Source organism: Helicobacter pylori (genome assembly GCF_021062735.1).
GTDB classification, from domain to species: Bacteria; Campylobacterota; Campylobacteria; order Campylobacterales; family Helicobacteraceae; genus Helicobacter; species Helicobacter pylori_DN.
Genome location: NZ_JAHXLB010000011.1, coordinates 1 through 57,671 on the forward strand (window position 1 = coordinate 1; position 57,671 = coordinate 57,671).

The following is a 57,671-nucleotide window of genomic DNA, read 5'->3' on the forward strand; positions in this document are numbered from 1 at the left end:
GGCTTGAAAATCCCTTTAGCGGTCAATTCCTTTTATGAAACGCATGGCAAAGGGCTAAACACTTCCCTCTTTTTCAAACGCCTTGTGGTGTTTAATGTGAGTTATGTTTATAGTTTTTAGGGGGGTAAATGCCTTCAAACGCTCTTTTGATTGAAGAAATCGCTCGCTTAATCAATGTTTCTCATAGCAGCGTGCATAACTGGATCAAAACCAATCTTTTAGAGAAACTAGAGATTGATCATAAAATTTATGTGAAAACGAGTTCTTTTTTAGATTTTTGCCGCAACCATTTAGGGAAAAACAAGCTTAACAAATACGCTAACAAATCCTTAAAAGGCGCGCATAACCATCAAGAATTGATTTTAAAATACCTAAAAATATTAGAAAATAGCTCTGATTTAGAAAAGTTGGGTTCTTATTATGAAAAAGAGCTTTCTAACACCACTAGAAATTTAGAAGGCATTTACTACACCCCTAATAGGATAGTAGAACAACTTTTCACTCTCCCTAAAGATTTTGATACCTCCCAAGCGATTTTTTGCGATCCGGCTGTGGGGAGCGGGAATTTTGTCATGCATGCTTTAAAACTGGGTTTTAAGGTTGAAAATATTTATGGCTATGATACGGACGCTTTTGCTATCGCTTTGACTAAAAAGCGTATTAAGGAGCGTTATCATTTAGATTGCCCTAATATTGTGCAAAAAGATTTTTTAAATTTAAAACACACCCAACAATTTGATTGTATTTTCACCAACCCGCCATGGGGTAAGAAATACAACCAAAACCAAAAAGAAAATTTCAAACAGAAATTCAACCTCTCTCAAAGCCTAGATAGCGCGTCGCTCTTTTTTGTAGCGAGTTTGAATTGTTTAAAAGAAAACGCTCATTTGGGGCTATTATTGCCCGAAAGTTGTTTGAATATTGATGCGTTTAGCAAAATGCGAGAAATGGCTTTAAAGTTTCAAATTAGAAGCCTGATTGATTTTGACAAACCCTTTAAAAATCTAATGACTAAGGCTGTGGGTTTGGTGCTTAAAAAAACCCCTAACAAGGATCAAAAAATCTCATGCTTTTATCAAAATAGTAAGTTCAAACGCTCGCCTTCTTCTTTTTTTAACAACCCTAAAAAGATTTTTAATATCCATTGCTCTAATAAAGAAAATAAAATTTTAGACCACCTTTTTTCCCTTCCTCATATCACTTTAAAAAATAACGCTCATTTTGCTTTAGGGATTGTTACAGGCAACAATAAAGAAAAATTACACCCCAAACAAGAAAAAAATACCATTCCTATTTTTAGGGGTTCAGATATTTTAAAAGACAGATTAAAAGCCCCTAGCCAATTCATTAACGCTGATTTAAAAGACTGCCAGCAAGTCGCTCCCTTAAGTCTTTATCAGACTAGAGAAAAAATTGTGTATAAATTCATTTCTTCAAAGCTTGTCTTTTTTTATGACAATGAGCAACGCCTTTTTTTAAACAGCGCGAACATGTTTGTTTTAAAAGAAAATTTTCCTATCAACGCTCATGCACTAAAAGAATTATTAAACAGCGATTTAATGCAATTTATTTTTGAATCGCTTTTTAAAACGCATAAAATTTTAAGAAAAGATTTAGAATGTTTGCCCCTATTTGCGCAATTTATCAACAATAGTTTTGATGAAAAATTTTATTTAAAAAATTTAGGGATAGAAAAAAAAAGACCCTAAACATTTCACCATCAGGAAAAACCATGCACATTGCTTGTCTTTTGGCTTTAGGGGATAATCTCATCACGCTTAGCCTTTTAAAAGAAATCGCTTTCAAACAGCAACAACCCCTTAAAATCCTAGGCACTCGTTTGACTTTAAAAATCGCCAAGCTTTTAGAATGCGAAAAACATTTTGAAATCATTCCTCTTTTTGAAAATATCCCCGCTTTTTACGATCTTAAAAAACAAGGCGTTTTTTTAGTGATGAAGGATTTTTTATGGTTATTAAAAGCGCTTAAGAAGCACAAAATCAAACATTTGATTTTAGAAAAACAAGATTTTAGAAGCGCTCTTTTAGCCAAATTTGTTTCCATAACCACTCCAAATAAAGAAATTAAAAACGTTTATCAAAACCGCCAGGAGTTGTTTTCTCAAATTTATGGGCATGTTTTTGATAACCCTTTATATCCCATGAGTGTAAAAAACCCCAAAAAGATTTTGATCAACCCTTTCACAAGATCCATAGAGCGAAGTATCCATTTAGAGCATTTAAAAATCGTTTTAAAACTTTTAAAACCCTTTTGTGTTACGCTTTTAGATTTTGAAGAACGATACGCTTTTTTAAAAGATAAAGTCGCTCATTATCGCGCTAAAACCAGTTTAGAAGAAGTTAAAAACCTGATTTTAGAAAGCGATTTGTATATAGGGGGGGATTCGTTTTTAATCCATTTGGCTTACTATTTAAAGAAAAATTATTTTATCTTTTTTTATAGGGATAATGACGATTTCATGCCGCCTAAGAATGAAAATTTTCTAAAAGCCCATAAAAGCCATTCTATAGAACAAGATTTAGCCAAAAAATTCCGCCATTTGGGGCTATTATAATATTGTGTTATACTTCTAATTTCAATTTTGCTTGTTAGGACATTCATGAAAAATATTAGAAATATCGCTGTAATCGCGCATGTTGATCATGGGAAAACCACTTTAGTGGATGGCTTACTTTCTCAATCTGGCACATTTAGTGAGAGGGAAAAAGTGGATGAAAGGGTGATGGATAGCAATGATTTGGAAAGAGAAAGAGGCATTACTATCCTGTCTAAAAACACCGCTATTTATTACAAAGACACTAAAATCAATATCATTGACACTCCCGGGCATGCTGATTTTGGGGGTGAAGTGGAGCGCGTTTTAAAAATGGTGGATGGGGTGTTGCTTTTAGTGGACGCTCAAGAAGGGGTCATGCCTCAAACTAAATTCGTGGTTAAAAAGGCTTTGAGTTTTGGGATTTGCCCTATTGTGGTGGTGAATAAAATTGATAAGCCTGCCGCTGAACCGGACAGAGTGGTGGATGAAGTTTTTGACTTGTTCGTAGCCATGGGAGCTAGCGATAAACAATTGGATTTTCCTGTGGTCTATGCCGCCGCTAGAGATGGCTATGCGATGAAAAGTTTAGACGATGAAAAGAAAAATTTAGAGCCTTTGTTTGAAACGATTTTAGAGCATGTGCCAAGCCCTAGCGGGAGCGTTGATGAGCCTTTGCAAATGCAAATTTTTACGCTTGATTATGACAATTATGTGGGCAAAATCGGTATCGCTAGGGTGTTTAATGGCTCGGTTAAAAAGAATGAAAGCGTGCTGTTGATGAAAAGCGATGGGAGTAAAGAAAATGGCCGTATCACTAAGCTTATAGGCTTTCTAGGGCTGGCTAGGACGGAGATTGAAAACGCTTATGCGGGCGATATTGTAGCGATTGCTGGGTTTAATGCAATGGATGTGGGCGATAGCGTCGTTGATCCTGCTAACCCCATGCCTTTAGATCCCATGCATTTAGAAGAGCCTACGATGAGCGTGTATTTTGCCGTCAATGATTCACCCTTAGCCGGGTTAGAAGGAAAGCATGTTACTGCCAATAAATTGAAAGACAGGCTCTTAAAAGAAATGCAAACCAATATCGCTATGAAATGCGAAGAAATGGGCGAAGGCAAGTTTAAAGTGAGCGGGCGTGGGGAATTGCAAATCACCATTTTAGCTGAAAATTTGCGCCGTGAAGGGTTTGAGTTTAGCATTTCACGCCCTGAAGTCATCATTAAAGAAGAAAATGGCGTTAAATGCGAGCCTTTTGAGCATTTGGTGATTGACACGCCCCAAGATTTTAGCGGGGCTATCATTGAAAGATTAGGCAAAAGAAAAGCCGAGATGAAAGCGATGAATCCCATGAGTGATGGCTATACAAGATTAGAATTTGAAATTCCTGCAAGAGGGCTTATCGGTTATAGGAGCGAGTTTTTAACCGACACTAAGGGCGAAGGCGTGATGAATCATAGCTTTTTGGAATTCCGTCCTTTCAGCGGGAGCGTGGAATCGCGCAAAAATGGGGCGCTAATTAGCATGGAAAATGGCGAAGCGACCGCTTTTTCCCTTTTCAATATCCAAGAAAGAGGCACGCTTTTTATCAACCCCCAAACGAAGGTTTATGTGGGCATGGTCATTGGCGAGCACAGCCGGGATAATGATTTAGATGTCAATCCTATCAAATCCAAACATTTAACCAACATGAGAGCGAGCGGGAGCGATGATGCGATCAAACTCACCCCGCCTAGGACTATGGTGTTAGAAAGGGCGTTAGAATGGATTGAAGAAGATGAGATTTTAGAAGTTACCCCCTTGAATTTAAGGATCAGAAAAAAGATTTTAGACCCTAACATGAGGAAAAGGGCGAAAAAATAAATAGAATTTTTTGGAATGCATGCCAATTTATTCAACCAAAACGCTAGTAAAAAAGATATTTTTTGCACAATTTACGCTCCAATAATGGGCGTTACAAACGCTACATAAAAGCCCCTTTAAGATATGGTGGGGGCAAGTCTTTAGCTGTAGGGTTAATAGTGGAGTGTATACCTAAATGGTGTGCGTAGGATGATTAGCCCTTTTATAGGTGGGGGGAGCGTAGAAATTGCATGCGCGACAGAGTTGGGTTTAGAAGTGCTAGGCTTTGATATTTTTGACATTTTAGTGAATTTTTATCAAGTGCTACTCAAAGACAAACAAGCTCTTTATAATCATTTGTTCTCTTTAGAACCTAATCAAGAAACTTACAGCACCATTAAGCAAGAGTTAAAAGCCCATTATAAAAAAGAACGGAGTTTTTAGGTCAAATCTAATCTACAAGATAATTGATAGTGTTATTATACCAAAAATCTACAGAACTAACCTTAAAGAATGTTTTATTTTTTATTAAAGCTCACATTCTTTTTTTCTTTTTCTTTTTTTTGAAAGCACTAATACATGATCTAATATTTACTTATCAAAAACAAAAACTTCTTTCCCTTTATTACAATATAATTATGCGGAAAATTTTTTCCGCTTTCTGTTTAATTATCGTATTCATGGGAGCTCAAAAGCTTAAAATAATCTTAAATTTTTAGGCTATTTAACGGCATTTTGCTTCGTTATTGTTGTGAAAAAAGTCTCATTCTTAACCCTACAAGATGATTTTTATTGATTAAAAATAACTAAGGGAGAAAGATGAGTGATTGTAAATGAGTAGGGTTAGTAGGGAATTGTTTGATAATATTAAGTCATTTTTGCACTATAAACTTAAAACAATGATACGCATTCAAAGCATGAATGATTTGGAATTGATCTTAAAATGGCAAGATAGAGTTTTAGAGTGCCAAAGTCTTATCGCATTGAAAGAACTCAATCGCAAACTTTATAATCAAGGCGTTAGGCATACGATTATGATGCAAGGCTTGTTTTTGTTCTTTGAATATTTTGATAATAGGATTAAGCTCAAATCCTTGCACAATCTAGCAGAAGAACAGGTTATAGACTTCTTATTTGGATTAGCCAAAAACAGGAAGCCAAGCTCTATGGCTAAAAAAGAAACGCATTTGCCTAAACATTTGAATAAAAATGATTTTAAGGCTTTTATCCAAGCTCTTCTAAAATACCATCCCAAAACCAGTTTTGAAAAACGCAATCAGTGTATTTTACTGCTTATTGCATTAGGGGGGTTAAGGAAGTTTGAAGCCTTAGATTTGGAACTAAAAAACATTGCTTTAGAAAATAACCACTACCGCCTTTTAATCAAAGGTAAAAACAACAAAGAAAGATACGCTTATATTGAAAAAGAGTTTTTGCAAGTTCCTTTGAATGCGTGGCTAAGCGATACTAAACGATTAAAGAGTTTTAAGGGGCGTTTTATGTTTAAAAAAGCAAAAAACAACACCACGCAAAAAACTTGCTCTTTAAAGGGCTTTATCGCTAAAATTTTTAAGCTCTCTAATATTGATGTAAAATCTTATGGATTAGGTTTGCATCTTTTTAGGCATAGTTTTGCTACTTTTATTTATAATGCAACACAGGATTTGGTTTTAACTTCAAGAGCGTTGGGTCATAGTTCTTTGCTTTCTACTAAAATCTATATCCATACCACTCAAGAACACAATAAAAGAGTGGCTCTTGTGTTAGGGGGGTTATTAAGAAATGAAAAAAGCGAGTAGGTTTTTAAGAAATCTTGATTTATTCTAATTTTTGAGTTATAATGCATCTACATTCAATGGGCTAACCGAAGCCCACCTTATTCACAAACCACTTAAATTTTCCAAGTCTTTATTCCCAATGCTTTTAATTAAATCATCTAAAAACAAGACGATTTTACTTGGTTCTACACTGATATTCATAGGCATTTTTGCCCTATCATTGTCTTTTAACCCAGTGAAATAAGTCGTAATGCGTGGGCGGTTGTTTGGTTTGGTTTTGAGTAAGTTTTCCCAATGATACGCGCGATTTCTAATCGTCCATAGCAAATTTAAAGCAATATGAACCTTTGAAGCACCAGATAATGGATTTTTCTTATTGTTGATAAATAATGCATTTTTATTATTGGGGTAATAGGATTTGAAATTGATGTGCTTTAAATCTAATATTATTCCCTCTAACTTATAACAAAAAATAAGCCTAACCACTGCCCCTAAAGACATTTTAGATAAGATTAAAGAATGCGTGATTTCTTTTTTCTTTTCTTTTAATTCTTTGATTAAATCTGTTAAAGAATTTTCACTAAATACCCAATCACTCCCTTTGATTTGGGTTAAACAATAATCTAAAGCGTTGCGTAAATAAATTTCTAAGCTAGAGATTTTAGGCGTGATGAAAGAAATAAGTTTCAAATTTTCTTTGTATTGCTCTAGGCTATCGTAAGTATCTAATCTTTCTCTAGATAAAATGAGTGTAATATCATTTTTGAAATGTTGTAAATCTTGCATGATTTCTCTTAAGGTTTTTTGAAAAATTATCACTAAAAATAATTTTCAAAAATTGCCCTAAAAAGCTTTTGTCATTTGCTAGCTCTATGAGACTTGGGAAGTTCAATTGTCTCCACACCCACTCTAACACCAGGATGTCCTGGCATGTCTCTCATGTTAGCCGTAGTGCTGTTTATCGTAGATTTTGCGTCTTTATAAGCTTCTAGCGTTCTGCCAAACGCTGAACGACCCACACTCTTAAGACTTCCAGCTATGGCTCCAGCTCCAGCGCTAGCCATTTGCACACCTTGATATATGAAGCTTTTAGCATCCGTTAGACCACCTTGTGTGCCAAAGATAGCGTTAATCATTTCGGGGACTTTTTGAATGAATGTCAGTGAAATTCCTATTACTACAATAATGCCAAATTTAGCCACTATTTCATTGCTCCCTCCCACTTTGATTGCGTATTGTAATGCAAAAGAGTTGAATAAAACTAGTAGCAACAATAAAGGCATGTAAAAAGTCAATGAAATAATCTTTTTCACATAAGACACTAAAAAACCTCTAGTCTGCTGAAAAAACCCTAGCGGTAGCATAAAAATAACCAAAGACAAGTAAATAATTTTTTCTAAATAAGTCATAAAAACATAACAGAAAACTTTGAATAACAAAAACAATTCTAATCCTAAAATAACCAATAACAAAACAGCTGCAATAAGGGTTTTTGGCGATAGTCCATTATTAATTTTGAAGTCTTCATATAATTTATTCAAACTCGTCAAAATTTGTCTGACATGGAATGAAATATTAGCGTTAGTGATGCTGTGGTGCGTGTCTATATTCTTGTGTTCTCTTGCACTATTTGTTTGATATTCCTTAACCACATTAGAAATCCCAGCATTTAGCAAGTTAGCAGGCGTGTCAAAAATTTCTGTTACATGATTTTGAAAGGCAAAACTAGAGCGACCATTACCGCTACTAGAACCATCAGATTTAAAGGCATAATGGTACAAAGAAAGGTATCCTACAAACACAAAAAGCATTAAAAAGGTTTTGATTTCAAATAAATCATTGTTTTGATAGCGTTTAAAGGAATACAAAAGGATTAAAAGCACTCCTAAGACCATATCAAAAGGTTGGACAACATTGGCTAAAGGCTCGCCAATTCCCTTTAAGATCTTGTTAGAAAACGAAATAAAAAACCCAAGAATTTCACTATAAAGCCCATCTGCTTGCACAACTAAAGAATCTTGCTTATTGTAAAGTAAGTAAGCACCCACTCCTACGACAGCTAAAGCACCAAGCACTAAAGGGTTAGAAAGAAAGGGCAGAGCAAGTAGTGGAGCGGCCATGTTATTTAATCTCTAACATTCTTCTATTTCTTTCACCAGCAGCTATTCTCATAGCAGCCGAGCAATCCACTTTATCGCCTCCTTTTTCAAAGCATTCGCTATCTTTTTTCAAAGCTTCTTCTATATGGTTTTTATAATATTCTTCCCTTTCTTTCACTTGTGATAGATAATAAGCATGTTTCAAATCTTCTATTTTGTATTTTATAACATCCCAAAAAACCACCACTAAAATCCCTAAAATCCCTAACAAAATCCATGAATTTAATCTGCTTTTAAACATAAAAAATCCTTTTTTAAAATTTGACTAATTTTAACATAATGACTTATTTCAATATGGATTAAACGACTGAATATTATCAGAGCTTGGGGCTTCATTATTACTATTTGAATTCACGCCACTTGCCTTTCCTACACTACCATTAGGGAAACCATAAGCGTCTAATTTAGCCCTATAGACTTTCTCTATTTCTTGTTGTTTTTGTTTAAGATTTTCTTGATGCTCTTTGTCATCTTTTAGGGTGTTAGTAGGAATAATATCTTCAAAATAGCCCATTTGTTGCTTGAATGTATAGCTTTGCATTTGCGCCATTAAACCCAGCGTCTTATTCATAAAGCTCAAATTTTGAGCGATTTCTAAAGCAGTTTCTACGCTTAATTGCTGGAATCGGTGTTTGTAGTCATTGAACACTTTAACGGCTGCTTCACCTTTTTTACCAGCAATATCCCTACTATAATCTAAATTAAGCTAAATTGTGCTTTTAAGCGATTAATAATAAGCGATGAGTTTTTCAAATTCATACCATACCTCATTGGAACTTTGCTCTTTAATGGTGTTTTGACGCATTTTTTCATGTTGCTCAATATGAGTAATGCTTTCCCTGTTTAGCACATACGCTCCCACTAATGAACGAATAAGAGCTTTATTGGCTGTAATGGTGCTATCTGCCTTTTGAACTAAAGCAAAATTTTCTTTATTGTTAGAAAATTGCACTAAATACGGCTCTTTTTGTTTTAAGGGCAACAGAACGATCAATAAGATAACAAGCAGTGCTGTTGTGCCAAAGAAGAAACACGTTACATAAAAGATATAATCGCCTAATTTTTTCTCTAAATGATAGATAACGCTTGCATCTCTCACTTCTTCAAAGAGCATTGTAGGGGCAATGCTTTTATCAAAGCCTATTCTGGAGAAAAAGTTTTTAAAAATTCTTTCTTTTTTTTCTTGGATTGGCTCATTTTGGGGTGTTTCTTTTTCCTCTGTTTCTATCACAGGCTCTTCTACAAATTCTTTAATTCCATTGATGGTGGTTTGAGTGGGTAATGGCAAAGAAAACAAGTCGTTAGGCTGGTTTTCTTTAGTGTCTTGATTTTCTTCTTTAAGCTCTGTGTTGTTGTCTGCTTTAAGATGTTCTTTGTTTTCTAATTGCTTTAATTCATTTTCAATTTCTTCTAAAAGCAAAGTTTGTTCTTCATTCTCTTTTAGATCGCCCCACAAATCCATGCGTCTTTTAGTTTGTAATTCTAAATTTTTTAAACCGCCATGAAATTGTTCTAAAACTTCGCTTCTTTTTGACATTAACTAGCCTATGGGTTGATTTAAATGAAAAAAGGCACAAGGGCTTTTATACATTTCATATTGTTTATTAGAACATCCACTTAGTGCTAACAAAATTATTCCTATTAAAAATATTCTCATTTCTTTGTCTTTTTGTGTTCATCAATCCATTTAGAGATAGCGAATTTGTCATTCAATATTTTATTGATGGGCATTGCCAATTTGCACTCTTCACAAATTTTTTTAACCAAATCCAGTTGTTTTTGACTGGGTTTTTCTTTAACATGCTCTGCAATCCAATCAGAACATTTTTCCTTGTTCTGCAAGATTTCTTGACTGGGTTTTTGTAATTTTTTATCTTTACAAATTTTGTCTATGAGTTCAAGTTGCTTATCAGTAGGCATGTTATTGTCAGTAGATTGTGTTTGATAAAACTTGGCGGTGCTTTTTAACTTGCTTATGACTTCAGACATAAACTTTTCATAACTAGCTTCACCTCTCATGATTAAATCCAAACATTCTTCAAATTGTTTGGTAGTGCTTCCTAATTTGCTCTTATCTTTGCTTGTAAGAGCGATGAAATCCACTTCTTTATCTTTTTTGAAAAATGAAATCACTTCTAATCCTTGACTAGTAGGGGTGATGGCGTTAGTTTTTGTATCAATGCTAATATATTTACGCTTCAAAAGAAGATCTAAGAAGCTCGCATAAGTGCTGGGACGACCAATCCCCTCGCTTTCTAATAAGGGAATAAAGGCACTTTCTTTATAAGGTTTGGGACTGGGTTTTTCTATTTTTTTAATAAAAACTTCTTTTAACGGGACACTATCATTTTCTTTTAATGAAAAGTTTTCTATTTCACTTTCTTGTTCTTCCTTGTTAAATTCTTCTTTGCCTTGAATGAGTTCTTCAATCTCTAAAAAACCCTTTTCTTTTAAAAGTTTGAAAGAGAACTTAAAACTCTCGCTTTTGATTTTAAAGATACAATCGTATTGATTGTATAAGGCGTTTCTACTTTGAGAACAAATTGTATTGGCATAAATAAGTTGATACAACTTCAGCGCTAATTCTTCGCTTATTTTAGCGTCACTGCACACTTTTTCTAAGTCTTTTAAAGCATGCAGATGTGTAATTCTTATGGCTTCATGCGCTTCAGCTTGTGAGTTTTTGCCAGCCTTATACTCCCTGTATTGATAAACGCTCGGATAAATAGGTTCAAAAAACACTTCATGTTCTTTGAGATACTCAGGACTTAAAAATTCACTATCAGTTCTGTGATAAGTGATGAGACCAGCTTCAAAGAGTTTTTGAGCAAGTTGTGCGATTTCTTTAGTGGGTATTTTTAAGGATTTGCTCGCTTGGGATAAAAGTTTAGAGGTGGTGAAAGGTTTTTTGGGTTCTTTATTGGATAGACTTTCTTTTAATGAAACTAGAACACTCATAGACCCTAATCCGTCCTTTAGATCTTTTAAAAATTGAGATGCTTCGTTTTTGTCTTTAAATTTAAAATCCACTAGTTCGTTTTTTTCATTCGCCCTTACATGCTTAATAATCACTTCTTTTTCATTGCACACAATACTAGCTTGGATTTGATATTCTACTTTTTCTTCAGCATCCAACTTATCAAAATCCCTTATTTCTTGATCTCTTTGGCAGATTAAAGCTAGAGCTGGAGTTTGCACTCTACCAGCGCTCAATTCACTAAGATTTAAACTTTTTCTTAAATAGCTTGTTAGAGCAAATCCAACAACCTGATCGCTTGCAATCCTGCCTAAGAATGATTGGTATAAATTAGTGTTAGAACGAGAAAATAACACCGCATTTTTTAAGCCGTTTTCAATACCGCTTGGTGTGATCTCATGAAATTCTGCACGATAAATTTCACTAGCTACATTTTTAATTTTTTCATAAAATTGATAGCCAATACCATAGCCCTCTCTATCAGGGTCAGTAGCGATATAGACTTTTTTGTCCCTACAAGCATTGATTAAAAAATTTATTTTCTTAGCCTTGTCTTCTTTGATTTCAAACTTACAAGCAAAATTATTTTCAATATCTACGCCTATAAGGTTAGTAAAATGCCCTATAGTTGCATAAACTTCCGCACCTGTTAGTTGTTTAATCTTTTCAACCTTATTAGGGCTTTCAATGATAATCACGCTATCTTTCATTCCTACTCCTTTGTCAAGTAAATTTCTTTATAGTCCTTTGGATTATCCTTTTTAAGCGTTTCCAGTTCAAAAACGCTAGACGCGCTAGAGTTATACGCTCTTAAAAATTTTTTACTGGTGCTGTTTAGCTTTTCTAAATTGATTTCTAAAAATACACTAGATTGAGTGAGAAGGTTTTTCACTAATACTTGCCTAGCGTTTAACGGCGTTTTGTTTAAAAAGGATTTTTCAATAGGACTTAATAAAATGCCATAGCTCTCTAATTTCTCAAAATTGTTTGTAGGATAGAGTATGACTTGAGCGGCGTTTTCAATAATGGACTTTGCTCCCTCTATGCCATCAAGTTGGTTAATGTCTTGAAAGGCTAAAGTTAAAACCCCATTGAGTTTTCTAGCTTGAGCGAGTGTGTCTTTGATTTTAGCTAACATGATGGGATTTTCAATAACAGATTTTGCTTCATCAATGAAGATATAAAAAGGCTTGTTTTCTAATTTAGCTCTATTCATGACTTTGTAGAATAGGTATAGCACTGCCAAGTTGAAATCTTTTTTACTACTAGAAAGAGCATCCATATCAATAACAGAAAGCTTTTTAGCAAAGTCTAAACAATCAGTAGAATGCTTGTATAAATCTTTTGAGCTCTCTTTTTCTAAAATGTCTTTGCTATCTAAATAGTCTCTTTCTAGCGTGTCTTTAAAATCTCTTAACTTAAAAATAGCACCCCCTTGTTTTGTGATATTGTTATAGCAAACTCTGATTGTTTTGGATAAAGCGCTTAAAGTCTTTTTTTCTTTTTCATCTTTAGTATCTTCATCAATATTGAGCATGAATGCCAACCAACTCACTAAAAAGGTGCAGTTAGCGCTTGTATCTTTTAAAGAAAACGGATTAATGTAAAAATCATTGCTATCGTTGTATTGACCATCTAAAAACTCAGTCATCACACGCATGCCATTATTTCTGTCTAAAGCCAAAATACTTAAATCTTCATACTTAAAACAATTGGTGATTAAAAATTCAATTAAAGTGGTTTTACCAGCCCCTGTGCCACCAAAGATGATGGTATGCCCTGATACCATATCATTTTTTCTTTTTGCCTCATAAGCATGGAAATTGAATAAATAAGGCGATTTGTCTTGGTTTCTAAAAATAGTTAAATGGCGATCACCACATGAATTTCTAGAAAAACCACAATTTTGTTTTTCCAATATGATTAAAGAAGCAATATTTTGACTAGACAACAAACGCTTTCTAAAATTCAAGTGATTACGATTGGGGAAAAAGCTAAAAAACATAGGCAACATGCCAATACTCTCTTGTGCGCTTACAATACCTTTTTGTTTAAGCAAGTTGGTAATTTCTATACAAGCACTATCTAAATCGGTTTTAGTTTTGGCATGAACTAAAATGTTTAAAGAAAGCTCCTGCATCAAAACCCTGTCTGTTTTAATCATGTCATTCAATTCATCAATTTCAACTCTAATGCTCTTATTCGCTCTTTTTCTTTTAGTCTCAATCCTTTTTTCAGCCTTTGCTTTAGGAATATTGTCAATGTTTAAAATCACATCAAATTCTAAAGATAAATGCAATACTGAAGAAAGAGCAGTGCTGACAATTTTGTCTATATCATAAGTTTTAATGCTGATGAAACGCTTGAAAATCTCTTTACTATTATGAATGTGAGTGAAAAAATCTTTTTTAAAATGCACATCAGAATTGATCATGCCATCATGCAAACGACCTCTAGCAAAAGTGTATTCACTAGGAACGCCATTGATATGTTCCGCATAAAAATTAAGCAAACTATTGGCATCTATTTTTTCTACAAACAAGCCAGAAAGCATGTTTTTAACATTATTGATAATTCTGTCTAATATTTTAGATTTATCTAATAGATTAAAATTATCAAAGCCTATGAAATAGTTTTCTTGATATTTAACTTCATCTTGTTTATTATTTTCTTGAATATTTTCTAATTCATTGGTAGTGATTTTTTTCTTAAATCGTTCCAAATAACCTTTAATGCTATCATTCTTAGTTTCAAAAATTAAATAATAGAAATTTTGATAAATATCCTCAACCCCTTGCTCCCATAAATTGATAACCTCTAATGCAAAAGGATTGCTTATCTCCTCTTGAGTGTATTCATGGTGCATGAAAATCTTACGCCTTTTAGCTACGATTTTAAAATGCACTCCATCTACAATCTCATTAAGAGTCAAAATGCGTTCATTAAATTTTTGCGCTATTTCTTTGTCGTCTAAAGATAAATAAGAAATTCCCTCTAACTTAAGAGCGCCTACAAGGTTTGATTTTTCACTTAAAAGATAATACTCATTGTAAATGCCCACGATGTTAGTTTCTTCTTTCATGCTATAACGCTTAGGAACTAGCGAGCATAAAGAATTAAAAATTCTCTCAAGCATAATAATTTCTAGCTCCTGTCCTTAATGTGAAAAGCGCATGCAAAATGGCTGTTATATCTTCATCAAAAAATTCTAAAATGTAGAATACAAACACACAACTAGCCATTAAACCCATAGCATAAAGTGGTTGGAATGAAAGTAACCATGCCGACATTAAGAAACTAACAATCCAACTATCCAAGTTTAATCCCAAAAAAGTTTCTCTTTTGCTGATTTCTCTAATGTTGATACTTTCAACACAAACAATATGCAATGCCATCTAAAATAACCATTGACTTAAAGTTTTAGCATTAGAAATATCAGCGGTTATAATGATAATCCCAACGCATTTCCAACCAATTTCTCCAAGCCTGTCCCAATTTTTATAGGCGTAAATGCAAGTCCCAACAATGATTAGACTACCGATAGCTTTGATAAAGTCATTGCTTATGAAATCCAATATTTGAGTGAATTTTTGTTTGTAATCTGGCGCCGCCAATAAAAAACTAGGCATTAACATTGCCAAACTCATCATTCTACGAATTTGCTTAAACATTCTTATTCCTTTATGTTTTATTTTCATCTTTCATGTCCTTTGTTTTGAGATTGATTGTTGGTGTAATAGACAGAATTAGCTACATATTTAGATCCAAAGCCATGATCTTGTTGGTAACCATAAAACACTCCTTGTAGTAGTTTAGGTTTTGGCATTAGATCTTGTAGTTTTTGTAATTGGTTAGCCAAGATGCTTTTTTGTGATGGCGTGGTAGTAGGGTTTTGCATTTTTTCTTTGGCATCAAACAAAAAATCTTGTAAAATCCTATTGCTAATTTGCTTCAATCCTAATGCTTTAGCGATTTTCAAATCATCGTTCGCATCTTTGCTGATAGGCGTATAAATGTTTGGAATTTCTTTAGTGTGAGCGTAAAAAATTTTTTCCAAAATAGCGTTGAATTTTCGCCCCTGTTCATCATTATCCATTGCTAAAATAACATTAAGACTTAAATTAGGAATTTTTGGTTCTTTTAGGCGTAAGGCTAGAGCAGGCTTAAAACGGGTCTAGGGATAAGATTATTTTTATCTCTTATGGGCGAGAAAATGGGATCATTAGGGACTTTTTTAGGGTCATTATCGTGTTTAGCTAACTCTTTAGCACGCCATTTTTCATATCTTTTTTGAAAATTTATGTAATTTTCATAGTTCTCTAATTGCTTGTTGTAGCGATCAATTTCTTTGTGGTATTCATTGTATTCCTTACACTTATAAGTGTTGATGGTATTAAGAAATTTATCTACAAATTTTTGCATTCTTTCTTCTGTGAAATTACCAATAGTAGAAATAATAGCTGTTTGATTGGGATCAAACCCTTGCATTTCTAACACGCTTAAGCCATCAAAAACGCTTTCAGCTACAATGATATTTTGAATATTTTTAGTATTTTGTGGGAATAAAACTTCAAAACCCTTGATAGAACCTGCTTGCATTAAGTGTTTAGTGGGATTAGTAGCGCCTTGCATAGTGAAAGGTTTGGACAATCGCTTGTTATACCCACCCTGTATTAAGTTTCCATTATCATTGATCAAATAGCAAGGCACGCATAAATTTGCATGTTCATCTTCTTTAAGTAAATGATTGTAAGGTTTTAATAAAGATTTATCTAAAGAGCGGCTATCCAATAAAGTGTGAAACAAATCTGAGCTTTCTATATCGTAGGTAGGGAGTTTTTCAAATTGTTTCACCACTTTTTGACTCTCTGCTTCCTGTTCTTTAGTAATGATTGTATAAGGCTTGGAATTGTTATATTTGTGGTTTGGCTTATCGCTAATTTCTAAATCATCTCTGTTTTTGATCAAATCATTAAAATCTAGCCCACGATTTTTACAGAAGGCGATAATCGTGCCTTTATCTTCATCATTATGAGCGTTAAAATAATGATAACTCCCATCAGGTTTTCTTGAAACAATAAGTGTGCCTTTAATGGTATCGTATTCATTATAAAGAGCCGGGTTATTTTTGCTTGATTTCTCTACTTTGTGTTTATAACCATTAGAGAGTAAAATCTCATCTAATGGTAAGAATTGTAAATTAGCGATATAAGCCATAGTTTTTCACCCAAATCTACTTTTTTTAATCTTTTTGGCTAGTCTCATTTCATAATGTTTGGTTCTCGCATCATGCAAAACACGATCTATTGCTTGAGTGAGAAATTTCATGACTTCAATCGCAGTCTCTACTTCGTTGATTTCAAATAACAATCCCATAGCGATTTCAATTTCCCTATGCACTAATTTAGGTAGATCTTTCACCAAAAGATTTTTGTATTTTTTGTTTGTAGGGTCAAAGCCTTTAGGGATCACATATTTTTGTGAAATTTCTAAATCTTTTTTGAGTGGGAATTGCATTTTTTGTCCTTTGTTTTCTTTATGATGCTAGAATTTTCTTATCTATAGATAGTTCTTCTAATGCTCTATAGATATTCTTTTTTACAATTGCTTGTTGGTAAGAGCACTTGATGTTCGGATTTTTTTGCCAACAAGTTGCTCATAAGTCAATCTATAAGAAAGACAAGAATTATTAACCGACACAAACTCCAAAAAAATATTGTTAAAGTTTTGCATTTGAAAATGCTTAGGGATTTTTAAAAAGAATGCACCGTGCTTGTTTAATAACTTGAATACTCTATCTTTTAATTTCTTGAATAGTTTTTTCAAATACCCACAAATTCCTAAAAAGAAGCTATTAGGTAAATTGCTCTCCTCATTCAAACCCGAATGTTCGTAGCTTTCTATTTTAGTGAAATCATGCATAGACAAAAAAATATAACCTTTTTTGTTCTTAAAAGCAGTTAGAAATCCTATTCTCTCTAAAATTTGGAGATTATGTCTTAAGGTTCTATCGCACCATTGCAAGCGAGTTAAAGCATAATGGCGGTTTAATGCGATTTTGGAACTTCTAGAATCTATAACGATTTCACATAAAAGCTCCATGAGTTTCTTACAGCCTGTGCCACCAAAGAAAGTTGTATTGCTAGGAAAGTTTAATATCTTTTTAAAGAGTTTACATTCAACATAACCAGATTTGTCAAATCTGAAAAGAATGTAATTATTCAGTTAGCTCTAAGCTTCTTAATTTTCTAATGCTAACTTTTTAAAAACTATTTCTGCATTCTACCATAAATTTTTAAAAATTTGTTTTTTATAAATCGGAAAATTTTTTCTTTACAATTTAATTATTAATAAGGGAGAGAGATTTATATATAATTACAATTATTACATTATGTATATCTTTTTATTCTTTTTTATAAATAAGCTCCTTGTTTTTGATTTTTTATAAATTACATTCTTTTTGATTTCTATTGAAAAATTTAATATTAAGAGGACTTTTATGAAAAAATCAAATGACAATAACGCACTCGCTAGAAGTCAAAGGGAGTTGTTTGTAGGGATTAGGGATTTTATTGTTTTTAAATTTAAGCGTATGGTTGTTTTTAACGGAGTAAGGGATTTTACAAAAATGAGATTTTTGTCCATAGAATTAGAAAAATGCGAAAATGTTAAAGATTTGGAAAAATTATGTCATACAATTTATAATCAAGGCACAAAGCATATTTTGATGATGCGTGTATTGTTTTTATTCTTTGACTATTTTTGCAAGCATTTGAAAGTTAAGCGGTTGAGACTAATCAATGAAGAAATGCTTGTGAATTTTTTATTTGAGTTAGCTAAACAAAGAAAGATTAATTCAATGGCAAAATATGTAATGTATATTAGGCAATTTTTTGATTACTTGGATAAGACTAAACATTATGAATTTTATTTTAGTCTTAAAAATATAGCCTTTGCTAAACACAAGGATAATTTGCCTAAACATCTAAATTCAAAAGATTTGAAATCTTTTATATATACTCTTATAAACTATAGAACTAGAAGCAGTTATGAAAGGAGAAATAAGTGTATTTTGCTCTTAATTATTTTGGGTGGTTTGAGAAAATCTGAGGTTTTTAATTTAGAATTGAGAAATATTGTTTTAGAAAAAGAGCATTATATCTTGCTTATAAAAGGCAAAAACAATAAAGAGCGAAAAAGCGTTCATTAAACGAGAAATGCTAGAAAAATCTTTAGATGAGTGGTTGGGTGATAGCAAACGATTGAGTAGTTTTAATGGGCGTTTTGTATTTAAGAAGTCTTTGTCTAACTATACTCAAAAGCATTGTTCAATCAGTAATTTTGTGTTAAAAATTTTTATGTTGAGTGGTATTGAAAATTTTAAACAATATGGCACAGGATTGCACCTATTTAGACATAGTTTTGCCACTTTAGTCTATGCTAAGAGTAGGGATATTGTTTTGACTTCAAGAGCATTAGGACACCAATCCCTAAGCTCCACAAAAATCTACATTCACACCGCACAAGAATATAATAAACAAGTAGCAAGCATTTTTGATAATTTGTTGAGTGGGTGAAAGATGGTTAATTCCTCATTCAAAAATCCTTTAAAAGATTGTTTTTTGATGTTTTTTTGCAGTTTATCTCGTTGCTTTAGAACCAACATTAACAAAACCAACCGAAGTTCTTATGTTTTCAGGCTGAGAGGCTCTGTTTTTAATGTTATTTACAGCATTGCCTATTGCACCTTCTGTTTTCACAAGAAAATTGCCAGTTCCTACAGAAGCGCCTTTAACGCCACCGCTTACTGCACTACCTACATTACTAGCAAAGCTTAAAAAACTTTGCGACCCAGCTTTTAAGAAGTTAGCTAAATCAACCGAGCCACCTTGTGTTCCAAAAATGGTATTGATAATATTTGGAATATTGCTAATTAAAGCTGAAGTAATCGCTGAAATGATAATAATGCCGATAGTTTCTATGATATTTTGAGTAGGGTTAAATAATTCTAACCCAATAGAATTTAACATGGCAAATAAAAATACAAGAGGTGCATAAAAGGTCAGAGAAAAAACTTTTTTAATGTAAGAAAAGAAAAATCCTTGAGTTTGTTTAAAAAATAAACAAGGCGTCATAAAAATAAAGCATAGTAAATAAAAAGTTTTTTCTATAAAAATAATACAAATAAGATAAATTGTTTTAAATATAAGTAAGATTTGAAAAAACACAATAGCCACAAAAGATAGAGACTGCATAATGAAAACAAATGGTTTGCTAAAACCTGCGTTATTTTCTCTAAAGCTTTCATAAAAAGCAAAAAGTTGCTTGGTTTGATTTTTTATGATTCCTTGTATATTACCATTAAAACTTATAAAACTTTGATTTGTTTTATTTTGGGATTGATTTGATTGTTGTTGAGCTTTTTTGTAAAAAGTTTTTGTTGTTTCTTCAATGGCGTTATTAAGAATGACTGCAGGCGTTTCTACAAAAAACTCTACATATGAATGGAATTTTTTAGGACTATTCAAAGCAAAGTGCATTAAGGATAGAAGTGCAAGAAAAAAAGCAAATTGCGTGAAAGTTTTTATTTCAAAAAATTCATTATTTTTGTATTTTTTTACAGAATATGCAAAAATAAGTATTGTTCCTATAGAAACCATAGCAGGTGCGATTGCTTTTGCAATATTGTTGTATTTGCCTTTAAATTCATTGGTGAAATTTTGAAATACGCCTATAATACTACTATAAAGCCCATCAGTAGCCACATCGAGATTATCAGCTGGTATGAAATAAGAAATAATACCAATAGCAAGAGAAATACCACCCCAAAACAAATAAGACATTATTCATCCCATCCTTGTGTAATATTGTTTTTCATTTGTTCAGACTTTTCTGTTGCTATATTCCCACCTTGTGTCATCATAAAAGATTTTTCAATATCAGGCAATTGTGAAGTGGGTAGTCCAAATTTATTTAAATTTGCTTTAAAAACTTGACTTGTCTTTTTATTTATTTCTAAAAACTCTTTTTTAACGCTTTCAGGAGGGTTTAAAATTGATGGCGTAATGATATTTTGTTCTTTATAATAAGTGTCCGAATAGGCACTTGCCATAAGAGACAGGGTTTGATTCATAAAGTTTAGGTTATTAGCAATATTGAGTAAAATTTGCGTGTTTAACATTTCAAATTTTTGTTTAAAGTCTGCATAGACTTTTGCTTTAATTTCTTGATTTGTTGCTCCTTTAAGCCTTTCTATATATACGAGCCATTATCTTTCTCAAAAGTGTTTATCAATCGTTCAATTTCAAGCGTATTACTAAAACAATAATCCTTACCATCAATATTTTGTTTAGAGCAATACCCTTCTTCTGCATAAATAGGATTTTTAACGGAAAGATCTTGTGTAAAACTTGCGCCCCTGTTCTGTAAAGATGAAAAAAGTTTAAAGGTTCTAGCTTGAGCTTCTTTGAATCTTTTTAAATCAATTTGTTTTGATTGAGATAAAAAATCTCCATAGCACTGAAAATTTTTTGATATTAGACAAGTTTGTACTTGAGCTAGGTATTGTTGCTTTTTTATCTCTAAAAGTTCTCGCTCTTTTGTCTTGCAAATAAAGTCTGCTAAAACCCTACCACTTAAACTTGTTGTTATATCTTGAGTGGTTGTAATTTGCGTATTTCCAAGTGCATTAGCTAAATTTTCTAAAGCTTGTCTAGTGGCACTCTTTTCTTTTCCCTTATCGGAGAAAAAAATCTCTTTTGTTTTTGGGTTAATTTTATTCATATCTAATTCAGGGCATTTGTTAGCAATATTTCGTAATAAAAATTTTTCGGCTAGATTGTAGTTTTTAGCGCTTTCTTGTAGAGCGAGAGCGTTTGATTTTACATTCTTGGCAATTTGAGTTGCATTTTCTACTAAACCCATAGGGTTAGGGATATTTAAGATAGAACCATTCATAAACTGATTGGTTTTCAGTAAAATATCATTCACTTTATTTAGTTGGTTAATGGTTGATTGAGCTTTTTCTATCATATCTTGGTATCTTTTGATTTGGTCAGCCCAGTGATTGACCTGTTGAACAAAGCGAGACTTGTCTATAGCGTCTTTTGCTTGTTGCCAGACATTCTGCGTAGGGTTATCCACAATCATAGCCACAGCGTTTAGGTGGTTTAAAGCAATCGCCAACAACAGAATAAGGGATTTTTTTAAAAAAGTCTTTAACGCTTTCATGCCTTATCCTTAAAAAGGCCTATAAATCAGTCTTTGAGTGCAAGAAATTTGATTATCATGCCAATTATACCAATTCTTACCAATTTTTGTTTTTTCACTCCAAATGCTATATTGAGCGCAAAAGCCTTCACTTTGATTGAGGTAGTAATTAGTCCAATCAATATAGCCTTGCGATTGTTTAAGATCGTTATCCTTGTAATAGCCTTGATGGATTTCTACATACTTCAAATAATCATTACTCAATTCCAATCCGTTTTTCAAAATGTTTTGAGTCCTGTTGATGGTGGTTTGAGTGGTGATAAGATTATTAGGTTGTGGGTTCTTCATTATCCTGAGCTGGGCGTAAATAAGGTTGAGTGGTTTGAGTGGTAGTGGTTTTGTAAGTGGTGCTCCAATCGGTGATACTAGGATTAGTATGGAAATATTGCGGTTGGCAACGATTGACTCCATAAGGTTTTTGGCATTGTTCCTTCTCACCATAATTTTTTCTTTCTATCTTAAAATAATGGCTTGTGGTCGTATCGCTTAAGACTTTAGAGCTGGACACACCCATCACATAAGGACTAACAACCGCACCACTTTTAATCCCTGCTTCAAAATTACAAGGCGTAACTTCTACCCATTCTCCATTAAGCTTGTTATAGCTTTTTAACATTGTAGGTCTTTTGGCTTCTAATTTAGCGTCATTGTATTCCCATTGACCGCATGCAAATTCTTGATATTGTGAGCTTAATTGGGTAGCAATCCCACGATTTAAAATCTGTTGTTTGTTAGGGTTGCTGGGATCATTGTAATACTGATCTATTATGGGCGTTAAGGTTTGTGTTTTATCATTTTTTTCATACCTAACAATCCTATCTTGCACTCTTGCATAATCGCTGCAAGGCACAGCAACATGGATTAGATTATCCATCCCACGAAACACGATTTCAGTTTGAAAGGTCTGAGTTTTCCCCATACCATAACCTTTATCGCTCGTGGTTTGTAAGGCGCATTTGCTGTCATCTTTGTAAAGTTGCATGGCGTATTGAGCGCCTTGTAAATCCACACAACCACCGATATTTTGTGTCTTGTTTTCCCTATCTACATAGTAGTATTGCGTTTGCTTGATAGCCTTACCGGCTTCAAAATCGTATCTATAAGCGCATTTAGTGTCATCTCTTAAAGCGTTCATAGAAATACAAGAGCCATCTTTAGCGATAACATCTAGTTTCATCGTGTTGTTGGGGCTTAATTCAGGCACTTTACAATACTGGCTGGAGTAATTGTTTTCTTGCGAGTTAGGATTAGTGGTGCTATTAGAACTACTGCCATTAGTTGGGCTAGTGGTGTTAGTAGGATTATTGGAATTGTTTGTGTCTCCATTACCAAAAGGAATAGGGAAAAGCCCCCCATTCCCTAACCCCCCACCACTTGAACTACCATTATTAAAATTGTCATACCCTCCTGTGTTGTTGTTAGTAGAGCCATGATTAGTGAAATTGTTCTCATAACCCCCTACAGAGCCACCGCTTGAAGAGCTAGAGCCATTCACTCCATCCACACCTAACACGCCATCTGTATCAATACCACTGCCCACTGCATTATGATTTGAATTATTTCCATTTGCACCATTACTCCCACTGCTCCCATTTATCCCATCGTTGCCATTTATCCCATAGCCATTACTCCCATTTGCGCCATCTTTACCATTGATAGCGTTATCATTGGGGCTGTTAGGGTTGTTGCTAAAAGGCATGTTAGCATACATGGGGTCATTGGTAGCGTTCGTTTGAGCGATGTTTTCTAGCTTTTGGTATTCTTCTTTACTAATACCTAAAATTTTAGCCACTTCTTCAGCATTCTCGCCTTTTAAAACAAGGAGAGTGGATTTTTTAATCTTGGCGTTAGGAGGTATCTTTAAACTGGTTTTAGCAGGGCTAGTCAAAGGAAACGATTGATTGTCTCTTAAAAGACTGGTGATTTCTATATCTATGCTGTTAGTTGCATTGTTTCTAAAATAAAACCCATGAGCTTCTACTTTAAACACCCTCTTGCCTAACACCACCCTGCTTTCTATCGCTCCATTAGGCAAATTAGCGTCAATTTCTTTAGTGGTGATAACACTCAAAGCATAAGCTGGACTAAGCAAACCTAATAAAAACGCTCCCAGAATAAAGCAGGAAAATAAAAAATGGTTATATGAATAAGTTTTCATTTGTTTTTTGCTCCTTTATTAAAGCTTTTGTTGGGGTTTATTTTCAAAAACTCATCTCCATAGGTATAGACACGCCATCATTTGCTAAGCTTTGATTATTTTTTAATTCTTTAGACTTTGTTAATGCGTTTTGTATGTTTTGCTTTGATTTATTTTCAAAAGCTTGTAGTTTAGGACTTAATGGCTTTTTCTCAGTGTTATTTTTTACAGATTTTTTACCATTAAAATCAACAGAATGATTACCCTGATTAAAATCAATAGGTTCATCATCTAAAAAAGACAAATCATTGTTATTTTTTACATTATTATTGTCAATAATGTTATTTTGTTTAATATTATTGTCTTTAATTAGATTATCATTAGTAGTATTTTTAACCATCTCATTAACATTAGCATTATTTTGAGTTAAATTATTTTGATTTTCGCTATTAAACTTCCAAACACCCAAAACTCTTTTATCCACTTCGTTATTGGCAATAGCGTTTTGTAAGATTTTATGTTGCTCTTCATTGAGTGGGGGAATATGATTTTCTTTTTGATTGTTAAAAATGCCATAAGGAGTTTGATTAGCTTTTGAATTTTGAATATTGTAAGTTAGGGCAAGTTTTATGGGGTCATTTTCTTTTAAATTTTTATTATTGATTAGAGCTGTCATTAAAACTTCATTTAAAAATTCTTTGTGCTTTGTCTTCATAGCGCTTGGTTTTTTATTAACCAGCATGGCTAAAACTTGCAATTCTTTGGCACTCATATTGTGTTTAGCGTATTCTAAAAGCTCTTTTTTGAATAATTTATCAGAGTATTTTTTTTGTTTTTCACTAGGTAAATCTTGTTGTGTAGCCTTAAAATTTTCTCTTCTGTTATGTAAAAAATTTTTTAAATTTGTTATAGGTATCAAATGAGAGTTTTTAGAATTTTCCCTAATATTTTCCTTTGTTTCTGTGTTTAATTGTTCTTTATTTTGATGATTTTTATCGTCTTGTTTGTTGATAAACTCTTTTATCTCCAAGTTAAGCTCATTATTTTGTAAATCATCTAAATCTTGTTCAAAAGACTTCTGAATGGTTTGTTCTTCATCGTCTTTGTCTTTATTATCACTTAAATGTTCTAAATCTTTTAAGTCATTTTGTAAAGCACTTTGTAATTCAAAATCAATATTATCTTGTTCTAAAAGTTGCTGTTGCGTTTTGTCTGTCGTGATTGTTTGTTGTAACTCTTCAAGCTCTTTAGAATAGATAGATTGTAAAGTTTCAAATTCTGCATAATTAGACGCACGGCTTAAATCATTAGAAAACCTAGTTAAAAAAGTTGTCCATTCTGCATTGCCTCCAAATTTATTATAAATTTCTTTCATATCTTTTTTTAGCTCTTTAAAAAAATCACTCCAAGCTTTTGCTTTTTGTTGCTCATTGATGGAAAATAAACTATCAAATAACATTTAAAACTCCATTGTAGAGTATTGATCTACTTGCTTTTGTGTTTGGTTTTGTTTTTGATTTTCAAAAAAGATTTGTTGGTATTTTTCGTTTTTAATCGTGCAATAGTCATTGATAGTTTCAAACAATTTATCAATATTGTTTTTATAAGCGCTTTTTTGTTCATCACTAAAATCATTATTTTTATCTATATCGTTTAAAATCCTATCTTTGACATCTTTTAATACAAGATTAGAAGTGGCTCGTTTTTCCATAGGGTAATCTTTATCATGTTCTAGTCTTATCATGGCGTTTGTAGATTTCTCAAAATGAGCGTTATTAAGGGGTTTTAGGTTTTCAACGAAATTATCCATTTGTTGTTCGCTTAAATATTTAGAAAACGCTTCTAAATTATATAACTTTTCAATTTTTGCATAAGGTTCGCATTTTTCTTGTACCCTTTCAAAATAAGTCTCACCCATTGAGTTAGTTTTTTCTTGAGTTTCATACAAGGGGATTTTTTCGCCCTTAGCATTTAGAATGTATTCGCCTTGATTGTTTTTTGCATAAATAATCTCGTTGTTTTCATTTCTTAGAATTTTATCTTTTGAGTGTTTAATGAACATAACTTCCACGCAAGGCTCATTGTTTTTAATTTCTCTTAAAGCGTTTCTAAGTTCATTAGCTTTTTGTGGTTCTTCATTGGCAAGTTTCCCTATCTCTAGTTTAATTGCAGCATCACTAAGCCCTATCCATGTGCTTGAATTATAGTTATGTATAGCCTTTTCTAAGTCAAGGTTAAGATCATTTACATTGTTATAAGGAGCGCCTGAGTAAGTGCAAAAATTACGGCTATTTTGAGCTATGCTTTGTTTGTAATCATCTTTACTAATACCCATCTTTTCTAATTTAGCACCACTTTTATAAGGTGCTTCCACTTTATTGCTTGGGTTTGCTATAAACAAGAGATTGTCTGCAACTTTTTTTGTGTAATAAATCTTAGCTCTTTCAAGCTCATTTAGTCCCTTGTTTTGTGATACTTGCTCTGTATTTTGGTTCATATAAAATCTCTAAAAATAAAAATTTTTTAAATATAACCATATTTTTAAAAACTAAACAATACGGGTTTTTAAAAGATTTTTATTCTAAAAATCCGTATGTTTTAGTTACTAAACTTATGCCTTAATTATAAAAACCTACTCTAAAGGACTACACATGCAAAAAAAGAAAGCTAAAAACCCACAACCGAATTTATTTAGCATCTTAGATAATGGCGATATTGCAACAAACAATCCTATTGAAGAGTCAGACAAAGTCAATGAAATACAAGAGCCACTCCCTTATGTCGTGAAAACACAAATCAATAAAGCAAGCATGATTTCTAGAGATCCTATTGAATGGGCAAAGTATTTAAGCTTTGAAAAACGAGTGTATAAGGATAATAGTAAAGAAGATGTCGCTTTCTTTGCCAATGGTGAGATAAAAGAAAGTTCTCGTGTTTATGAAGCAAATAAGGAAGGTTTTGAAAGGCGCATCACTAAAAGATACGATCTGATTGATACCATAAGAAATAGAGAATTTTTTTCAAAAGAAATTGAAATTCTAACCCACACAAACAGCTTAGAAGAATTGAAAGAACAAGGTTTAGAAATCCAATTGACCCACCATAATGAAACGCATAAAAAAACCTTAGAAAATGGCAATGAAATCGCTAAAGAATACGACTATATTAAAGATATTTACCAAGAAGTAGAAAGAACACAAGATGGTAAATTGGTAAGAGAAATAATCCCCAGTATTTCTAGCGCTGAGTGTTTTAAGCTCTATAACAAACTGCCTTTTGAATCAATAAACAATGAAAATACCAAATTGAACACTAACGCCAATGAAGAAGTTAAAAAACTAGAATTTGAATTAGCTAAAGAAGCGCATGCTTTAATCCTAGAGCAACGATTGCTTTCAGCAACAAATTATTATCCTTGGATAGACAAAGATGATAATGCGAATTTTACTTGGAAAATGCATAGGCTTATCAATGAAAATAAACTCAAAGAAAACCATCTCAGTGCAGATAACGCTAATAAGATTAAGCAATTTTTCTTTAATAATGGTTTTATTTTAGGCTGGACTAAAGAAGAACAAAGCGCTATACAAGAAAACAGAGATTATTCTTTAAGAAGCGCTCTTTTGAGTTTAGAAGAAATCGCTCAAGCAAAAATTGAATTGCAAAAATACTATGAAAGCGTTTATGTTAATGGCGATGGAAGTAGAAGAGAAATCAAGCCTTTTAAAGAAATTTTAAGAGACACCAACAATTTTGAAAAGGCTTATAAGGAGCGTTATGACAAATTGGTAAGCTTGAATGAAGCAATCATTCAAGCTAAAGAGGGTGGTAATGAGCAGCAAAATTCTAGTGCAAATGACAATAACCCTATTAAAAATACAATAGAGGCTAATACTTCTAACAATATTATTCAAAATAATAATAATAATAATCTAAATTTAAGCGTTGTTGATTTAGAATTAGAGCAACAAAATTTAGGAGAACCAAATGGAAAAGAGAGAACAAATCGCGCAGATGAGCCGAGCAGAGCTAGAGCAGGAATTCCGCAAGAGATTCACCGCAGAAGCGAACCTAGAGGACAGCAAGAGGGAGTGGAGCGATCGAGTGATGAAAAACTTTCACACCAAAACTCTAGTTTATTTACTGAGCCTAGAGAGCAGGGAGGAACAAGAGGAGTTTATAGATCTAGCGACCAACAGGCAGTTTCAGAAAAATCCCATAGAGAGCGAGATAGAATACATGAACATGTATCTAGAAGAGATGGAATATCAGCAAGAGCAAATACAAGAGCAAATAGCAATGGAGCGTCAAGTCCAGCAAGCCGAATGGAAAATGGAACAAGAAGCGAAGAAAAGGGGGATAATCCCAATGATGAGAGAGGAATACCACAGACACCGCAATCCCCATCTCATCAACAAAATAGCTCCAGAGATTTGGGGCTTTCTCTCTCTAGAGAACAGCCAGGACAGACTGGACGCTTACGCCTTTTTGATCATGGACAGATGGGCTCATTATTTCCCACAGACCATGAAAACCAAAGATCACAGAACAATAGGGAGCTTAATAAAAGCAGTGATAGAGCAAACGAAAATGGAGACAAAAGCCCTAGACAGAATGGAAGCGCAAATCAAGAGGGCGCAAGGAGTGAGCGATATGGAATTGCTCAAGGAAGCTCAAATCAATCAGTATTACCACTTGCTCAAAGCCGATTACATCATGCAGGATTCAGCGCACCAAATGGACTTGGAAACCTTGAACAAAACAGGGATCAAAAGAGAGGACTTTTATCAAATTTAGACCATTTAGAAAGCCTGCTTAACGCTATTAGAAACAACACCATAGCGAGTGAGCCCGACTTTAGATCCAGGCTCTTAGAAGCTATTTACCACAACGAGCCTTTAAAGGATAGCCTTGTGGGGGCACAACTCCTTAAAGACCCTACGACTAAAGTCTTTTATGACAAATTCCAATTAAAAATCAGCCCTAAAAAAGTCTTAGAGATTTTAGAAAATCGCCTTAAAAAATCCATTGAAACAGCGAATGAAACGCTAAACGCATTCAATGATCTGGATAGTCAAGCCATTGGTTTAAACGCTATCTCTAATAGCGTAGGATTAAATCCCACACAAGAGAGCAAAATAACAGACAATAGCGTAGAGTTGAATAACGCTCAAGAACAAACCGCGCAAGAGCAAGACACGCAAGAAAACGCACCAACCACGCTAAAACAAGAAACACCAACCACCCCAGCCATCGCCCTTAACCCTAAAATAGATTTTAAACCGAGCGAAGAAGTTTTAATTAAGGGAGCTAAAACTCGCTATAAGGCTAACATTGAAGCCATTAGGCTTTTAAAAGAATTGCAAGCCAAACAAGAGATCTTAAAAGACCATTATTACGCCACTTTAAAAGAGCAAGAAATCCTAGCGCAATTTAGCGGATGGGGTGGGTTAGAAAGCTACTTTAAAAAGGCTCAACACCCTGAGGAATTTAAAGAATTAAACGCCTTACTCACTAAAGATGAATTCAGAAGAGCTTATTTGAGCGCAAGAGACGCTTACTACACCCCTAAATTAGTTATTGATAGCATTTATCAGGCTTTAGATCAATTAGGGTTTAATAACGACAATTATCAAAAAGAAATCTTTGAACCCAGTTTAGGCACAGGCAAATTCATCGCTCATGCGCCAAGCGATAAGAATTACCGCTTTATGGGAACAGAATTAGATCCTATTAGCGCTAGTATTTCTCAATTCCTTTACCCTAATCAAGTCATCCAAAACACCGCTTTAGAAAAGCACCAATTCTATCAAGAATACGATGCGTTTGTGGGCAACCCTCCTTATGGCAATCATAAAATCTATAGCTTTTATGACAAAGAATTGAGTAACGAGAGCGTTCATAATTACTTTTTAGGGAAAGCTATTAAAGAATTGAAAGATGATGGTATAGGAGCTTTTGTGGTGAGTTCTTGGTTTATGGATGCTAAAAACCCTAAAATGAGAGAACGCATCGCGCAAAACGCCACTTTTTTAGGAGCGATAAGATTGCCTAATAGCGTGTTTAAAGCAACAGGCGCAGAAGTGACTAGCGACATTGTGTTTTTTAAAAAAGGCGTTGAAAAAGCAACCAATCAAAGCTTCACTAAAGCTATGCCTTATTATGACAAGATCATTGATGGCTTGGATGATGACACCCTTTCTGCCTTACAAAACAACCGCTTTGATAGTTTTATTCCTAGCGATCAACTTAAGATTGTCAATGCGATTGCAAGCCATTTTGGTTTCAAACAAGAAAAATTGCAACGCTGGTATGAAAAAATAGACACCGCTAACTTTGGCTACAACGAACAAGACTATAAGATCATTAAAGACTTCATGGATAAAGTTGGAAAGAACAATATCAATCTCAACGAATAAACCCTAAATGAATACTTCATCCACCACCCTGAAAACATTCTAGGGCATTTGAGTTTGGAAAAAACCCGCTATAGCTTTGAAATCAATGGCGAACAAATTTATAAATACGAGTTGCAAGCCTTAGAAGATAAAAGCTTAGATTTATCCCAAGCGCTTAAACAAGCGATAGAAAAATTGCCTAAAGATGTCTATCAATACCATAAGACTACCCTTAAAACAGACGCTCTCATCATTGATATAAATAACGAACGCTATGAAGAAGTTCAAAAGCTTATCAAAAATTTAGAAAGGGGGGAATTAGTCAAGTGGGATAATCTTTATTGCCAACTAGAACAAAATAATGAAATGGGCATCTTTTTAAAGCCTACTAAAATCAACTCTAAAGTCCAAGATTCACGACTAAAAGCCTATTTTAAAATTAAAGACGCTTTGAATGATTTAACGAGCGCGGAATTAAACCCCTTAAGTTCTGATTTAGAGCTAGAAAACAAGAGGGCTAAACTCAATCTTGTTTATGATGAATTTGTCAAGAAATTTGGCTATCTCAATAAAAACAAAAACCGCAAGGACATCAAACAAGATTTGTATGGCGCTAAAGTCTTAGGATTAGAAAAAGACTTTGAAAAAGAAATCACTCCTAGAAGCGCTAAAATGCAAAACATAGAGCCAAGGCAAGCTCAAGCCAAAAAAGCTCAAATCTTTTTTGAAAGGACTTTAAACCCTAAAAAAGAATTTATTATCACTAACGCTAAAGAGGCATTAATTGCAAGCATCAATCAAAAAGGGGGTTTGGATTTGCATTTCATTAGAGATCATTTCACAACCCAAAGTTTAGAAACCACGATTAAAGAACTTTTAGAGCAAAAACTGATTTATAAAGACCACAAGGATAATGGCGACTATGTTTTAGCGAACGATTATTTGAGCGGTAATGTGAAAAGAAAACTCAAAGAAGTGAAAGAAGCCATCAATCAAGGCGTGGAGGGCTTAGAGATTAATTTGAAAGATTTAGAGCTGATTATCCCTAAAGATTTGAAAGCCACTGAAATCATGGCTAATATCAACAGCCCTTGGATACCCACCCAGTATTTAGAAGAGTTTTTAATAGAATTGAGCGCTAACCATTATGAAAAGCAATACGGCGATAAAATGACAGATTACCAACTAGGCAATCTCAAAGAAGACATCAAAGTAGAACACCTAAGCGGTGCTTATGAAGTTTTTATTAGAAACAATGAATTGAACGAGCTTTATGGCATCAGGCATAAAGACAGAGCGCATTCTTATAAAGCGCCTTTTGAAAGTCTTTTAAACAAAGTCTTAAACAACAAGGATTTGAGCGTTAAATACGCCCAAGTTGATCCTAATGACCCTAAAAAAGAAATCTTTATCACCGATGAAGAGCAAAGCAATCTCGCCAGACAAAAAGCAGAAGAATTGAAAGAAGCTTTTAAGGACTGGATTTATAAGGATTATGCAAGAAGAACCCATTTGGAGCAGATCTATAATGACACTTTCAATAATTCTGTTTTAAAAACCTATGATGGCTCGCAATTAGAACTAGAGGGCTTTAACCAGTATATCAGCTTGCGACCCCACCAAAAGAACGCTATTTTTAGAACCATCCAAGACAGGGCGGTGTGTTTAGACCATCAAGTTGGAGCAGGCAAGACTTTGTGCGCTATAGCCAGTTGCATGGAACAAAAACGCATGGGATTAGTGAATAAAACGCTCATTGCCGTGCCTAACCATTTAACCAAGCAATGGGGCGATGAATTTTATAAGGCTTACCCTAACGCTAATGTGTTGGTTGTTGATAGCAAGGACATCACTGAAAAAGAAAGAGAACTTTTATTCAATCAAATCGCTAACAACAATTATGACGCTGTGATTATCACGCACACCCATTTGGAATTATTGTCTAACCCTAGAGGAATCATAGAAGAATTGAAAGAAGAAGAGCTAGTGAATGCCGAAAAAAACTTTGAAAGGCAAGAACTGGCTTATAAAAATAACCCTAGAGAAACTAAAAAACCCAATGAAAGAGCCTTTAAAAACAAGTTGGATAAAATCCGCGCTAAATACGATGCGATTTTAGAAAAACAAGGCTCTCATATTGATATTAGTCAAATGGGGATTGAAAATTTGATTGTAGATGAAGCCCACTTATTCAAAAATCTAGCCTTTGAAACTTCTATGGAAAAAATTGCAGGGCTTGGTAACCAACAAGGCTCTAATCGCGCTAGAGATTTGTTTATTAAAACGCGCTACTTGCATCAAAACAATAAGAAAATCATGTTTTTAACCGGCACGCCTATAGCTAATTCCTTGAGTGAAATGTATCACTTGCAACGCTACCTGACCCCTGATGTGTTGAAAGAAAGAGGGTTAGAATTCTTTGATGATTGGGCTAAGACTTATGGGGAAGTGGTGAATGATTTTGAATTAGACACTTCCGCTCAAAGTTATAAAATGGTTAATCGCTTTTCTAAATTTAGCGATGTGCAAGGCTTAAGCACCATGTATAGAGCTTTTGCGGATATTGTCTCCAACGATGATATTTTAAAGCATAACCCCCACTTTGTGCCTAAAGTGTATGGGGATAAACCTATCAATGTGGTGGTGAAAAGAAGCGAAGAAGTGGCTCAATTTATTGGCGTGGCTTTAGAAAATGGCAAATATAATGAAGGCTCTATCATTGATAGGATGCAAAAATGCGAGGGCAAGAAAAGCAAAAAAGGGCAAGACAATATCCTTTCTTGCACCACAGACGCTAGAAAAGTGGCTTTGGATTACCGCTTGATTGACCCTAACGCTAAAGTAGAAAAAGAATTTTCTAAAAGCTATGCTATGGCAGAAAATATCTATGAGAATTATTTAGAAACTAATGCCACTAAAGGCACACAACTTGGTTTCATAGGGCTATCCACACCCAAAAACCATAGCCAAAAAGTGAGTTTAGAAGCGCCAGATAACGCTCATGAGATAGAAAATAAAAATCCCCTAGATGAAGCTCAAGAACTTTTAGAGAGCTTGTCTAGTTATGATGAAAAGGGCAATCTTATCGCTCCTAGCAAGAAAGAATTAGAGAACGAACTCAAAGAGAAAAAGGCTAAAAGCGTCAATTTAGATGAAGAGTTAGCTAAAGGCTGTTTGTTTGATGTTTATAGCGATGTTTTAAGGCATTTAGTCCAAATGGGTATCCCACAAAATGAAATCGCTTTCATCCATGACGCTAAAACCGAAGAACAAAAGCAGGATTTGTTTAAAAAAATCAATCGTGGCGAAGTCAGGGTATTATTGGGCAGCCCTGCTAAAATGGGTGTAGGCACTAATGTGCAAGAGAGATTAGTCGCTATGCATGAATTAGATTGCCCATGGAGGCCTGATGAATTGTTGCAAATGGAAGGGCGTGGGATAAGACAAGGCAATATTTTGCACCAAAACGATCCTGAAAATTTTAGAATGAAAATCTATCGCTACGCCACTGAAAAAACTTATGATAGCCGTATGTGGCAAATCATAGAGACTAAATCTAAAGGCATAGAGCAATTTAGAAACGCGCACAAATTAGGCTTGAATGAATTAGAAGACTTTAATATGGGGAGTTCTAATGCAAGTGAGATGAAAGCAGAAGCGACAGGCAATCCCTTGATTATTGAAGAAGTCAAATTGAGGGCTGAAATCAAAAACGAAGAAGCAAAATACAAAGCTTTCAATAAAGAAAATTATTTCAATGAAGAGAATTTGAAAAACAACTCTTCTCAATGGGATTATCTCAAACAGGAATTGAAAGATTTAGAAACGCTTCAAAGCTCTGTAATGATCCACACTCATACAGAGATCAGGCTCTATGATTTGAAAAATGAAGAGAGTAAGGATTATGAGCTTATCAAAGTTAAAGAAGTAGAGCCTTTAAAAGAAAACGCCTCTATGAGTGAAGAATTAACGCACAAAAAACTCAAAGAACAAAACAAGCAAATAGCCGAACAAAATAAAGAAAAGCTAGACGCTATTAAAAAGCAATTTGCAAGCAATTTGAACGACTTGTTTTTCAATGAGGAAAGAGATTGTAAGCTTTTAGAATACAAGGGCTTTGTGGTGAATGCTTATAAACTAAGTATCAAGTGGAGTTTAGTTTAAGCCCTAAAGACAATCCAAACATTGCCTATAGCCCTAGCAATATGGTTTATAAAAACGATACTGCCAACATGTTTAGCTCTTATAATTTCTGCGGTGAGATCAAATTTGATGGGTTTTTAAAGAGACTGGATAACGCTATCACTAAACTCCCTGAAAAAATCAAGGAATTAGAAAACTCCATTGAAACCACTCAAGAAAATATCGCTAAATACACAAGATTAGTGGATCAAAAACCTTCTTACCCACGACTAGAATACCTGCAAGCTTTAAAATGGGATCATAAAACTCTAATAGATGATTTAGCTAAAATGGACAAAGACAGAGATTATAAGCCTGTGTTCAACCCTAAATCTAAAGAAGTTTTAGAGAAAATGAACGCTGAAAAAAGAGCGAGTTTAGTGGATGAGAGTGTAACAGAAGAGATAAAAGAGCAAGCCAACCAAGAAGCGCATAGGCCAATGAAAAAAGCGGCTAATGATGATTACGACATGGGGATGTGAGTTCCACTAATATTTTCAATAACATGTTTTTAAATAATGTTATTTAATTTGGCGTAATGCCTTTTAATATTCTTTTTCTCTAAACTTTTCCCTTTTTAAAAACACCCTAAAAAACCACCACTAATAAAATTCTGCTAACCATTTCAAAAAGAACTAACAGATAACATAATTATTTACAATAACATAGTATTAAGTTTTTCTATTTTATATACTTTTAAGCTATTTATATTTAAAATATGTTTAACAAAATGACAAAGGAATAAGCGATGATAATCACCATAGCTAATGAAAAAGGAGGGAGCGGTAAATCCACTTTGTGTTTGAACTTGTGCGTTCAATTATTGCTAGACAAGAAAGATATTGCCGCATTAGACACTGATAGCCAAAAGAGTTTGGAAGTGTTCAACAATATTAGAAGCGAAACAAGTTTGCCCAATTTCACGCTCTTTAATCGCACAGGTAATATCACAGACACCTTAAAACAGATGACGGATAAATACGAATACATCCTTATTGATACTAAGGGCGAACATTCCAAAGAAAGCCAAAGGGCTATGTTATTGAGCGATTGGGTGCTAATACCCACCACGCCAAGCCAACTAGACATAGCGGTGCTATTAGACATGCTAGAAAGGATTAGAGACATCCAAGCGTTGAATGAAAACTTAAAAGCTTGCATTGTGATGAACCGCATCCCTACTATCCCCACTCTTAAAGAGAAAAAAGCTCTCATTGATTTTATCAACCAAAATAACGCTAATGAAAGCGTGTTTTTAATGGATAATATATTAAGCGAAAGGATAGCTTATAAGCGTTCAGTGAGTGAAGGTATGGGCGTGATGGAATACAATGACAATAAAGCCAAAAACGAATGGTCTCAATTCTATGATGAATTGAGCGGGTATTTAGGGATCAAGAAATGAAATGGTAGAATTTATAGTTTAATTCTAAATAACGCTTAATTGTGTTATGATATTAAAAACAATCTACTTTAAAGGATAAATATGGAATTTAAAAACACTAAAAAAGACAGGTTGAGCGATTTAGAAAATCGCTTTGAGAATGCCAACAAGCATGAAACAAACAAACATGAAAAAGAAGACAGGAAAAAAGCCCACACTCTCTATATTTCAGAGAAAGTGATGAACAGTGTAGAAGAGTATTTGAATGAATTTGGAGTGTTCAGAGAAACTAAAAGCGTGCTTGTTCAAGACGCTATTGTTTTTTATTTAGAACACAAGAAAAAAGAAATGAAGCAAATGCTTTTAGATAAGGCGAGCAAGTTGTGATTTTATGGTGTTTTCATATCAAGGAGCTTAAATGAAAAAACAAGACTTTTCAAGTTAAGAGCGTTAGGTTTGGCATGTTTAATGGGATTAGGCGTGAGTGGTTGCGCGTTTTTAGATAAGCAAATTTTAAACGACCACTTGACTAAGGCTAAAAACAACCCAAAATACGATTGTCAAAAAGAAATGTGGTCTTTCCCTAAAAAATACGATGGGATAAATCAGTGTTTGAAGGCTCAAGAAGAGCTTATTGAGCCGATTATCACTAAAAAGATTGATCAGTATCAATGCGATGATTTCACTAATGAAGGCTTAAAAGATAAGTGCTTTAAAAGAAACGATGCCTACTTAAACACTCTTTTAACGCCCATCATTCAAAAACAAGAGCGTCGTTTTAGCTGCTTTGACTTCCATAACCCAGAACTAAAAGAACAATGCATGGATAAAACTAACACTTATGAAAAACTAACTAATCATGCGCAATTAGAAGCGTTTGAAAAAGAATACGCACAATATAAAACATACATTATCCCTTACTTCATTAAAAAATGCGTTAAAAATGCACCCAATTTAGCTAACAAGGAAAGACTATGCCAAAAAGAAGTGCATGAAAAATTTCATGACCCTTATTCTAGCTCTAAAGAATTGAGCGTTAAATCAACTATTTCTTTTTGCATTAAAAAAGTTGATGCTAAATTAAAAAAAGCCGCTCTGATGAATGGCGTTTATATAAGCCCTTATAAAAAATCTACCCATTGCCAAAGAACGCATTTGGAAAACAAGAGCTTGAAAGAAATCGCTTTAGAGATGAACCCTAAATTAGAAAAGCAAAGCCCTTTTATTGATGCAAACAAAATGGCTATTCAATCTGCGGAGCTGTTGAGAAAGAATAAAGATGCCTTAATCGCTTTTGCTGCAGATATTTGCATGGAGCGTAACGAACATAAAAAAGAAGAGTTTATCAGCCTTAAAGATAGTTGCACCCAATCGCAAGCCAAACTCTATAACAACAAAGAGCGCTTTGACAAATTCATACAAGATTACCAAAAAGACTTAAAAACTTGTCTTTTAGACACTTCTAACACTAAAGAAGAAGTGGAGCAAAATTTTTCACAATGCCAAAAAGAGCAATTGAGAGACGATAACAAAGGCTTGGGCTTCACTTTAGAAGAATTGGTTAAAAAATACGCTAAGTAAAGTTATTTAATTTTATGGATGGTTTTAAAAATCCATTTCATAGTTATTGTTAGGGTTTGTGGGTTCATTGGTAGTTTTGTTAAAATTTTGAGTGGTATTTTTGAGTGCGTTTGTGTTTTCTTGCGTGTCTTGTGTAACGGCTGTGATTTGATAGTTGCTTTGCAAGTTTTCTAAAGCTATACTTGCGCTTTTTAATAAGGTTTTAAAGCATTGTAATTCTTTCTGCAAAAAATTAAGCGATTTTTCACAGCGTTTAATGATTTTATCCCTTTGCCCTCTTTCATAAATGGGCAAATCATTTTCATTAGCCTGTGTTAAAAATTTTAAATCTTTTGATAGCTCCATAGCTCTAGTTTCTAAGAATTCTTTCCGCTTCTTGGCAAAACAATAGTTTTCCTCTTCAAGTCTTTTTAAATGTTCTAAAAGATTAAGCCAAGCTTGTTTGTCTAATAAATTGCCTTGTGGGTTAGAATTTTTAACACTATCATCTATCTTTTTCATTTCAAACCTAGCAATATTAACAAGTAAAGCGCTATCTTTAAAAAACTTAGCCACTAAAAACATATTGCTTTTATCAGTCAAGCTTAAATTTTGATAATTCATATACCTAAAAAATTCAAAAGCTCTCTGCGAAATACTATGTCTATCGCTTTTAAAATCTAAAGCAATTTTTTCTAAATTTTTAGCAATGCTTTTGCTTATAAAAACTTTGCTCATGCTTTTTAGTCTAGTGTAAAGCTCAAAGCGTTTTTTTGAATGGGATAAATCAGCTTCTAAATCTTTGCTAAATTCTTCCTTCAAGACTTTTAAATCTTTATAATCTTTCTCTAAATCTATAATCTTTTTCTGTGTGGCAAAAAGTTTTTTGGTGGTATAAAGATAATCTTTTATTAAAGGGTTTTTACAGACAACCAATTTTTGAGTTTTTTTATAAGTGTTTTTAGGGGTTAAAGATTCTTTATTTAACCATTTTATTTCTTTAAGTTGTTGGTTAAGTTCTTTTTCATTTATTGGGGGCGTGAATTTTTCTTTTTCCCAATGTGTTTTTTCTAACAAACTTTTTAGACTATCTAAATGATCAGATAGGGCATTTTCTCTTTTTTTCAAGCTTTCTATTTGAGAAGTTGCACTGCCCAAAACTTTATAGAAATAGTTTTCATGCCTAAAACTCTTATTGTTTCTAGCCTGTTTTTCTAGCGTGTCTAACTCTATTTCTATGTCTTTAATCGCCTTATAAATATTAGGCGTGTTAGAATATTGCAATTCGCCTTTTGAGTTAGCAAATAAACAATCTTTAAATGTTTCTCTTAGTGTGTGGTAAAACTCTTTACAGCTGTCTTTAGAATTAAAGCGTAGTTGCTTATTGGTAATTCTGTTAGTCTTGTTGATAATCACATGCACATGCGGATTGTTTTGGTGTGTATGGAGTTTCATTATAAAAGGATAATCATAACCTAGCGTGTTAGTGAGTGTTTGATACACGCTTAATTCCAAAGCTTTTAAATTTTTTTCATTACAATTTTCATTAATGCTAAACACTAGATGTAAAGCGCAATTTTTAACACGGCTCTTATTTTCTAATAATTTTTCAAATTGCTCATTCCATTGCTCTGCTATATCATTATAATTAACTTCATTAAAAAATTCATCTCTCACTAGCTCACCATGTTTAGCGATATAATCCATCGCCCTTTTTGAATGCAGGCGTGTCATATTGCCTATGTTTTTGATGACCGCTTGTTTTTGTGGCTCTCTTAAACGCATGAATTCTTCTTGTGTCAGTTGGGTTAAATCTTTAGCAAACTTTTTTACTTCTTTATAGTAGCGTTTAGCATAAGTGTATTGTATCTTAAGCGTCTTTTTGGACTTGATGATCTCATAATCAAAAAGCTCATCGCTTTCAAAGTTTTTACTATAACTTTTTTCTAACGCCATTTTATTGTAATTTCATTCTCCCAAAAATTTTGTCGCTTGTTTTAATTTTTTTAGATCTTATTCTACATTATTATTCCCCCTTTTTAAAGTGCAGGATAACACTTCAATTCCGTAAAAATTGAAGTCAATTTGACCTTACAGGTGGCTAAAACACGCACTTTTAAGATGTTCTTAAATCAAACTTAATCAAAAAAACTTATTTTAAAACTTTCAATATATGTGCGATTTTTTGATTGAGGGGCAAAGACTCAGTGCAAATAGCACTAAAGGTTATGACAAGTTATGCTAAAATGAAAACAAGTTGCACTAACTATCTTTTATTAAAAAGGAGTTCAATATGTCAAATATTATTACAGATTACTCGCAATACAATGAAAAGCAACTGCACAATTTCTTAAACTCCATTGAAAAACAATTGCTTAAGGCAGAAGGTGATAAAAATAAGGCGATAAAAAAAATCCAAGAGTGTGAATTGCAAGAACGAATGATCAGACAGGTTTTAGCCCAAAAACATTCTCAAGAAAAAGAACCCACACCAAGTTTGTTAAATACGATCGCCTCAAAAGATGACCCAGAATACGATGTTTCGTTTGGAGACTTCAATGATTTTTTGCAAATAGCAAAACAAGAAAGAGAAAGGCATAATGCTTAAAGTCAGAACTAAGAAAGATTTTCTTAAAGACTTTAATAAGCATATCTTATCTGGGCGTATTAAAGAAAGCGATGTTACAAGCATTGTTGATTGCCTAAAAGAACAAAAACCACTCCAACAAAAATATTGCGACCATGCCTTAAGTGGCAATCTTAAAGGGCTGAGAGAGTGTCATGTCAAGCCAAACTTGTTATTGATTTATGAAATCAAAAAACAAGAAAACGAACTTGTTTTATTGCGTCTAGACACTCATAGCGAGCTATTTAAAAAGTGATCAAACACTAAAAAATTTATCTACAACAATCCGTGCTAATTTTTAATTCAAGTTGCGCTAACTTTAAAATAGAACATGCTAATTTCTAAAAACAAGCTACGCTAAGCTACACTACAAAAATGTTAATCTTTATTTTAAATCTTGCTAATCATCTAACGCAAATCCGTGTTAGAAATTGGTGTATTCTTTTTTTAGCAACAAGGATAAGGAGTTGCAGAAAGCGATTTTTAAAAAGCAATTAAAAAACACTCATGCAAACTTTTTTAATTCATCAAAACACTTCTTCATTGGGCTTGACTTCCCAGTTAATACGAGAGAGTAATTCTTTGTTTTTAAAATAATAATTCGCTTTTAATTTTAAGGGTTTAGCCTTATGACCGCTTACTAAAACGATCACTTCATCTTTATCAATATTCATAATATCTTGCGCGCTCAATAAATCCCACGCCTCTTTTCCTATACTAGAAGTCCCTCCGGTAATGAGCTGTCCTTTTTCTGTAGAGTGGCTTCGTGTTTTTCTAGTCATCTTACCGATTTCTTCGCTCACTTGTTTAGCGTATTCTAAATCATCCATTTTGAAAATTACTTTGTAAGCCACGGTGCTATTAACAATTCTTGCATCTTCTTTGCCGTAATATTTTTCAATAAGAGCGTTGGATTGCGTGATAAAAATTAAAACCACACCATAGCTCCTGCTCAATGCGGGCATTTCTAATAAAAAAGGCAATTTACCAAAACGCACAAATTCATCTAAAAAGAGATAAACCCTTTCTTCAAATTTCTTACTCTCTTTCAATAAAAGATTTTTAGCAATACTTTCCAAAAGGATGCGGATAAGCGGTGCAAGCGTGTCAATATCTGTTTGAGCGATTTTAATATAAAGTGAAATATTGTCAGCCCTTAAATCCTTGTATTCAAAACTCATGCTATCTGTAGCGCTTTTAACTTGATAGCTTGTAAAGACTTGCATAAAACGGCTATAAACTGATTTAATGCTCGCAAACTCTTTATCATTCGCCTTAGCCCATTTGTTCGCTTCGTTTCTAATAATAGGATCTAACATACCCTCTTTCATTATAATATTGCCTTGATCGTCTTTTTCTAAATTGTTCACAGATCCATCATAATTTTTAGGATTTTCTGGGTCAGTATAGACTTGTTCGGCTACTTGTTTATACCATAGCAATTCCACATTGACATTAGGTTTCATTTTTTTAACGCCATTTTCTACTTTAGCCATATAACGCCCATTCTCTTTAACAAAACCATTATCGCTACTTTGACATTCATATAATTCAGTATAAAATCGGCTTTGTGGATTGATTAAGGGAACATAATTTTTTATAGGAGCGCTTGCAATTTCAAAAAAGGTGCTAGTGTTATGCACGCACAAATCATAAAGAGCGTAAAAGACAAATAAATTTTTAGCTTGCTGTGTCCAATGAGGGTCTTTATTTGCCCCATCTTCAGCAAAAATAGTATTACCCACTTCATCTACAAGCCTTCGCTTTCGGTTAAAATCTAATTTTTCTACAATGCGTTTGTCAAACGGATTGAATTTAAGCGTGTTATCATTTCCTAAGGGATCAAACACAAAAATTTTATTTTTTAAAACTTGTTGTCTGTAACCAGCTGTCAAATCAAACAACTCCCCTTTAATATCTAACACCACACAAGAGCTAGGCACATTTAAAAGATTAGGCACAGCCACAGCTGCGGTTTTACCACTTCCAGGAGGAGCGACAATTAAAGTAGAAAGCGGAGCATCATAATAAGTAGGCTTAAGCGAATTTAAACCTTTATATAGCCCCACACAAAAACCTTTGTTAAAATTTAAGGTCATAGGGTAACTTTTAGAAGAACCTAGCGTAAAGACATCTTTGCAAGCCTTAGGGAGAGTTTTAGTGTAATAATCTTTTTGAATGCTATTAAGCTTATGGAATAAATTGCTGGTTTTATCCTTAAATTTATCTCTTAATGTTTTGAATTTTTCTCTCATTTAAAATAATCCTTTTAGATATTTAATAAATAGCGTTAGTTTTACACTTAAAAATCCCCTAAATATAAAGGTTAAGACACAAATCACTACTAAAAAAGATAAGATCGTAAAGAAAATCTTAGGTCTTTTCTTGGCAAATTGATAAACTTTATAAAATATACACCCTATAAAAACAGGCAATAGCGTAAAGCTAGAGACAACAAGCATTAGAGGTAAAAACAAAATTAAAAACAAGCCTTTAAAAATATTAAAAATCCTATATTCGTACTTAATAATATCTTTCATTTCAGCCCAAACCGCCTTGCCATGACTATCCATATTGCGCCCATTAAAAAATAAGTAGGCTGTCAAAAATAGCGGTAATAACGCACAAAAGAATGAAAAATAAATCCCAAATTTAAAATGGGGAAAATTATGCAGATTAAGAATAATCTTTTTTAGATAGTTATAACTCGCTAAAAAACTAGGAAAATCTAAGAAATAATGCGATACGCCTAAAAAAATAAAAGGAATGGCTAAAATAGAAATGATATAGCAATAAGGCTTATAAATTTGCATTTATTCTACTTTGATTTTACTATCTAATAAACTCATAAAATGCATAAAATCATTCTCAAAACTCTCATCTTTCATAAACTCTTCAAACTCTTCTTCGCTTTTAACCCAAACTTCACTAATATATTCCATTAAAAGAGTGAAATTTTCTTTTAGATTTTGTTGTAATATTTTTGCTTGATTTTCATCTTTTAGAAAATGGGGAGCATTGATAATGCTTTGAGAACTTTTAATAATAGATGCCATTTTTTCTAAATAATTTCTAATCAAATCAATATCAGTTTCTTTTGTCATAAATTCATCCCTTTAAAAATTTTCTTATCCCCTTTTAAACAATGCGCTACGATGAAAGTGCTTTTTTTGATAGCTAGGTTTAAAATTTTTGTTTTTTCACTCCAAGCTTTCAGCTGTATTTCAATATCTTGCAATAAGCCAAAATGGATAACATTTTCTCCTAAAAGTGCCGCATTATTTAAATGGTAAGCAATCTGGTTAAAATTAGAACAAGTCGCATTCAATGAGCTATATAGCATCGCTAAACTGCCTAAAGCGCTTGTGATTTTTTGCTGTTTGTAGAAACTAATTTGGCTATTTAAAATAAGATTTTCTACAATTTTGGTGTAAGACTTGTTGTGCCTCGTTTTTAAATCCTTTAAAATTTGGACACATCTAACATCCAATAAAAATTCCATCCTTTTAGCGCTCTCTTTTTGTTTAGATTTTCTGTAAAGTCTTGGATTTTTCATAACACTAACTCCTTTTTAAATTCGCTTTTAACATTTAAAACATCATCAATTATCCTATCGCTACTTTTTTTTTGATTTGGATAACATAGCCCATACCAGTGCAAAAATAATCTAAAAGCGTTTCTTTAGGCGTAGGCTTACCGCCTTTATTCAAGTTTATATTCTGACAAATAGCTATAAAAGCATCTGCTACACTATTAGCGTGTAAGGTGCTTATCATTCCGCTATGCCCAGTATTTGCTAAACGCAAAAATAACGCAGTGTTATGCGTGTCAATTTCGCCTAATAATAATCTATCAGGAGACATTCTCATAGCCGCATTTAAGCCATCTTCATAAGTAAAAAATCCGCTCCCACTTTTATCTACTAAAATATTAACTTGGTCTTCGTTACTGATTTTTAACTCAGGACTATCTTCAATAGTAACTACTCTTTCGTTTTTGGGAATATTTTCAATCAAAGAATTAACAAAACTAGTCTTGCCACTAGCTGTGCCACCACTTATTAAAATATTTTTACCTGCACTTACTAAGCTAAGTAAAAAATCATAGGTAATGTTTTTAGCCAGACATTTCTCACTTAATTTAAAGGCGTTAATTTCAAACTTGAAATTGCTAGGCACTCTGATATTGATAGAAATATTAGAACTAGCAATAATGCTAGGGTGTAATGCGTTAATTCTAATTTGTGTGTAAGGCAAAGAAGTGTTTAAATTAGGCGTTTTTAGAGTGAATTTTTGGTTTCTAAAAATGGCTAATTGCTCACAAAAAACTAACAAATAATCATTAGTAAATTTTTCATTAAAACACCTCACTTTTTCCTTTGGGCGGTGCAAGAAATACTCTTTTTCTTTATTAAAAACCACTTCATTTAAATTAGGCTGGCTTAAAATAGGCATAAAGTCATCAAGGTAACTTTTTAAAAGATTAGAAATCATTATGGCTCTCCTTGATGATTATCAAAATCCCTTAACATTTTTTTTTGAAGTTCAATGCGCTCTTTTTCTCTTTTATCTTCTATTCTTTTAACTAAAGAATAGAGATGGTGTATTTTGGAAAGCCTTTTATTATTAGCTTTAATCTCTAGGTTTTTTTCACAAATTTCGTATTTTTCTAGTAAGTATTCTTGGTAGATTTTATGGCTTGTGAGTTTTAGATTAGATAACTCTTTTTCTAAATCCAATTTATCTAATTCATTAAGCTCTAATTTTAATAATTTGTCTAATTTTTCTTTCATAATTGTTTCCTTAAGTTTTCTAGTTCTTTTAATAAACTATTGAGTTCTTGCTGTTTTTGTTCACACAACCTATAAGTCTCATCAAATTTTTTTTGGATTTCAACATTTTTGCTCACATAGGAGGCATAAAAATCTAAATCCTTAATTTTAGAATTTCTAGGCTTTCTAGGTTTTTTATCTTTTTTAGGCGCTTCTAAAATGGGCAGCTCTTCATTTAAATGAGCAAGCTTTTTATCGCAATTAAAATTTTCATCAATCATTGTTATAAGTCCTTTCTATATCAAAAATAATTTCAAGCGGTTTCTCGTTTTGGATAATCTTTTTTGAAAAATGCTCTTCGGTATTTAAAATTTCTGAAACCAGCCTTTCAGTAATCCTTGCTTGCATTCTGGATCTTGACTCTTTGGTTTCATTTTCTAGGCGTTTATCCATAACTTTTCTTAATTCCATTTGTGTCTCTACTGCTTTTTTGCAAAGCTCCACATATTCTGCATCTTTGCTTTCTTCTAGAGTGTTCAATAATTCTTCTTTAGGGTTGAGTTTCATTGGTAATCCTTATGTTTAATATTGTATTTTAATTTTACACTATTTAGAATAAAATTATTATTAATAATGCTATTTTGTATCATTGTTTTGCTCCTTTTCTTCATTAAAAAATTTCGCTAAGACTTCATTGTTTTTAGGGATAGGAAACCAAATATCCGTATTAGGACTAATAAAAATATGGCTTCCCTCTCTAATAGTGATAATGGGCTTAATCCTGATTTGCTCTCGCATGATTTGAGCGATAATGTTATTTAGGCTGATACCAGTTTGCCTCGTCATTTGCATCATCATGTAATCTCCAAAATAGTTTTGGTTAAAACCACCCCTTTTGTTTTTCATCGCTTCGGTAAGACCGCTAGTAAGACCTATGAGTAGCCCATTTGACAAGGTGCTTAAGGATAAAGGAATACCATAGCGTTCCCAATATTTGTTATGGAGTGTGCCTATCATGCCGTTATAGCCCTTGACATCAGCTCCCTTAGCATCGCTTAGTATGATATTGACCCCTTGTGGCGTGATTATCCTATTCCAAGCAATTTCTAAGCGGTATTCTCCTATTTTGTTATTAGAGTTGTAATAACCTATGGCTCTACTCCCTTTAGGGATTAAAACCGCTCTACCCATCGTTGCGTATATATCACTCTCCACTTGAGCGACTATCTTACTCCCCCCTATTTCACTGCTAATAGGAGTGATCAGAATGGCTGGGATCATTCTGTCAGCTGTAATGGTTCTCAAAAGTTTGTTTTCACTGCTCGCTACATTTTTTCTTTTAAAATTTTTAAAACCGCTAGAGCCGTATTCTTTTTCAAGTTCTTGTTTTTCTTTGGATTTTGTGTTAGAAACACTATTTTTTATAGAGGTTGGAGACTGCGTTTCTTTTTGGCTGCTAATACGAGACGCTAAAATCACAAGGCGGGTTTTTTCTTCTTCGTTAGCGGTATTGTAGTTGAAGGATGGACTTTGTGGTTTAATAAGCGTTTTATTAAAATCCTTAGGCAAATTTGGCAATTTTTGCACTAGCGCATTAAAATCATCTAAATCTTTTTGTGTTTTTTCTATATTCTCATTAACGCTTTTAGTTTCATCGTTTGGTTTCACTTCATTGATAGTATCTATTTTATTCTTAATGCCTTCGTAAGCTTGAAACAAATAAGATGAAGTAGGGAATTTACCTTGAGAAACATTAACAGCTTTTTCTTTGATTTCTTGTTCGTAAAAAAGAAAAAAACCAGCTAATACAATCACAATAATTAAGCCAATTTTTATGATTTTATGCTCTAAAAGTAAAAGAAGTTTTTTCATTTCTTGTTTTCTTTAATCTCTTTAATAGGGTTTGCTTGATTTTGTTTGGGGGTGTTATTCAGCCCCTTTTTATTATTCTCTAAACCATCAGTGGTTTTTGGTCTTTCTATATAGGGGATAGGCACGCAATAATGAGTTTTGATTGTGTGTTTTTTGAGCTTGTTTTTCAAATCTTTTTGCAAAGGCTTGGGAGCTTTTATGATGTTTTTAACCTCTTCTAAAGTCTTAACTTCTTCTTCATTTAAGGCTCGGCATTTTTCATTTGGAGTTTGGTTTTTGATTTGAGCTAACAACTCCGTTACGCTAATGGCATTTTTAGGTTGAGGCGTAGTGTCTTCAATCAAGTGAATGTTGTTTCGTTTGGCTTTCATGGATTCATCTTGCTCTAAAAGCCTTTTTAAACGCATGAAGTCCTTAGATTTTTGGTATTTGTGCTTATCTCTTCTTACGCACACATATTCCTTACCGCTCCTTAAAGTCCATTTTTTAGAAACATCTTCAGCAATAATGTAATTCCCTACCACACGGCTATTGATAGGATTATCATACCCATCTACAACCTTATAGGTGTAAGGAAATTTTGAAAAGGCTTGATCTCTGTCATATCTAAAATAAGTGTATTTGCCATCATCAAAGACATCTAGAGCCTTTATATCAAGCGCATCATCGCTGGGTTTTTTATAGAGCCACAAGCTCCACCAGGTGCGTTTGTGTTTGGGTTTTTGCAAATAACCACGATTGATTTTAGCTTTTTCAATGAAAATGTGATTGACTTCATCTCCAATTCTTATAAACTTGCCATCATCAATTTCCTTGCTCTCATAATTGATTTTTCTGTAGTCAAGTTTTTGTTTGTCTTGTTTATTAAAGCTATTTGTATTTGTTTCTGTTTTAGCCCATTGTTCTTGCTCTCTTTTTTCCAGCTCGTTTTTAGATAAAATATTGAGCTTACCGATAGCCCTTTTATTGGAGACAAACACTGAAAAATAACTTTGAAATTTGCTAGTGTAAGTGGTGCTAAACAAATAAAAAGTATAAATTGTTCCGCTCGCTCCGACTACGGTTAGGTTTGTATCCACCCCTATAAGTAACGGCTTGATCACTAGCATGTTGGATAAATCGTAATGATCATTAGTAGGGTAAGTGAGCTCAAATCCGCTAGGATCTCCTAAGCTCACATAGATAATAGGATCATTATCAAAAATAAAAGTGGTAGTCATCGCATAGCGTAAGCGGATTTTGTTGGTGTTGCCTGCCACATATAAGACATTGAAATTATTGTCTTGCAATTTTCTATTTTTAGAAAAATACACGCTCTGTAAGGCTTTTAAATCCATAAGTTGTTTGGCTTTTTCTTTGTTTTCTTGTTCTTTGAAACTTTCTAAACTATCAGATTTTGCTGGGATAAGATTGTTGCTTTCTTTGCCATGTTCAAAAGAACTTGTAGGATCAGTTTCATTGGTATTGTTTCTAAAAATACCCTCTTCAGCACTAAGTAAAGCGCAATACAAAAATAGCGATAGAGTGAGTTTTTTCATTATTGTTCCTTAACATCTTTATATTGGCTCATATGAGGGTCTTTTTTCTCGGTATGGATAATCCTAGATTTCACACCATCATCTTTGACTTTATTTTTTTCATCTAGGTCTTTTAAAATCGCAATTTCAGTTACATCATAACCTGTAACAATAAAGCCTGTAGGATTTAAGGGAACAGATTTTGTATCAATTTCAATGGGTTCAAATTCAAAGGTCATAATTATTCTATAACGTTTTTCGCTTTCTAACTTTTCTTTATTAAAAAGTTGTGCGGATATTTCAATATTGGCTTGGGTTTTACTAATTAAAGCGATATTGATAATGCTAATTTTTCGTGTTAGATTGATATTAGTGTAAATGCTATGTTCATAAGAAACAAGTTTTTCAAAAAAATCCCATACTTCAAATGCACTTTGCAATCTAATGGTTTCGTGGGCTATTTCGTTTTGCTCTTTTATATTTGAAATATTTTCTCTATTATTGACATAAGATGCTACCAATTGTCTCACAAGTGCTTGATTGGCACGAATACTCTTGTCTGCTCTTTGGACTATGGCAAAATTTTGTGTAGCGTTTGAAAAGGTTACCAAATAAGGCACTTTTTCTTTTAAGGGCAATAATAAGCATATAATAATGGCTTCTATAAAAGCTAGAGCAAAAAAGAATACCGCACTGCTAAAGATCCAATCGCCAATTTTACGCTCTGCTTGAAAAAGCGCATCAGCTTCTTTGACTCCATCAAACAGCATAGTGCTTTGCAACATATCACGCTTTTTTAGACCAACTTTTTTTAAAAATCCACTGAGTGTTTTTTTTCTTTGTATCTTTTGTTGCTCTTTGGCTTTATCTTTGACTTGTTCTTCAAGCTCTTCTTCGTTTATTGCTTTAGCCTTAACATATTTTTCCCAATCATCGCCATATTTTTCTTTTAATCTTTCTTCTAAAACCTTAGGCAACTCCCATGCGTTCATGCAAACTTTTTCCATTTTATGCCTTAAAGCCTTTTTGTGGATTTTCTAAGTTCGCGCAAGGGCTTTTATACATTTCATATTGTTTATTGGAGCAACCCATAAGAATAATGACTGCATAGCAAATAGATACAAGTTTTAATACCATCAATTATCCTTTTTGGGCATTTTTTTACTATGTTCTTCTATAAACTTCATGCACGCAAACTTGTCTTTTTTCGTCATATCAGAAGCTTTTATTTGAAGAGTTTTTTCTATAGTTTCTACAAAACTAAGTTGTTTTTCAGTTGGAGGTATCATTTCTTTTTTTGTAGAAGAAATGTTGTTATTGCTATTATTTCTATATAAGTTAGAAATTTCTGTGCCTAATTTCTTTTGGATATTTTGCATTAAATCAAGATAAGCGCTTTTACCATCTTTTATAATCACATCTAACATTTCTTCTAATTTTTTTGTAAAACTATCATCCACTTTAGAAATAGCAATCCATTGTGTTTGGTTATCATTCAAAAAGAAATCAACAATGTTTTTACCAAGAGCTGTGGGCGTGATCTTCCTATTTTTGCCCTCTAATGTAATGTAATTTTTGTTTTTTAAGATCTCAAATACACTTGTATAAGTGCTAGGTCTTCCTATGCCATAGGTTTCCATCATTGCGATAAAAGTGCTTTCAGTATAAGGGCTAGGAGCTTTAGCTTTTAGTTCTTTGATATTAAAATCTAAAATAGGCATTTGAGTTTTTAATTGCAAACTAGAAAAATCAAGATCGCTTTCAATCTCTTCTTCATCTTTCTTTTATTCTTCTAAGTCTTTAATCGCTTTAAAGCCTTTAGATTTGAGTTTGCTAAAACTGCATTTAAAGCTGTGCGTTTTTACTTTAAAATTTAAAGTTGTGTTTTCGTAAATAGCGTTTTTACTTTGAGAGCAAATGGTGTTAAAAAAGATAAGCGTATAGACTTTTAAATCATCAATATCTGTAATATTGTGTTTCTCGCACACTTTTTTAAGATCTTCATAGCAGTGAGGGTGTGTAATTCTTATAGCCTCATGCGCTTCAGCTTGTGAATTTTTACCAGCCCTATATTCTCTGTATTCATACACGCTAGGATAAATATTTTCAAAAAACGCTTGATGCTCTTGCAAGTATTCTTTACTCAACGCTTCACTATCGGTGCGAATATAAGTAATCAATCCAGCTTCAAAAAGTTTTTGGGCGTGTTCTTGGATTTGCTTAACGCCCATTTCTAAAATTCTAACCCCATCTTTTAAAAGATTAGAAGTGGTGAAAGGTTTAGGTGGAGATTTTTCTTTATCTTTTTGCTCTACTGCGTCTAAAAAAGCTAAGGGGTTAAGATTGTTTTTTAAGTCATTTAAAAAGTTTTGGGCTAATTCTTTGGTCTCAAACACTTTCCTTTTATTCTCTTCTACTAAAGCAATAGGGATTTGAGAGCCTAACACATCAATAATAGCTTCTATGCTATAACTTAATTTCTCATCAATATTCTTTTGTTCAAAGGCTTGGATTTTTCTGTCTAATTCTACTAAAATTGAAAGAACAGGAGTTTGAACTCTGCCAGCACTCACTTCAAAATTTTTAATGTTTTTGCGCAAATAAGGCGTTAAAGTAAAGCCTACAAATTGATCGCTTACAATCCTGCCTAGCCAACTATAATATAGATTGAGATTGCTTTGAGAAAATAGCACAGCATTGTTCAAGCCTTTTTCTACACCGCTTTTTGTGATTTCATGAAACTCAGTGCGATAAATTGTTTTAGCTATATTTTTGATTTTTTCATAAAATTTATAACCTATACCATAACCCTCTCTATCAGGGTCAGTAGCAATATAAACTACTTTATCTTTACATTGATTTATCATATAGTTGATATGAGTGGATTTATCCTTTTTCTTATCCGTGCTTTTTTTAATTTCAAAAATAGGATTAAATTCTTGACTCACTTCAATATTGACTAGCTCAACAAAATGCCCACCAGTCGCAAAAACAAATGAACTTCCTGTTAATTCTTTGATTTTAGCGATCTTATTGGGACTTTCTATGATGAATACGCAGTTTTTATACATATTGAACATTCTCGCTTTCTTTTTTTATTTTAGTTTTTAAATACTCTTCCTTATAAGTTTCTTGGTTTGTTTTTTTAAGATCATTGAGGATTTTTCTATTACCAGCATTGCTATCAAGAATATAAAGCAGTTCTTGCAAATCTTTTTTTAAATCAATTTCAATAAAAGCTGAAGCGTTTGTAACGATATTTTTTACTAGCACTTGTCTGGCTCTCATATCCGTGTTGTGTAAGAAATTGATTTCGCTATCGCTTAATGGAACGCCGCATTCTATTAGTTCATCAGTATCTTTTGTGGGGTAGATAATCACTTGAGAAAGGTTGCCTATCAAACTCTTTGCTTTATCAATACCTAATTCTTTGACTTGAGATATTTTTTGAAACGCCATGCAAAGTGTTCCGTTGATTTTTCTAGCTTGAGCGAGTGCGTTAGCGATATAGGTAAACACTATAGGATGCATAATGTAGTCTTTAGTTTCATCAATGAATAGGAAAAAAGGTTTGTTGTGTTCCTTTGCTTCAAAAAACAATTTGTGGAACAAATACATAGCAATTAGCCCCATAAGTTTTTTATCATTAGCAAAAACATCCATATTGATCACACTTAAAGGACTTTTAGAAAAGTCTAAACAATCTTGAAATTTTTTGAAATAGACTTTTTCCCCTTGTGATTTTAAAATCTCATTAAAATCTTGTTCGCTAGAGCCTAAATTTTTGGCAATTTCTAATAAGTTTATTTGATTTTTTTGTTCACCCATGTAATTATAAGTATCTCTAATAACCTTATCTATAGACTGAGAAGCCTTATTATCTTGTTGGTTATCGCTATCAATATTGAGCATAAATTTAATCCAGTTTGCCAGAAATTGCCTATTCTCTTCTGTATCTTTTAAACTGAAAGGGTTGATATAAAAACCACCATCTGTATTAGCAGTATTGTATTGACCTTCAAAAAAGTCAGTCATAATCTCTAAACCATTCATTCTATCAAGAGCTACCACGCTCATATCGTATTTAGTCAGTAAATTGGCGATTAAAAAACTAATAAAAGTGGATTTACCGCTTCCTGTGCTACCAATTATCATGGTATGACCTACAACATTGTCGTTTCTATCTCTACCTTGCTTAGCTTGAAAATTGAAAAAATGGGCTGATCCATTTTGATTTTTAAACACGCTGATAGGACAATCCCCCCAACTATTTTCTTTAAAGCCTTCTTGATATTTTTCAAACATAATCAAACTAGCAATATTTTGGCTAGTTTGAGGTCTTAGGCGTGAATTTAAAAAGTTTCTTTCAGGAAAAAATGAAAAAAATATAGGACGCATATTGATGCTTTCTAAAACCGCTGAAAAGCCTTCTTTTTTCAAAGTGTTATATACAATAATTGATCTTTTATCTAATTCTTTTTTAGAATTAGCAAAAACCATGATTGATAAACTAACTTTTTGTATTTGCGCTCTGTCAGTAGAAACCATTTGCTCTAAATATTCTATATTTTGATAGCTAATATCTTTAGAGCGTTTTTTACGCTCTCTAATAAAAAACAAAGCTCTTTCTTTATCCATAGCTTCTATGGTAAGCAAAATGTCTAAGTTAAACTTTTCACACAAAAGATTAGATAAAGCCAAAGAAGTGATATTATCCACATCATAAGCTTTCACAGCAATAAAACGCTTAAAAGTCTCTATTCCGTTATAGTCATGTATGAAGTGGTCTTTTTTAAAATATAAATGAGATTGGATATTCCCATCGCTCAATCGTCCTTGTTTGTATTTAAAATCACAATAATGACCATTGCAATATTCAGCGTATAAATTCAATAGATCGTCTGAACTTAAAAATTTAGGTTCAAAGTCTGTTAGTATGGAACTCATCTTATTTAAAATCTCAGCTAAAAGAGTTGCTTTATCTTGCAATTCTTTATTTTCTACCGCATTCTTTTTTATTTTATAAGCTTCCTGTTTTTGTGTTTCTGAGTTTTTAAGATTATCTTTTAAAGGTTTCTCTTCATCATTATTTACATACTTATCAGTAGTCATTTTTGCTTTCCACTTTTCTAAAAGCCCTTTTATATTGACGCTTTTTGTTTCAATAATTAAATAGTAAGTCGTGATATAAAATTCTTTATTTTTTTCATAAGCATTAACAATTTTTTTAGCGTATTTACTCACGCCATCTTTGTTGTAAATAGTTTGAGTTTTTATATCTCTTCGTTTAGCAACAATTCTTAGCGTAACACCATCTATCAATTCATTTAAAGCTTGTGTTCTGTATAAAAATTGTGTAGCCACCTCTTCTTTATCAAAATTTGAATAAGTTATTCCGCTTAAAGATATTGCTCCTACTAAGTTTCCTTTATGCGTTAACACAAACTTTTCATCAAATTTCCCATTAATATTGTTTTCTTGAACTAAAGAATATTGTCTAGGAATACAAGAACTTAAGAAATTGAAAATAAATTTTTTAAAACCCTCTAAACCAAGAAACATTTTTAAAACCCTTTAAGCATAATATTCTTTAGTGTCATTTTTTAGCGTTAGGTTTGCCAAAATAATGTTTGTAATATCTTCATCAAAAAATTCTAGTATGTAAAACATTGTTATTAATGCCACCAATAGCACCACGCCATATAATAAAGACCACACAAATAAGAAAGAAGCATTCAAAAAAGAAATGATCCAACTATTCATATTAAGCTTTAAAAACTTCTCTTTTTTAGATATTTCTCTAACATTGATGGTCTCTACATAATTTAAAATCATTCACCCAACTCCAAATAATTTAGTGGCAATAGTTTGAGCGTTTGCAATGGCAATAGTGGCTAAAATTATCCCTATACATTTCCACGCAATTTCTCCTAGCCTGTCTAGGTTTTTAACTACATAAATACCAACACAAATCACAATAATTGCACCTATTGCTTTCATAAAAGGACCGCTAGTAAAATTGATGATTGTTTGTAATGCATTAGACTGCCACACGCCACTTCCATTTGCCAACAATAAATTGGGCATAGCCAACAGCATAAAATATAAAGCTTTTTCTTTGAAATTTTTACATTTCATAATCTACTCCTTGAATTGGTTTTTCATTTTCTTTTGTGTTGTTTTGTGAGATTGTTTGTTCTTGTGGTTTTAATAAGGCTAAGCACTCATTTTTAAGAGCTTCTAATTTTTCTTTTTTCTCACCATCAAAAAACAAAGATTGCTTCTCTATTCTTTCTAAAAAGTTTTTTATCATTTCATTATTGATATGATTATTACCGATTAAATTGGCTAGCTTTAAGTCATCGTTACAATCCTTAGAATATGGGATAAAAACATTAGGCATATTTTCTGTATGCTTATAAATGATTTCTTCACTAATCTGTGTATAGATTTGTCCATTTTTATCATTGTCATAGGCTAAAACAATATTTAAAGACAAATCAGGTTTATTCACAGGCTCAGGCTCTGTGGTTTGAATTTGCGTGTTCTGTGTAAATAAATTACTCATTGCTTGTTGTTTTAAATGGGTTATATCCATAATGCGTCCTTTTAAAATAATAGGCGTTGCATCATTAGGGCTTTTATAATAAGCCCTTGATTGATCCACAGAAACTTTTTTATCTATGTAGTCATAAATACCCAAAGCCTTAGCACAAAAATTGTTAAAGGCACTAAAATCATTGTTACAATTAAAATCTTGACCTATAGTTTGCTGTGTAGGGATAATGATTCTAAATCTTTCAGCAATGTGTCCGTGCTTTTCTTTATTATGGTTTCTTGATGGGATAATGAGCGTTTCTATGCCATGTTTTTTAAAGAGATCTTTAGTCTCTTCTAGGCTAATATTAGGCTTATTTTTGTCATTATCTATATCAAAAATAAGCAAGTTAGAAAAGCCTTTGGTGTTATGGGTATTTCTATAGTTATTCTTATAAATCGCACTTGAATAATGGTAGTTTGTAATCACCTTAACTAATTCATCTAAACTTTTTACACTTTCATTAACCCAATCTTTAGCTGGCATAAAATCTGTGCTACTAGGATATTTAGCCCTTGAAAAATGGATAGTTAAATTATCTCTAGTGGTGTTTGTTTTATTTTCAATTCTTGTTTGAGTGCCTTTATATAATTCAAAGCTCTGAACCTTTTTAAGATAGTCAGCGTATTCTTTGCTTTTAGATTGCTCAATATCGCTCAATAATTTTTCTAAAAAAGCGTCTAATTTATTAGCATTAAATTGCCCATTACAGCTTAATAGAATACTTTCATAAGCATTGAGCTTTCTTAATTGCAAATAACTCATGCTATCAATAATGCTTTCACTTAAAACAATATTTTTAATCAGCTTTAAATCCTTAGGGGCAAGCATTTCTATACCTTTTTCCCCCTTATTTAAAGCATTGATAGGTCTGTTTAACACTTGATTATTTAAGCTAGTCATAGGATTTTCCAAGCGTCTAGTGTAAGAAATGATCTTATTAGAATGGCTATTTTTGGAATATAAGAAGTTAGGCACACACATGTTATTATGTTTGTCTTTTTTTAAAGAGTGGTTATAGACTAAAAACAGATTACCATTAAGCTTTCTTTTTTCTAACATTTTGGAATTGCTTAAATCATAAAGTTCAAATTGATTGAATTTATCAATAATTTTTTGTTGCTCTTTAAATTTATCTGCTTCTTTACTAGTTAGTTTAGAGGCATTTTCTTTTATGGTATCATCGTTTATGATTAAGCCTTGCGTAAAACCCATTAAATCTAAATTTCTGTTCTTACAGAAATTGATAATATTACCGCTATCAGCTTTATTGTCGCAGTTGAAATAAAACCATTGAAAATTAGCATTTTGTCTTACAAGAAGCTTTTCATTGCTATTACCATAAACTTTCCAAATTTTAGTGCTTTTTTGTGCGTTCAATCTATAACCATTTCTTTCTAAAAGGCTATCTAGTGGTAAGTATATAGCGTTCTTTACATAAGCCATAATCAAGCCTTTATGCACATCCTCTTAAATCTTTAGATTTAACGCTCAATCTATTAAAAGCTCTTTGCAAATTTTTCAATACAATAGCTTTTTGATAAGGACATTTGTTACTAGGGAGTGCTTTTTTGCTCAAGCTTTTATAATTAAGCGTAAAAATTGTCTGTGTGTCATTCAAAGGGTTAAAACTAAAAAGTAAGTCGTTAAATTGTCTGAATTTACTAAAAACAATTTCTTTAAGCTCGCAAATTTGATTATTAACTCTATACTTCACGCTTTTTAGCCTTTGTGTGTTCTTTTGTAAAAAGTTAATAATTTTTAAAAAAAAGGGGAAGGGAGTGTGTTTTTATTGAATTTACTCCCTTGAAACTCCTTATTTTTTGTGAAGTCTTTTAAATAGATATACACATAGCCTGGCTTATTTTTTACCGCTTCAATTAACCCTTGAGCTTCCAAATCATTGATTGCGTTTCTTAAAGACCTATCTACACACTGATGCACTTGCGTGTAATAGTGTCTACTTAATGCAATTTTATTGCTTTTTGAACTTAGTGCAAGCTCACAAAGCTCTCTGTAAAGCCTTCTAGACCCAACCCCACCAAATAAAGTGCTATAAAACCTATCTTCAACAACTTTTCTAAAGATTTCTACATTAACATCTGGATAGTTTTGGAAATAAAATTGTTGTGTCTTTTTGGAAAATTTAACATTGTCTAAAAACATTTCTTGGCACTCTCTAGAATTTAAGTGCAGTTTAGGGATTTTAAAAAACTTCATAAACTTCCTTTTAAAAGAAGCTTAGATAAGAGTTCTATAAATAATTACATTCTCTAAAGAATAAACCTATCTTTTGAATGCTTGGAATAACAGACATTGTTCACATGCATTTCTTTTAAGATATTCGCATCTAGAACTTTTCTTTTAAAAACTCTTTCTCGCATAGTCATAATCCCTAGATATTGATTTCTTAGAGATTAGAAAAAAATTACATTCTCTAAAGAATGTGTTTTAGACCCTTTAATTTTGGCTAGAGATTATTACTTTAACTTTAATTTAAGCTATGGGCCAGGATTTTTAGGGTGGATAAGTAAAATTTACACTGACAAACAACGCTATCTAAACGCCCTTTTAAAAATTAAATATTTTAACGCCCCCAGTTTAAAGATGGAATGCTCTAGTTTTGAAGAAGTGTTGCTCGCTTATCCTAATGATTTTTTCTATCTTGACCCCCCTTATGTGTTAGAAAATTCTAAAATGTTTAAGGGGATTTATCCTATGCGTAATTTTCCTATCCACCATAATGGTTTTAAGCACGAAGTGTTAGCTCACGTGCTAAAAAGGCATAAAGGACCATTTATTTTAAGTTATAATGACTGCGAATTGGTAAGGAATGCTTATAAAGATTTTAAAATTTTAGAACCATCTTGGCAATACACTATGGGACAAGGCGAAATCAGAATGGGTAAAAATCGCTTAGAAAGAGGCGATAGTAATCATGTTAAACAATCTCATGAGTTATTGATTATCAAGGAGTAAAATGCATATTAGCGAAGTCAAAACTGCCTTTAAAATCGCTGATGTAGAATATGTGAAAGACAGCA

38 protein-coding genes and 13 pseudogenes (1 of these 51 running past the window's edge) are annotated in these 57,671 nt (G+C 32.9%); 15 read left to right on the forward strand and 36 right to left on the reverse strand.

All coding sequences use genetic code 11. The features are described 5' to 3' along the window. From KX581_RS05745 to KX581_RS05770, 6 genes and pseudogenes are all read left to right on the forward strand, one after another. Positions 1–120 (forward strand): outer membrane beta-barrel protein (locus KX581_RS05745; protein ID WP_073423031.1); only part of this gene is annotated, 120 nt, incomplete at its 5' end. A gap of 8 nt (positions 121–128) precedes the next feature. Beyond that, positions 129–1,767, forward strand: a pseudogene (locus tag KX581_RS05750) (class I SAM-dependent methyltransferase). Further along, positions 1,733–2,575, forward strand: coding sequence for a glycosyltransferase family 9 protein (locus KX581_RS05755; RefSeq protein WP_231175829.1), 843 nt, complete (start codon positions 1,733–1,735; stop codon positions 2,573–2,575). Before KX581_RS05750 ends, KX581_RS05755 begins: the two are co-directional and overlap by 35 nt. Before the next feature lie 45 nt (positions 2,576–2,620). Next, complete coding sequence (gene typA, locus KX581_RS05760; RefSeq protein WP_000790221.1) at positions 2,621–4,420, forward strand: translational GTPase TypA; 1,800 nt, start codon at positions 2,621–2,623, stop codon at positions 4,418–4,420. A gap of 15 nt (positions 4,421–4,435) precedes the next feature. Continuing rightward, positions 4,436–4,831: pseudogene (locus tag KX581_RS05765) on the forward strand (DNA adenine methylase); the annotation flags it as partial. Positions 4,832–5,232: 401 nt separating this feature from the next. Then, complete coding sequence (locus tag KX581_RS05770; protein ID WP_414600160.1) at positions 5,233–6,198, forward strand: tyrosine-type recombinase/integrase; 966 nt, start codon at positions 5,233–5,235, stop codon at positions 6,196–6,198. An 81-nt stretch (positions 6,199–6,279) separates the two neighbouring features. Here the strand turns inward: KX581_RS05770 and KX581_RS05775 are convergent, their stop codons facing one another. The 12 genes and pseudogenes from KX581_RS05775 to KX581_RS05835 form a co-directional block, all read right to left on the reverse strand. Next, positions 6,280–6,963, reverse strand: coding sequence for a CAAX protease (locus KX581_RS05775; protein WP_120873244.1), 684 nt, complete (start codon positions 6,961–6,963; stop codon positions 6,280–6,282). A 71-nt stretch (positions 6,964–7,034) separates the two neighbouring features. Beyond that, on the reverse strand, positions 7,035–8,297 hold the full coding sequence (locus tag KX581_RS05780) for a type IV secretion system protein (protein ID WP_120873245.1): 1,263 nt from the start codon (positions 8,295–8,297) through the stop codon (positions 7,035–7,037). A 1-nt stretch (position 8,298) separates the two neighbouring features. Continuing rightward, positions 8,299–8,577: a hypothetical protein gene (locus KX581_RS05785; protein WP_120873246.1), complete on the reverse strand. Its 279-nt coding sequence runs from the start codon at positions 8,575–8,577 to the stop codon at positions 8,299–8,301. Positions 8,578–8,625: 48 nt separating this feature from the next. Continuing rightward, positions 8,626–9,074 (reverse strand): annotated as a pseudogene (locus KX581_RS05790) (hypothetical protein); the annotation flags it as partial. Further along, positions 9,064–9,873 carry a VirB8/TrbF family protein gene (locus tag KX581_RS08340; RefSeq protein ID WP_331273830.1) on the reverse strand — a complete coding sequence of 270 codons (810 nt, stop codon included), beginning with the start codon at positions 9,871–9,873 and terminating at the stop codon, positions 9,064–9,066. The gene KX581_RS08340 and the pseudogene KX581_RS05790, both read right to left, overlap by 11 nt. Positions 9,874–9,989: 116 nt before the next feature. Continuing rightward, positions 9,990–12,023: a type IA DNA topoisomerase gene (locus KX581_RS05800; RefSeq protein ID WP_180514895.1), complete on the reverse strand. Its 2,034-nt coding sequence runs from the start codon at positions 12,021–12,023 to the stop codon at positions 9,990–9,992. Between the two features lie 2 nt (positions 12,024–12,025). Further along, entirely contained in the window at positions 12,026–14,449 is a 2,424-nt protein-coding gene (locus KX581_RS05805; protein ID WP_462437825.1) for a VirB4 family type IV secretion/conjugal transfer ATPase, read from the reverse strand. Further along, on the reverse strand, positions 14,442–14,708 hold the full coding sequence (locus KX581_RS05810) for a hypothetical protein (protein ID WP_001173705.1): 267 nt from the start codon (positions 14,706–14,708) through the stop codon (positions 14,442–14,444). The genes KX581_RS05805 and KX581_RS05810 overlap by 8 nt, the downstream gene beginning before the upstream one ends. Next, the gene (locus KX581_RS05815; protein WP_331273831.1) at positions 14,709–15,011 is read right to left on the reverse strand and encodes a virB2 type IV secretion protein; all 303 of its coding nucleotides are present in this window, start codon (positions 15,009–15,011) and stop codon (positions 14,709–14,711) included. It abuts the gene before it with no gap. Continuing rightward, positions 15,008–16,530: pseudogene (locus KX581_RS05825) on the reverse strand (hypothetical protein). Before KX581_RS05825 ends, KX581_RS05815 begins: the two are co-directional and overlap by 4 nt. A 6-nt stretch (positions 16,531–16,536) precedes the next feature. Beyond that, a complete protein-coding gene (locus KX581_RS05830) occupies positions 16,537–16,830 on the reverse strand; it encodes a hypothetical protein (RefSeq protein ID WP_025276172.1) in 294 nt (97 codons plus the stop codon). A 19-nt stretch (positions 16,831–16,849) separates the two neighbouring features. Then, a pseudogene (locus KX581_RS05835) lies at positions 16,850–17,538 on the reverse strand (hypothetical protein). 274 nt (positions 17,539–17,812) lie between these two features. Between KX581_RS05835 and KX581_RS05840 the strand changes: the two are divergent. Beyond that, positions 17,813–18,890 (forward strand): annotated as a pseudogene (locus KX581_RS05840) (tyrosine-type recombinase/integrase). Positions 18,891–18,953: 63 nt separating this feature from the next. On the opposite strand, the gene KX581_RS05845 reads toward KX581_RS05840, so the two are convergent. The 5 genes and pseudogenes from KX581_RS05845 to KX581_RS05865 form a co-directional block, all read right to left on the reverse strand. Continuing rightward, positions 18,954–20,156 (reverse strand): hypothetical protein, encoded by a 1,203-nt coding sequence (locus tag KX581_RS05845; protein WP_231175833.1) that lies wholly within the window; start codon positions 20,154–20,156, stop codon positions 18,954–18,956. Beyond that, positions 20,156–21,543 (reverse strand): annotated as a pseudogene (locus tag KX581_RS05850) (hypothetical protein). Before KX581_RS05850 ends, KX581_RS05845 begins: the two are co-directional and overlap by 1 nt. A 9-nt stretch (positions 21,544–21,552) precedes the next feature. Then, positions 21,553–23,740: pseudogene (locus tag KX581_RS05855) on the reverse strand (competence protein). 43 nt (positions 23,741–23,783) lie between these two features. Continuing rightward, on the reverse strand, positions 23,784–25,178 hold the full coding sequence (locus tag KX581_RS05860) for a hypothetical protein (protein ID WP_231175834.1): 1,395 nt from the start codon (positions 25,176–25,178) through the stop codon (positions 23,784–23,786). Further along, complete coding sequence (locus KX581_RS05865) at positions 25,179–26,216, reverse strand: hypothetical protein (RefSeq protein ID WP_231175835.1); 1,038 nt, start codon at positions 26,214–26,216, stop codon at positions 25,179–25,181. It lies immediately after the preceding gene. 154 nt (positions 26,217–26,370) lie between these two features. On the opposite strand from KX581_RS05865, the pseudogene KX581_RS05870 reads away from it, so the two are divergent. The 4 genes and pseudogenes from KX581_RS05870 (at position 26,371) to KX581_RS05885 (ending at position 37,264) form a co-directional block, all read left to right on the forward strand. Continuing rightward, positions 26,371–34,781: pseudogene (locus KX581_RS05870) on the forward strand (SNF2-related protein). A 266-nt stretch (positions 34,782–35,047) separates the two neighbouring features. Continuing rightward, positions 35,048–35,704, forward strand: a complete 657-nt coding sequence (locus KX581_RS05875; RefSeq protein WP_231175836.1) for a ParA family protein — start codon at positions 35,048–35,050, stop codon at positions 35,702–35,704. 81 nt (positions 35,705–35,785) lie between these two features. Continuing rightward, positions 35,786–36,070 carry a hypothetical protein gene (locus tag KX581_RS05880; RefSeq protein ID WP_231175837.1) on the forward strand — a complete coding sequence of 95 codons (285 nt, stop codon included), beginning with the start codon at positions 35,786–35,788 and terminating at the stop codon, positions 36,068–36,070. 81 nt (positions 36,071–36,151) lie between these two features. Continuing rightward, positions 36,152–37,264 (forward strand): hypothetical protein, encoded by a 1,113-nt coding sequence (locus KX581_RS05885; RefSeq protein WP_231175838.1) that lies wholly within the window; start codon positions 36,152–36,154, stop codon positions 37,262–37,264. Positions 37,265–37,288: 24 nt separating this feature from the next. Here the strand turns inward: KX581_RS05885 and KX581_RS05890 are convergent, their stop codons facing one another. Then, positions 37,289–39,199: a relaxase/mobilization nuclease domain-containing protein gene (locus KX581_RS05890; protein WP_231175839.1), complete on the reverse strand. Its 1,911-nt coding sequence runs from the start codon at positions 39,197–39,199 to the stop codon at positions 37,289–37,291. A gap of 337 nt (positions 39,200–39,536) precedes the next feature. Between KX581_RS05890 and KX581_RS05895 the strand changes: the two genes are divergently transcribed. Beyond that, on the forward strand, positions 39,537–39,851 hold the full coding sequence (locus KX581_RS05895) for a hypothetical protein (protein ID WP_000065300.1): 315 nt from the start codon (positions 39,537–39,539) through the stop codon (positions 39,849–39,851). Continuing rightward, positions 39,844–40,125, forward strand: coding sequence for a type II toxin-antitoxin system RelE/ParE family toxin (locus KX581_RS05900; protein ID WP_000921926.1), 282 nt, complete (start codon positions 39,844–39,846; stop codon positions 40,123–40,125). The genes KX581_RS05895 and KX581_RS05900 overlap by 8 nt, the downstream gene beginning before the upstream one ends. 271 nt (positions 40,126–40,396) lie before the next feature. Here the strand turns inward: KX581_RS05900 and KX581_RS05905 are convergent, their stop codons facing one another. The 18 genes and pseudogenes from KX581_RS05905 to KX581_RS05985 form a co-directional block, all read right to left on the reverse strand. Beyond that, entirely contained in the window at positions 40,397–42,124 is a 1,728-nt protein-coding gene (locus tag KX581_RS05905) for a type IV secretory system conjugative DNA transfer family protein (protein ID WP_231175840.1), read from the reverse strand. After that, positions 42,125–42,682, reverse strand: a complete 558-nt coding sequence (locus KX581_RS05910) for a hypothetical protein (RefSeq protein WP_231175841.1) — start codon at positions 42,680–42,682, stop codon at positions 42,125–42,127. Further along, positions 42,683–42,973 carry a hypothetical protein gene (locus KX581_RS05915; protein WP_120872358.1) on the reverse strand — a complete coding sequence of 97 codons (291 nt, stop codon included), beginning with the start codon at positions 42,971–42,973 and terminating at the stop codon, positions 42,683–42,685. Further along, positions 42,970–43,425: a mobilization protein gene (locus KX581_RS05920; RefSeq protein WP_231175842.1), complete on the reverse strand. Its 456-nt coding sequence runs from the start codon at positions 43,423–43,425 to the stop codon at positions 42,970–42,972. Before KX581_RS05920 ends, KX581_RS05915 begins: the two co-directional genes overlap by 4 nt. A 49-nt stretch (positions 43,426–43,474) precedes the next feature. Next, on the reverse strand, positions 43,475–44,362 hold the full coding sequence (locus KX581_RS05925; RefSeq protein ID WP_231175843.1) for a CpaF/VirB11 family protein: 888 nt from the start codon (positions 44,360–44,362) through the stop codon (positions 43,475–43,477). Then, positions 44,362–44,661, reverse strand: coding sequence for a hypothetical protein (locus KX581_RS05930; protein ID WP_120872352.1), 300 nt, complete (start codon positions 44,659–44,661; stop codon positions 44,362–44,364). Before KX581_RS05930 ends, KX581_RS05925 begins: the two co-directional genes overlap by 1 nt. Then, entirely contained in the window at positions 44,658–44,921 is a 264-nt protein-coding gene (locus tag KX581_RS05935) for a hypothetical protein (RefSeq protein WP_120872350.1), read from the reverse strand. Before KX581_RS05935 ends, KX581_RS05930 begins: the two co-directional genes overlap by 4 nt. Further along, positions 44,914–45,207, reverse strand: a complete 294-nt coding sequence (locus tag KX581_RS05940) for a hypothetical protein (protein ID WP_120872348.1) — start codon at positions 45,205–45,207, stop codon at positions 44,914–44,916. The genes KX581_RS05935 and KX581_RS05940 overlap by 8 nt, the downstream gene beginning before the upstream one ends. Before the next feature lie 69 nt (positions 45,208–45,276). Then, positions 45,277–46,512: a DNA type IV secretion system protein ComB10 gene (locus KX581_RS05945; protein WP_231175844.1), complete on the reverse strand. Its 1,236-nt coding sequence runs from the start codon at positions 46,510–46,512 to the stop codon at positions 45,277–45,279. Further along, positions 46,509–48,050, reverse strand: coding sequence for a TrbG/VirB9 family P-type conjugative transfer protein (locus tag KX581_RS05950; protein WP_120872344.1), 1,542 nt, complete (start codon positions 48,048–48,050; stop codon positions 46,509–46,511). Before KX581_RS05950 ends, KX581_RS05945 begins: the two co-directional genes overlap by 4 nt. Continuing rightward, positions 48,050–49,036, reverse strand: coding sequence for a VirB8 family type IV secretion system protein (locus tag KX581_RS05955; RefSeq protein ID WP_120872342.1), 987 nt, complete (start codon positions 49,034–49,036; stop codon positions 48,050–48,052). The genes KX581_RS05950 and KX581_RS05955 overlap by 1 nt, the downstream gene beginning before the upstream one ends. A gap of 1 nt (position 49,037) precedes the next feature. Then, positions 49,038–49,166 carry a hypothetical protein gene (locus KX581_RS08275; protein WP_000243255.1) on the reverse strand — a complete coding sequence of 43 codons (129 nt, stop codon included), beginning with the start codon at positions 49,164–49,166 and terminating at the stop codon, positions 49,038–49,040. After that, positions 49,166–51,100: pseudogene (locus KX581_RS05960) on the reverse strand (type IA DNA topoisomerase). The gene KX581_RS08275 and the pseudogene KX581_RS05960 overlap by 1 nt, the downstream one beginning before the upstream one ends. Continuing rightward, on the reverse strand, positions 51,093–53,591 hold the full coding sequence (locus KX581_RS05965; RefSeq protein ID WP_231175845.1) for a VirB4 family type IV secretion/conjugal transfer ATPase: 2,499 nt from the start codon (positions 53,589–53,591) through the stop codon (positions 51,093–51,095). The pseudogene KX581_RS05960 and the gene KX581_RS05965 overlap by 8 nt, the downstream one beginning before the upstream one ends. Before the next feature lie 12 nt (positions 53,592–53,603). Further along, positions 53,604–53,864: a virB3 type IV secretion protein gene (locus KX581_RS05970; RefSeq protein WP_100966763.1), complete on the reverse strand. Its 261-nt coding sequence runs from the start codon at positions 53,862–53,864 to the stop codon at positions 53,604–53,606. Beyond that, positions 53,865–54,167, reverse strand: coding sequence for a TrbC/VirB2 family protein (locus tag KX581_RS05975; protein WP_000649842.1), 303 nt, complete (start codon positions 54,165–54,167; stop codon positions 53,865–53,867). It lies immediately after the preceding gene. Continuing rightward, positions 54,157–56,073: a toprim domain-containing protein gene (locus KX581_RS05980; RefSeq protein ID WP_231175846.1), complete on the reverse strand. Its 1,917-nt coding sequence runs from the start codon at positions 56,071–56,073 to the stop codon at positions 54,157–54,159. Before KX581_RS05980 ends, KX581_RS05975 begins: the two co-directional genes overlap by 11 nt. A gap of 10 nt (positions 56,074–56,083) precedes the next feature. Further along, positions 56,084–56,847 (reverse strand): annotated as a pseudogene (locus KX581_RS05985) (hypothetical protein). Between the two features lie 204 nt (positions 56,848–57,051). Here KX581_RS05985 and KX581_RS05990 point away from each other — a divergent pair. Next, a pseudogene (locus KX581_RS05990) lies at positions 57,052–57,606 on the forward strand (DNA adenine methylase); the annotation flags it as partial. 1 nt (position 57,607) lies between these two features. Further along, a pseudogene (locus tag KX581_RS05995) lies at positions 57,608–57,671 on the forward strand (GIY-YIG nuclease family protein) (it continues 560 nt past the right edge of the window).

Excerpts from the sequence above, each read along its gene's own strand:
- KX581_RS05910 (WP_231175841.1), bottom strand. The coding sequence starts at position 42,682 with ATGCAAATTTATAAGCCTTATTGCTATATCATTTCTATTTTAGCCATT.
- KX581_RS05915 (WP_120872358.1), bottom strand. The coding sequence starts at position 42,973 with ATGACAAAAGAAACTGATATTGATTTGATTAGAAATTATTTAGAAAAA.
- KX581_RS05955 (WP_120872342.1), bottom strand. The coding sequence starts at position 49,036 with ATGGAAAAAGTTTGCATGAACGCATGGGAGTTGCCTAAGGTTTTAGAA.
- KX581_RS05830 (WP_025276172.1), bottom strand. The coding sequence starts at position 16,830 with ATGCAATTCCCACTCAAAAAAGATTTAGAAATTTCACAAAAATATGTG.
- KX581_RS08340 (WP_331273830.1), bottom strand. The coding sequence starts at position 9,873 with ATGTCAAAAAGAAGCGAAGTTTTAGAACAATTTCATGGCGGTTTAAAA.
- KX581_RS05875 (WP_231175836.1), top strand. The coding sequence starts at position 35,048 with ATGATAATCACCATAGCTAATGAAAAAGGAGGGAGCGGTAAATCCACT.
- KX581_RS05965 (WP_231175845.1), bottom strand. The coding sequence starts at position 53,591 with ATGTTTCTTGGTTTAGAGGGTTTTAAAAAATTTATTTTCAATTTCTTA.
- KX581_RS05880 (WP_231175837.1), top strand. The coding sequence starts at position 35,786 with ATGGAATTTAAAAACACTAAAAAAGACAGGTTGAGCGATTTAGAAAAT.
- KX581_RS05885 (WP_231175838.1), top strand. The coding sequence starts at position 36,152 with ATGGGATTAGGCGTGAGTGGTTGCGCGTTTTTAGATAAGCAAATTTTA.
- KX581_RS05920 (WP_231175842.1), bottom strand. The coding sequence starts at position 43,425 with ATGAAAAATCCAAGACTTTACAGAAAATCTAAACAAAAAGAGAGCGCT.
- KX581_RS05785 (WP_120873246.1), bottom strand. The coding sequence starts at position 8,577 with ATGTTTAAAAGCAGATTAAATTCATGGATTTTGTTAGGGATTTTAGGG.
- KX581_RS05755 (WP_231175829.1), top strand. The coding sequence starts at position 1,733 with ATGCACATTGCTTGTCTTTTGGCTTTAGGGGATAATCTCATCACGCTT.
- KX581_RS05980 (WP_231175846.1), bottom strand. The coding sequence starts at position 56,073 with ATGGCTTATGTAAAGAACGCTATATACTTACCACTAGATAGCCTTTTA.
- KX581_RS05925 (WP_231175843.1), bottom strand. The coding sequence starts at position 44,362 with ATGATTTCTAATCTTTTAAAAAGTTACCTTGATGACTTTATGCCTATT.
- typA (WP_000790221.1), top strand. The coding sequence starts at position 2,621 with ATGAAAAATATTAGAAATATCGCTGTAATCGCGCATGTTGATCATGGG.
- KX581_RS05935 (WP_120872350.1), bottom strand. The coding sequence starts at position 44,921 with ATGATTGATGAAAATTTTAATTGCGATAAAAAGCTTGCTCATTTAAAT.
- KX581_RS05890 (WP_231175839.1), bottom strand. The coding sequence starts at position 39,199 with ATGGCGTTAGAAAAAAGTTATAGTAAAAACTTTGAAAGCGATGAGCTT.
- KX581_RS05950 (WP_120872344.1), bottom strand. The coding sequence starts at position 48,050 with ATGAAAAAACTCACTCTATCGCTATTTTTGTATTGCGCTTTACTTAGT.
- KX581_RS05900 (WP_000921926.1), top strand. The coding sequence starts at position 39,844 with ATGCTTAAAGTCAGAACTAAGAAAGATTTTCTTAAAGACTTTAATAAG.
- KX581_RS05815 (WP_331273831.1), bottom strand. The coding sequence starts at position 15,011 with ATGAAAATAAAACATAAAGGAATAAGAATGTTTAAGCAAATTCGTAGA.
- KX581_RS05895 (WP_000065300.1), top strand. The coding sequence starts at position 39,537 with ATGTCAAATATTATTACAGATTACTCGCAATACAATGAAAAGCAACTG.
- KX581_RS05940 (WP_120872348.1), bottom strand. The coding sequence starts at position 45,207 with ATGAAACTCAACCCTAAAGAAGAATTATTGAACACTCTAGAAGAAAGC.
- KX581_RS05905 (WP_231175840.1), bottom strand. The coding sequence starts at position 42,124 with ATGAGAGAAAAATTCAAAACATTAAGAGATAAATTTAAGGATAAAACC.
- KX581_RS05810 (WP_001173705.1), bottom strand. The coding sequence starts at position 14,708 with ATGGCATTGCATATTGTTTGTGTTGAAAGTATCAACATTAGAGAAATC.
- KX581_RS05775 (WP_120873244.1), bottom strand. The coding sequence starts at position 6,963 with ATGCAAGATTTACAACATTTCAAAAATGATATTACACTCATTTTATCT.
- KX581_RS05770 (WP_414600160.1), top strand. The coding sequence starts at position 5,233 with ATGAGTAGGGTTAGTAGGGAATTGTTTGATAATATTAAGTCATTTTTG.
- KX581_RS05800 (WP_180514895.1), bottom strand. The coding sequence starts at position 12,023 with ATGAAAGATAGCGTGATTATCATTGAAAGCCCTAATAAGGTTGAAAAG.
- KX581_RS05860 (WP_231175834.1), bottom strand. The coding sequence starts at position 25,178 with ATGTTATTTGATAGTTTATTTTCCATCAATGAGCAACAAAAAGCAAAA.
- KX581_RS05865 (WP_231175835.1), bottom strand. The coding sequence starts at position 26,216 with ATGAACCAAAATACAGAGCAAGTATCACAAAACAAGGGACTAAATGAG.
- KX581_RS05945 (WP_231175844.1), bottom strand. The coding sequence starts at position 46,512 with ATGAAAAAACTTCTTTTACTTTTAGAGCATAAAATCATAAAAATTGGC.
- KX581_RS05780 (WP_120873245.1), bottom strand. The coding sequence starts at position 8,297 with ATGGCCGCTCCACTACTTGCTCTGCCCTTTCTTTCTAACCCTTTAGTG.
- KX581_RS05975 (WP_000649842.1), bottom strand. The coding sequence starts at position 54,167 with ATGAAATGTAAAAATTTCAAAGAAAAAGCTTTATATTTTATGCTGTTG.
- KX581_RS05805 (WP_462437825.1), bottom strand. The coding sequence starts at position 14,449 with ATGCTTGAGAGAATTTTTAATTCTTTATGCTCGCTAGTTCCTAAGCGT.
- KX581_RS05845 (WP_231175833.1), bottom strand. The coding sequence starts at position 20,156 with ATGTCTTATTTGTTTTGGGGTGGTATTTCTCTTGCTATTGGTATTATT.
- KX581_RS05970 (WP_100966763.1), bottom strand. The coding sequence starts at position 53,864 with ATGATTTTAAATTATGTAGAGACCATCAATGTTAGAGAAATATCTAAA.
- KX581_RS08275 (WP_000243255.1), bottom strand. The coding sequence starts at position 49,166 with ATGGTATTAAAACTTGTATCTATTTGCTATGCAGTCATTATTCTTATG.
- KX581_RS05930 (WP_120872352.1), bottom strand. The coding sequence starts at position 44,661 with ATGAAAGAAAAATTAGACAAATTATTAAAATTAGAGCTTAATGAATTA.